General features: G+C 69.8%; 59 protein-coding genes and 1 pseudogene (1 of these 60 cut by a window edge). 32 read left to right on the top strand and 28 right to left on the bottom strand.

Annotated features, from left to right (window positions below; genetic code table 11):
* From G6048_RS06695 to G6048_RS06685, 3 genes are all read left to right on the top strand, one after another.
* Positions 1-228: the final stretch of a hypothetical protein gene (locus G6048_RS06695; RefSeq protein ID WP_165338511.1), read on the top strand. It extends 402 nt beyond the left edge of the window; the window shows 228 of its 630 coding nt (coding positions 403-630); its start codon lies off the left edge, out of view; its stop codon occupies positions 226-228.
* The gene (locus G6048_RS06690; protein ID WP_235989515.1) at positions 228-665 is read left to right on the top strand and encodes a hypothetical protein; all 438 of its coding nucleotides are present in this window, start codon (positions 228-230) and stop codon (positions 663-665) included. The genes G6048_RS06695 and G6048_RS06690 overlap by 1 nt, the downstream gene beginning before the upstream one ends.
* A 242-nt stretch (positions 666-907) precedes the next feature.
* A complete protein-coding gene (locus G6048_RS06685; protein ID WP_165338465.1) occupies positions 908-1753 on the top strand; it encodes a hypothetical protein in 846 nt (281 codons plus the stop codon).
* A gap of 85 nt (positions 1754-1838) precedes the next feature.
* Here the strand turns inward: G6048_RS06685 and G6048_RS51750 are convergent.
* Both G6048_RS51750 and G6048_RS51305 read right to left on the bottom strand, forming a co-directional pair.
* A pseudogene (locus G6048_RS51750) lies at positions 1839-1988 on the bottom strand (DUF6328 family protein); the annotation flags it as partial.
* Between the two features lie 190 nt (positions 1989-2178).
* Positions 2179-2412, bottom strand: a complete 234-nt coding sequence (locus G6048_RS51305) for a hypothetical protein (RefSeq protein WP_206341258.1) — start codon at positions 2410-2412, stop codon at positions 2179-2181.
* A gap of 574 nt (positions 2413-2986) precedes the next feature.
* Here G6048_RS51305 and G6048_RS06670 point away from each other — a divergent pair.
* The 7 genes from G6048_RS06670 to G6048_RS06640 all read left to right on the top strand — a co-directional run bounded on the left by G6048_RS06670 (position 2987) and on the right by G6048_RS06640 (position 7732).
* Positions 2987-3577 (top strand): DUF5994 family protein, encoded by a 591-nt coding sequence (locus G6048_RS06670; protein WP_165338509.1) that lies wholly within the window; start codon positions 2987-2989, stop codon positions 3575-3577.
* Positions 3578-3582: 5 nt separating this feature from the next.
* Positions 3583-3852: a hypothetical protein gene (locus G6048_RS06665; protein ID WP_165338508.1), complete on the top strand. Its 270-nt coding sequence runs from the start codon at positions 3583-3585 to the stop codon at positions 3850-3852.
* A gap of 6 nt (positions 3853-3858) precedes the next feature.
* The gene (locus tag G6048_RS06660) at positions 3859-4347 is read left to right on the top strand and encodes a DUF5994 family protein (protein WP_165338507.1); all 489 of its coding nucleotides are present in this window, start codon (positions 3859-3861) and stop codon (positions 4345-4347) included.
* A 157-nt stretch (positions 4348-4504) separates the two neighbouring features.
* Entirely contained in the window at positions 4505-5509 is a 1005-nt protein-coding gene (locus G6048_RS06655; RefSeq protein WP_235989514.1) for a slipin family protein, read from the top strand.
* A gap of 28 nt (positions 5510-5537) precedes the next feature.
* Positions 5538-6179 (top strand): hypothetical protein, encoded by a 642-nt coding sequence (locus tag G6048_RS06650; protein WP_328825687.1) that lies wholly within the window; start codon positions 5538-5540, stop codon positions 6177-6179.
* Positions 6176-6937 (top strand): ANTAR domain-containing protein, encoded by a 762-nt coding sequence (locus G6048_RS06645; RefSeq protein ID WP_328825686.1) that lies wholly within the window; start codon positions 6176-6178, stop codon positions 6935-6937. The genes G6048_RS06650 and G6048_RS06645 overlap by 4 nt, the downstream gene beginning before the upstream one ends.
* Before the next feature lie 78 nt (positions 6938-7015).
* A complete protein-coding gene (locus G6048_RS06640; protein WP_165338506.1) occupies positions 7016-7732 on the top strand; it encodes a GAF and ANTAR domain-containing protein in 717 nt (238 codons plus the stop codon).
* Positions 7733-8116: 384 nt separating this feature from the next.
* Here the strand turns inward: G6048_RS06640 and G6048_RS06635 are convergent, their stop codons facing one another.
* The gene (locus tag G6048_RS06635) at positions 8117-8938 is read right to left on the bottom strand and encodes a SigB/SigF/SigG family RNA polymerase sigma factor (protein ID WP_165338505.1); all 822 of its coding nucleotides are present in this window, start codon (positions 8936-8938) and stop codon (positions 8117-8119) included.
* Between the two features lie 231 nt (positions 8939-9169).
* Between G6048_RS06635 and G6048_RS06630 the strand changes: the two genes are divergently transcribed.
* Entirely contained in the window at positions 9170-9769 is a 600-nt protein-coding gene (locus G6048_RS06630; RefSeq protein ID WP_235989513.1) for a hypothetical protein, read from the top strand.
* Between the two features lie 277 nt (positions 9770-10046).
* Here G6048_RS06630 and G6048_RS06625 read toward each other — a convergent pair whose 3' ends face one another.
* The 4 genes from G6048_RS06625 to G6048_RS06610 all read right to left on the bottom strand — a co-directional run bounded on the left by G6048_RS06625 (position 10047) and on the right by G6048_RS06610 (position 11533).
* On the bottom strand, positions 10047-10406 hold the full coding sequence (locus G6048_RS06625; protein ID WP_165338504.1) for an ANTAR domain-containing protein: 360 nt from the start codon (positions 10404-10406) through the stop codon (positions 10047-10049).
* Between the two features lie 64 nt (positions 10407-10470).
* Positions 10471-10827, bottom strand: a complete 357-nt coding sequence (locus G6048_RS06620) for a PRC-barrel domain-containing protein (protein ID WP_165338503.1) — start codon at positions 10825-10827, stop codon at positions 10471-10473.
* A gap of 9 nt (positions 10828-10836) precedes the next feature.
* Entirely contained in the window at positions 10837-11154 is a 318-nt protein-coding gene (locus G6048_RS06615; protein WP_165338502.1) for an ANTAR domain-containing protein, read from the bottom strand.
* Positions 11155-11248: 94 nt separating this feature from the next.
* Positions 11249-11533 (bottom strand): hypothetical protein, encoded by a 285-nt coding sequence (locus G6048_RS06610; RefSeq protein ID WP_165338501.1) that lies wholly within the window; start codon positions 11531-11533, stop codon positions 11249-11251.
* 718 nt (positions 11534-12251) lie between these two features.
* Here G6048_RS06610 and G6048_RS06600 point away from each other — a divergent pair.
* The 4 genes from G6048_RS06600 to G6048_RS06585 all read left to right on the top strand — a co-directional run bounded on the left by G6048_RS06600 (position 12252) and on the right by G6048_RS06585 (position 13729).
* Positions 12252-12416, top strand: coding sequence for a hydrophobic protein (locus G6048_RS06600; RefSeq protein WP_165338499.1), 165 nt, complete (start codon positions 12252-12254; stop codon positions 12414-12416).
* Positions 12417-12509: 93 nt separating this feature from the next.
* Entirely contained in the window at positions 12510-12683 is a 174-nt protein-coding gene (locus G6048_RS06595; RefSeq protein ID WP_165338498.1) for a CsbD family protein, read from the top strand.
* 129 nt (positions 12684-12812) lie between these two features.
* Complete coding sequence (locus G6048_RS06590) at positions 12813-13436, top strand: hypothetical protein (RefSeq protein ID WP_165338540.1); 624 nt, start codon at positions 12813-12815, stop codon at positions 13434-13436.
* Positions 13436-13729 carry a hypothetical protein gene (locus G6048_RS06585; RefSeq protein WP_165338497.1) on the top strand — a complete coding sequence of 98 codons (294 nt, stop codon included), beginning with the start codon at positions 13436-13438 and terminating at the stop codon, positions 13727-13729. The genes G6048_RS06590 and G6048_RS06585 overlap by 1 nt, the downstream gene beginning before the upstream one ends.
* A 108-nt stretch (positions 13730-13837) precedes the next feature.
* On the opposite strand, the gene G6048_RS51300 is transcribed toward G6048_RS06585, so the two are convergent.
* Positions 13838-14116 carry a hypothetical protein gene (locus G6048_RS51300; RefSeq protein ID WP_165338464.1) on the bottom strand — a complete coding sequence of 93 codons (279 nt, stop codon included), beginning with the start codon at positions 14114-14116 and terminating at the stop codon, positions 13838-13840.
* An 86-nt stretch (positions 14117-14202) separates the two neighbouring features.
* On the opposite strand from G6048_RS51300, the gene G6048_RS06575 reads away from it, so the two are divergent.
* The gene (locus G6048_RS06575; RefSeq protein WP_165338496.1) at positions 14203-14655 is read left to right on the top strand and encodes a flavodoxin family protein; all 453 of its coding nucleotides are present in this window, start codon (positions 14203-14205) and stop codon (positions 14653-14655) included.
* A gap of 100 nt (positions 14656-14755) precedes the next feature.
* Here the strand turns inward: G6048_RS06575 and G6048_RS06570 are convergent, their stop codons facing one another.
* The gene (locus tag G6048_RS06570) at positions 14756-16984 is read right to left on the bottom strand and encodes an alpha-L-fucosidase (protein ID WP_165338495.1); all 2229 of its coding nucleotides are present in this window, start codon (positions 16982-16984) and stop codon (positions 14756-14758) included.
* A gap of 125 nt (positions 16985-17109) precedes the next feature.
* On the opposite strand from G6048_RS06570, the gene G6048_RS06565 reads away from it, so the two are divergent.
* Positions 17110-17823, top strand: coding sequence for a FadR/GntR family transcriptional regulator (locus tag G6048_RS06565; RefSeq protein WP_165338494.1), 714 nt, complete (start codon positions 17110-17112; stop codon positions 17821-17823).
* An 83-nt stretch (positions 17824-17906) separates the two neighbouring features.
* Here the strand turns inward: G6048_RS06565 and G6048_RS06560 are convergent, their stop codons facing one another.
* Positions 17907-18554, bottom strand: coding sequence for a response regulator (locus tag G6048_RS06560; protein WP_165338539.1), 648 nt, complete (start codon positions 18552-18554; stop codon positions 17907-17909).
* Positions 18542-20257, bottom strand: coding sequence for a GAF domain-containing sensor histidine kinase (locus tag G6048_RS06555; RefSeq protein ID WP_165338493.1), 1716 nt, complete (start codon positions 20255-20257; stop codon positions 18542-18544). Before G6048_RS06555 ends, G6048_RS06560 begins: the two co-directional genes overlap by 13 nt.
* 225 nt (positions 20258-20482) lie before the next feature.
* Between G6048_RS06555 and G6048_RS06550 the strand changes: the two genes are divergently transcribed.
* Positions 20483-22123, top strand: coding sequence for an AMP-binding protein (locus tag G6048_RS06550; protein WP_165338492.1), 1641 nt, complete (start codon positions 20483-20485; stop codon positions 22121-22123).
* A 5-nt stretch (positions 22124-22128) separates the two neighbouring features.
* Here G6048_RS06550 and G6048_RS06545 read toward each other — a convergent pair whose 3' ends face one another.
* On the bottom strand, positions 22129-22812 hold the full coding sequence (locus G6048_RS06545; RefSeq protein WP_165338491.1) for a 4-carboxy-4-hydroxy-2-oxoadipate aldolase/oxaloacetate decarboxylase: 684 nt from the start codon (positions 22810-22812) through the stop codon (positions 22129-22131).
* Between the two features lie 160 nt (positions 22813-22972).
* Between G6048_RS06545 and G6048_RS06540 the strand changes: the two genes are divergently transcribed.
* From G6048_RS06540 to G6048_RS06500, 9 genes are all read left to right on the top strand, one after another.
* Complete coding sequence (locus tag G6048_RS06540; protein WP_165338490.1) at positions 22973-23725, top strand: PIG-L deacetylase family protein; 753 nt, start codon at positions 22973-22975, stop codon at positions 23723-23725.
* Positions 23722-24051, top strand: a complete 330-nt coding sequence (locus G6048_RS06535) for a hypothetical protein (protein WP_165338489.1) — start codon at positions 23722-23724, stop codon at positions 24049-24051. The genes G6048_RS06540 and G6048_RS06535 overlap by 4 nt, the downstream gene beginning before the upstream one ends.
* Before the next feature lie 120 nt (positions 24052-24171).
* Positions 24172-25233, top strand: coding sequence for a PDR/VanB family oxidoreductase (locus tag G6048_RS06530; protein ID WP_165338488.1), 1062 nt, complete (start codon positions 24172-24174; stop codon positions 25231-25233).
* A gap of 32 nt (positions 25234-25265) precedes the next feature.
* Positions 25266-26354 (top strand): aromatic ring-hydroxylating dioxygenase subunit alpha, encoded by a 1089-nt coding sequence (locus G6048_RS06525; protein WP_235989512.1) that lies wholly within the window; start codon positions 25266-25268, stop codon positions 26352-26354.
* Positions 26351-27067 (top strand): alpha/beta fold hydrolase, encoded by a 717-nt coding sequence (locus tag G6048_RS06520; RefSeq protein ID WP_165338487.1) that lies wholly within the window; start codon positions 26351-26353, stop codon positions 27065-27067. The genes G6048_RS06525 and G6048_RS06520 overlap by 4 nt, the downstream gene beginning before the upstream one ends.
* A 26-nt stretch (positions 27068-27093) precedes the next feature.
* Positions 27094-27375, top strand: a complete 282-nt coding sequence (locus G6048_RS06515) for a muconolactone Delta-isomerase family protein (protein WP_165338486.1) — start codon at positions 27094-27096, stop codon at positions 27373-27375.
* The gene (locus G6048_RS06510; protein WP_206341257.1) at positions 27372-28154 is read left to right on the top strand and encodes an SDR family NAD(P)-dependent oxidoreductase; all 783 of its coding nucleotides are present in this window, start codon (positions 27372-27374) and stop codon (positions 28152-28154) included. The genes G6048_RS06515 and G6048_RS06510 overlap by 4 nt, the downstream gene beginning before the upstream one ends.
* 43 nt (positions 28155-28197) lie before the next feature.
* Complete coding sequence (gene ligA / locus G6048_RS06505) at positions 28198-28554, top strand: protocatechuate 4,5-dioxygenase subunit alpha (protein ID WP_165338485.1); 357 nt, start codon at positions 28198-28200, stop codon at positions 28552-28554.
* A 1-nt stretch (position 28555) separates the two neighbouring features.
* Positions 28556-29404, top strand: coding sequence for a class III extradiol dioxygenase subunit beta (locus G6048_RS06500; protein ID WP_328825688.1), 849 nt, complete (start codon positions 28556-28558; stop codon positions 29402-29404).
* A gap of 10 nt (positions 29405-29414) precedes the next feature.
* Here G6048_RS06500 and G6048_RS06495 read toward each other — a convergent pair whose 3' ends face one another.
* On the bottom strand, positions 29415-30629 hold the full coding sequence (locus tag G6048_RS06495; protein WP_165338483.1) for a sensor histidine kinase: 1215 nt from the start codon (positions 30627-30629) through the stop codon (positions 29415-29417).
* Positions 30630-30798: 169 nt separating this feature from the next.
* Here G6048_RS06495 and G6048_RS06490 point away from each other — a divergent pair, with 169 nt between their 5' ends.
* On the top strand, positions 30799-31173 hold the full coding sequence (locus tag G6048_RS06490; RefSeq protein WP_328825685.1) for a DUF4333 domain-containing protein: 375 nt from the start codon (positions 30799-30801) through the stop codon (positions 31171-31173).
* Positions 31174-31210: 37 nt separating this feature from the next.
* Here G6048_RS06490 and G6048_RS06485 read toward each other — a convergent pair whose 3' ends face one another.
* The 4 genes from G6048_RS06485 to G6048_RS06470 all read right to left on the bottom strand — a co-directional run bounded on the left by G6048_RS06485 (position 31211) and on the right by G6048_RS06470 (position 38350).
* The gene (locus G6048_RS06485) at positions 31211-31819 is read right to left on the bottom strand and encodes a hypothetical protein (RefSeq protein ID WP_165338482.1); all 609 of its coding nucleotides are present in this window, start codon (positions 31817-31819) and stop codon (positions 31211-31213) included.
* 149 nt (positions 31820-31968) lie between these two features.
* On the bottom strand, positions 31969-35346 hold the full coding sequence (locus G6048_RS06480) for a pyruvate carboxylase (protein WP_165338481.1): 3378 nt from the start codon (positions 35344-35346) through the stop codon (positions 31969-31971).
* Positions 35347-35449: 103 nt separating this feature from the next.
* Complete coding sequence (locus G6048_RS06475; RefSeq protein ID WP_165338480.1) at positions 35450-36940, bottom strand: gamma-aminobutyraldehyde dehydrogenase; 1491 nt, start codon at positions 36938-36940, stop codon at positions 35450-35452.
* Between the two features lie 201 nt (positions 36941-37141).
* Positions 37142-38350, bottom strand: coding sequence for a PQQ-dependent sugar dehydrogenase (locus G6048_RS06470; RefSeq protein ID WP_206341256.1), 1209 nt, complete (start codon positions 38348-38350; stop codon positions 37142-37144).
* Positions 38351-38664: 314 nt separating this feature from the next.
* On the opposite strand from G6048_RS06470, the gene G6048_RS50835 reads away from it, so the two are divergent.
* Positions 38665-38787, top strand: coding sequence for a hypothetical protein (locus G6048_RS50835; RefSeq protein ID WP_268978613.1), 123 nt, complete (start codon positions 38665-38667; stop codon positions 38785-38787).
* Positions 38788-39063: 276 nt separating this feature from the next.
* A complete protein-coding gene (gene ppk2 / locus G6048_RS06465; protein WP_165338479.1) occupies positions 39064-39867 on the top strand; it encodes a polyphosphate kinase 2 in 804 nt (267 codons plus the stop codon).
* Between the two features lie 63 nt (positions 39868-39930).
* On the opposite strand, the gene G6048_RS06460 is transcribed toward ppk2, so the two are convergent.
* From G6048_RS06460 to G6048_RS06430, 7 genes are all read right to left on the bottom strand, one after another.
* Positions 39931-41034 carry a zinc-binding dehydrogenase gene (locus tag G6048_RS06460; protein ID WP_206341255.1) on the bottom strand — a complete coding sequence of 368 codons (1104 nt, stop codon included), beginning with the start codon at positions 41032-41034 and terminating at the stop codon, positions 39931-39933.
* A gap of 114 nt (positions 41035-41148) precedes the next feature.
* The gene (locus G6048_RS06455; protein ID WP_165338478.1) at positions 41149-43233 is read right to left on the bottom strand and encodes an iron ABC transporter permease; all 2085 of its coding nucleotides are present in this window, start codon (positions 43231-43233) and stop codon (positions 41149-41151) included.
* Positions 43234-43237: 4 nt separating this feature from the next.
* Positions 43238-44224: an iron-siderophore ABC transporter substrate-binding protein gene (locus G6048_RS06450; protein ID WP_165338477.1), complete on the bottom strand. Its 987-nt coding sequence runs from the start codon at positions 44222-44224 to the stop codon at positions 43238-43240.
* Positions 44221-45078 carry an ABC transporter ATP-binding protein gene (locus G6048_RS06445; RefSeq protein WP_165338476.1) on the bottom strand — a complete coding sequence of 286 codons (858 nt, stop codon included), beginning with the start codon at positions 45076-45078 and terminating at the stop codon, positions 44221-44223. The genes G6048_RS06450 and G6048_RS06445 overlap by 4 nt, the downstream gene beginning before the upstream one ends.
* 243 nt (positions 45079-45321) lie before the next feature.
* Positions 45322-46137: a VOC family protein gene (locus tag G6048_RS06440; RefSeq protein WP_165338475.1), complete on the bottom strand. Its 816-nt coding sequence runs from the start codon at positions 46135-46137 to the stop codon at positions 45322-45324.
* A gap of 125 nt (positions 46138-46262) precedes the next feature.
* Positions 46263-46673 (bottom strand): SseB family protein, encoded by a 411-nt coding sequence (locus tag G6048_RS06435; RefSeq protein WP_165338474.1) that lies wholly within the window; start codon positions 46671-46673, stop codon positions 46263-46265.
* Between the two features lie 141 nt (positions 46674-46814).
* Positions 46815-48344: a hypothetical protein gene (locus G6048_RS06430; RefSeq protein ID WP_165338473.1), complete on the bottom strand. Its 1530-nt coding sequence runs from the start codon at positions 48342-48344 to the stop codon at positions 46815-46817.
* Positions 48345-48514: 170 nt separating this feature from the next.
* Between G6048_RS06430 and G6048_RS06425 the strand changes: the two genes are divergently transcribed.
* Positions 48515-49603, top strand: coding sequence for a serine/threonine-protein kinase (locus G6048_RS06425; protein WP_235989511.1), 1089 nt, complete (start codon positions 48515-48517; stop codon positions 49601-49603).
* 22 nt (positions 49604-49625) lie between these two features.
* Here G6048_RS06425 and G6048_RS06420 read toward each other — a convergent pair whose 3' ends face one another.
* The 4 genes from G6048_RS06420 to G6048_RS06405 are packed head-to-tail and all read right to left on the bottom strand — an operon-like array spanning position 49626 to position 53345.
* Positions 49626-50240 carry a hypothetical protein gene (locus G6048_RS06420; RefSeq protein ID WP_165338472.1) on the bottom strand — a complete coding sequence of 205 codons (615 nt, stop codon included), beginning with the start codon at positions 50238-50240 and terminating at the stop codon, positions 49626-49628.
* A gap of 11 nt (positions 50241-50251) precedes the next feature.
* Positions 50252-51124: a carbohydrate ABC transporter permease gene (locus G6048_RS06415; protein ID WP_165338471.1), complete on the bottom strand. Its 873-nt coding sequence runs from the start codon at positions 51122-51124 to the stop codon at positions 50252-50254.
* Positions 51121-52056: a carbohydrate ABC transporter permease gene (locus tag G6048_RS06410; RefSeq protein ID WP_165338470.1), complete on the bottom strand. Its 936-nt coding sequence runs from the start codon at positions 52054-52056 to the stop codon at positions 51121-51123. The genes G6048_RS06415 and G6048_RS06410 overlap by 4 nt, the downstream gene beginning before the upstream one ends.
* On the bottom strand, positions 52053-53345 hold the full coding sequence (locus G6048_RS06405; RefSeq protein ID WP_165338469.1) for an ABC transporter substrate-binding protein: 1293 nt from the start codon (positions 53343-53345) through the stop codon (positions 52053-52055). Before G6048_RS06405 ends, G6048_RS06410 begins: the two co-directional genes overlap by 4 nt.
* Positions 53346-53593: 248 nt before the next feature.
* On the opposite strand from G6048_RS06405, the gene G6048_RS06400 reads away from it, so the two are divergent.
* Positions 53594-54766, top strand: a 1173-nt coding sequence (locus G6048_RS06400) for a Gfo/Idh/MocA family protein (RefSeq protein ID WP_165338468.1), incomplete at its 3' end; no start/stop codon positions are given.

Here is a 54766-nt window from a genome sequence, read left to right as displayed (position 1 = left end):
GACCAGGTCCGCGGCTACCGCAGCATGCACACGGCCGCCCGCGGCCAGAGCGGTACCGAGGAAATGCGGGAGGCCATGGTCGAAGCCCGAAGCCTCTTCGAGGCACTGGTCACCGAACAACCGGCCGACCCGGATCAGGACAGTCCGCAGACCCCCCAGTCCCCCGACGACCGCGGCCACGCACCGTGGGCACTGAACCGACGCCACGCGAAGGGAAGCAGCACCTGATGTCACACAACGCCGAACACGCCATGCACCGCCCGACCGGAAGCCCGAATCCCTCGACCCCGCGCGCTCCGCAAACACCCCGCACCGAATCCGCTGACGCACCGCGTGAGCGCGACACCACCGCGGACCGCCCCGATCCCCCGCCGGGTCCGGAACTGGTCCCGCAGGGCGAACGGGACAAGCTCACCCTGCGCCTCCAGCAGGCCCTGAACAACTTCGTCGACAGCCCACACAAGGCGGTGGAGGAGGCCGACGCCGTCTTCGATGACATCGCCACCCAGTTCACCAACACCCTCACCGAACGGCGCCGCGTCCTGCGGGCAAGCTGGCAGGACCAGGACACCGATGCACAGACCGAGGAACTACGGCTCGCGCTCAGGCAATACCGGGAGATCACCGAACGGCTGCTGCACATGTCGGCGCCTGCCAGTCAGTAACACTGTCCTCCCCGCGGAAACCACTGCCGCCGCAGTGACCGGTGCGTACACCACACCGGTCGGACTGCGGCGGCTGCGTTCTGGAGGCGGGGCCGACGCACGCTCAACTGCTCCTGCAGAGCTGGTGCCTGGGCCGGCGCGTATCGGCCGACCTCCATCAACCCTCGCGTCAACGCCCCCATGAGCGGGACAGGCCCGGCCATCACGCAGCTGCCGGGCTCCAGAACTATCAAGGGATATTGATGGAGAATCTCAGAGAAGAACAGGAACGGGCGCCCAAGCGGAAGGTGCTCGACCTGACTCTTGTGCAGGTAGTGGCGAGCGCACTCGCAACTGTGGTGGGCGCGGTGCTGGCGTCCCTGCTGGGGGTAACCGGGACGATCATCGGCGCCGCCGTGATCAGTACCAGCGCCACGACAGGCGCAGCGGTCTTCTCGCATGCTTTCCGACGAACGGGCGAGGGGATCCGCAGCCGAGTGCCGCCCGTAGGCGTGCCGAGGACGCCGGACCAGGAGCGGGCGGAACACCGCGCGGACGCCCGGGCGGCGTTCGGTTTACCGGCGGACGCTACGGCCGTTGACGCGATGCCGCCCTCCGGGCCCGGTGGCCCGGATGATGAGCACCGCGGGACAACGGCGGCCTCCACGCCCTCCGAAGGCGAGTCGGTCACCACCTATCGGGGTGGCTCCGTCCGGAGGTCCATCGGCTGGAAGAAGTACGCCCTGGCGACGGGCCTGGTGTTCGCCCTGGCGATGGTCACGGTGACCGCGATGGAGTTGATCATGGGCAAGCCGGTAGCGGCCGTGGTCAAGAATGAGCCGGGCAGGGGAACCTCGGTGGGCGGAGGCACGGCCGGTACCCCCGGCCCCACGGACAGCCGCACACCCACCCCGGGTGCGTCCAGTGGCGCGGCGCCGCAGACGAGCATTTCTGCCTCGCCGGATGAGAGCGCGGCGCCGGACACCAGTTCCCGTCCCAGCTCCAGCCCCAGCCCCAGCCCGAGCTCCAGTTCCAGTTCTTCGATGTCGTCCGCGCCGTCCAGCGGCGGCGCCGTGAGCAGTTCCAACGCCACCGCTGATGAGCAGTGACAAGCCGGTCCGGGCCTCGGTGGGCGGCCTCGTCGGCGAGCAGAGCGCGGAAGGCCCAGTGCACGGAACCGGTGAGGGCCAGCATCAGGACGCTCATACCCGTCCCCGCCAGCCGTGAAGAGATCATGACGATCTCGGGCTTGGCCCCGCGCTGAACCGCGTCCGGTGCAAAGCGGCCGGCGCGGTGAACAGGGCCGCCCGCGAGCACCGCGAGCAGCAGCGTCGTGATGTACATGGCGCGCTGCGCCCTATCGAGCCATGGGGAAACGGGCGGTGAAGGCCAGTGTCAGCAAAAACGCGAACAGGATCTGGACCCGGTCCGGATGATCCTCAACTCCTCGAGTTTCGGTCGGCCTGCGGGCTGGGCGGCCGACGGGATTCGCGGTGCCAGCAGTCCCGATTGCCTCGTTCACAGCTTCAGCAGGTCAGGCGACCAGGGTGTCGCTGTCGCCTCCGGCCCGGAGTCGCACGACTGATCGGCGCAATCCGGGGAAGCCAGCGGGCAGCGGTGCAGCCACCGGGATCATGTGTGGTTCGCCGTCCATCGGCAGGAGTAGACAGATGCTGGCATTCGTGGCGGCCGCCCTCTTCGTCATCGCCTTCGTCATCCGCGTCACCGAGACGTCGACAGAGGTGATCTTCAGCCCGACGAGCCTCATGCTTGTCGGGCTTGCTTTCCTCGCAGTGCACTCGGCCGGCGTGGGGTCTGGCCGGTCCTCCCGGGGAAGCGGACGTCGGCGCTGAGCTGGGCGATGCGTTCCATCCTCTTGTCGGCGGATCCGAACGTGGAGTCGCCTCGGATTGCCCATCAGCCGGGCCGAATTGCGCCCGGATCACACGATCAGCGCCTCCAGCTGGTGGCTGTCCAGATGTCGCGGAAGAGCGACGACGCGGAATCCTTGCCCTGCCCGCCTCGCAGTTGTTCAGTACGTCCGGGACATTCGATCACCGGTATGCCAGCTGGGCTTCACGCCTTGCTGTTTGACGCAGCGCGGCCGCCACGTCACGGAAGGCGGGCGATGGCGGATACGGGAGCGACAGCATGCGCACCATCGATGTCGGCCTCACGGCATCCCGGGTCCCGCGACGCCTGGGCACAGTCCGTAGGGTTCGCCGGAGGAGTACGCTGGGGTTACCGAGAGTATTTCGCGCACCGGCCTCCATGCTCGTGCCGTTTTCGGCGATTGGCTACGCCGGTGCCGGTTCCGACCGGTCCGGAGCAGGGTTCGCATCATGACTGCGACCGTTTCGTACGCGCCGACACTCGAAGACCGGCCCTCCCCTCCCTCTCTCCGCATGTCGCTGGCTCCCAGTGGTTCCGCACCGGCTCTGCTGGACGGCGCCTGGTGGCCCCGCTCCCGCGATCTCTGGGCGGAACTTCCTTCGCTGACGGCCGTGCTCGATCCGCTGTGGGGGCGGATCACCAGGGTCACGGTGAATCCCGCACACTGGCCGACCGTCCCGCACAAGGTGCCCGTCGAAGGGCATGTCGTGAAGGTGGGCTCGTTCATGGCCCAGCAGGACCCGCACCAGATGTTGCTCCTCTCCTACCGCGTGGGCCGCTGGGACCTGCTGGTGATCCCTCCGCAGACGGCTCCCGTCTCGGCCGCCTGGCTGATGGCCGCCGCGAGCGACCCACTGCGCACGTCGACCGCGAGCCAATTGATGGCGGAGGCGGCGCGCCTGCGCACAGTGATGGAGACCGACCGGGCCGTGGAGGCGGTCTGGGACGCCGAAGGAGGCCATGAGGCAGGCGGTCCACCCTCACGTCCACGGATCCCGGCAGTCGCTCTTCCGACACAGCATCCGGCGAAAGGGGTGTGAGGGCCATGGAGACCTTCGTGACCGTAGTGGCGCTCCTGGCGATGGTCGCTCTGGGCGCGTTCCTGATCCACCGGCTCAACAACCAGCACGACGAGCGCATCGCCGATTTCCACTACGGCCGCTCCCGGTCGGCTGCCCGGGGACCGGCGCCATCGGCCCCGCAGCAGGTTCGCGGTCGCGCCGCAACGAGCGGTACCGGTGATCGCCGCGACCATCGCGACGGGGGACGTGGGCGGCTCCGGCCACGGCGCCGGGCCCGGACACAAGGGAAGTGAGTCATCATGCTCCCCACCCAGCTCCTGGCAGACACCAGCAGTGAGCCGGTGCTTCCCGGCACCGCGGTCCTGCGATTGGAGACGACATCCAAGCGCACGGGAACGTTCGACGGCGCGTGGTGGCCACGGTCGCGCGACATCGGGAGCCAACTGTCCGGCCTGGTCATCGCGCTGACGGCCCGGCTGGGCACCATCGCTCGCGTCGGCCTCGACGCGAGCGACTGGGACGAGATGCCGGGCGATCTGGTCGTCGCGGGGCATACGGTCCGTATCGACTGGTCCGCCGTCGGGGACAGCACGATGATCGTCACCAAGGGGGCCCAGGACCGTTTCCTGTTCCTGGTGATCCCTCCACAGACGGCTCCCTCCCCCGCCCACGCCGCGATGGCCATGGCTGTACGGGACAACAACGCGATCTCGGCCGAGCATGTTCTCGCCGCCGCTGGTGTCACCCCGGCCGACCGGACCGTCGTACCGTCCCGCTCTCCCGACTGACAGGGGCGGCAGGATCGCACCGCTCAGCAATCACACAACCCGCAGCCCAGGACCCCGGCCGCCGCACCGCAGACGACAGGCCGGGGTCTTCCCGCGCCGTGTGCTTCCCGGACCGCTCGGGTTCCGGGACACCATCGACGTAAGGAATGTGAGAACCATGGGTGTGCTGATCACCGTGCTGGTGGTGTTCGCCGTGACCGGGCTGGTGCTGCTCGCCATGAGCCTGCGCAACGTCCAACAGTACGAGAAGGGCGTGGTGTTCCGCTTCGGTCGGCTGCTGCCGGACATCCGCGGGCCCGGCCTGCGCTTCATCCGGCCGATCGGCGACCGGATGCGGAAGGTGTCCGTACAGACCGAGGTCCTCGGCATCCCGCCACAGGGGTCCATCACCGCCGACAACGTGACGCTCACCGTGGACGCGGTCGTCTACTTCCGGGTCATCGACCCGGTCAAAGCCCTGGTGAACGTACGCAACTACCCCAGCGCCGTCTCCCAGATCGCCCAGACCTCGCTCCGCGCCGTCATCGGCAGGGCCGACCTGGACACGCTCCTCTCCGACCGCGACCACATCAACGCGGAGCTCAAGAAAGTGATGGACGCCCCCACCGAGGAGCCCTGGGGACTGCGCATCGAACGCGTGGAGATCAAGGACATCGCCCTTCCGGAGTCGATGATGCGCTCCATGTCCAAGCAGGCCGAGGCCGAGCGTGAACGCCGTGCCCGGGTCATCGCCGCCGACGGCGAGTTCCAGGCGTCCCAGCGCCTGAGCGACGCCGCGGCGACCATGGCCGACACTCCGGGCGCTCTCCAACTGCGCCTGCTGCAGACCGTGGTGGACGTCTCGGCGGAGAAAAACAGCACCCTGGTCATGCCGTTCCCGGTGGAGATGCTCCGCTTCTTCGAGCACCAGAGCCGGGAGGCTGACGGCGAGTCCACCCACCGGAGCATGCCGCGCCCCGCACTCCCCGAACTGACCACCCCCATCCCGCCCACCACGCCCGCCTTCTCGCTGCGTGGAAAGCCGGTCGGCTCTCTGAGCGGAGAGCGGGCCGGTTCTCGCGGAGAGCGGATCGGCAAGCGTGCGGCAGCGGCCCGGGAACAGCGGGACAACGGGCCGACACCGGCGGACTCCGACTCTGGCGTGTCACATGCCCACAGCTGATCTCCCCCTGGTCCCGGGCAGTCGTCGGGTGAGCGCGAAGCTCCGTGGCGGCGAGTCGCCCACCATGGACGCGGTGCGGTTGCGTCGGGTGAACCGCCGGCTGGCACAGGGCCTGGGCGGGCGACTGGCGGATCTGTACGTGGACTCCCGCGAGACGTCACCCCGTGAGGCGTACCGCCGTCCCAGCCGTCGGCGCTTTCTGAACCGTCTCGCCTTCGACATCCGTCGGCCGGGGTTCGCCATGGTGATCGCAGAGACGGACGGCCTGGTGGGATGCGCCGTCGGATTCCCGATCCGCGGCGACGGCTTCTATTGGCCAGGGTTTGACGGAGCATTGCCGCACAGCATCGAGCAACTCAACGAGTCAGGAAGCGTCTTCGCGATCACCGACATCCTGGTCCGCCCGCACCCGCAGGACCAGGACGTGGCCCGCCGGTTGCAGGAGCGGCTGCTGACCGACCAGCAGGCGACACTCGGTGCCACCTTGGTGGACCGGGCCGATCTCACAACGCTCGCTGCGCTCCGCTCCTGGGGATGGCTTGACCTGGGAGAGATCTGGAGGCCGATCAGCGCCACGGTGCTCCGGGTGCTGGTCCTTCCCGTCGGGGAACCAACCGCCGTGAGGCTGGAGGGGCTTGCACACGATGCCTGGACACGGTGGCCCGGGTGAGGTCCCACCGCCGGTCGGCCCGTATCCAGGCGCTGGTCGCCGAGCAGGCGGCCCGACGCGGCACCCGGGTCGGCGTGGTGGACGTGTGCACCGCTGCCGTGGCCGCGCTCCCGGTCGGCGGGGCCGGGCTGTCGGCGATGTCCCGGACCGCGCCGAGCCATCCGCTGTGCAGCACCGACGCCATCAGTGAACGACTGGAGGAGCTCCAGCTCACCCTGGGCGAGGGGCCCTGCGTGGACGCCTTCACACAGGGTTCCGCCATCCTGACACCCGATCTGCTGACCGGTGACCTGCAGGACCGCTGGACCGTGTTCGCCGATGCGGCCCTGGAAGCCGGAGCGCGCGCGGTGTTCGCGTTTCCCCTGCAGATAGGGGCGATCAGCCCGGGAGTCCTGGACCTGTACGCCGACGTGCCGACCGTGCTGGACGCGGAGGAGCTGGCCGACGCGCTGGCCTTCGCCGATCTCGCGACGCTGCTCCTGCTCGATACAAGGATCGACGAGACAGGCTCGCCGGCCGGCGGACCGTTGCCGGACCGCAGCTTCGAGGACCTGGGCGGATACCGGCCGGAGATCGACCAGGCCACCGGCATCCTCACCGTCCAACTCGGCGTCGGCATCGACGAAGCCTTCGTCCGGCTCCGCGCCTACGCCTATACGCAGGGACGCCGACTCGCCGAGGTGGCCGCCGACGTCGTAGCCCACCGGCTTCGCTTCTCCCCGGACACGGAACCGAGACGGACCGACGAGGAAACCTGAGGCACCGGTGCCATCCGATGAACGTGCTGCACTTCCCGCCCCTTCCCGGCGGGACTAGTCTCAATCGAGGGTGACACGATGAATCAGCAGCTCCTGGCCAAGACTTTCGTCGAGCTGGCGGACAACCTGGTCGCCGACTTCGACCTGATCGACTTCCTGCGCCTGCTCACCGACCGCTGCGTGGGCATGCTCGGCGCAGGTGCGGCCGGGGTGCTGCTCGCGGACCGCGACGGCGAACTCCGCGTGATGGCCGCCTCCGACGAACAGGTACGCCTGCTGGAGCTCTTCCAGCTCCAGAACGACGAAGGCCCCTGCCTCGAGTGCTTCCGCACCGGCACACAGGTGATCGTCCCCGACCTGACCCGGGAGGTCGATCGCTGGCCGCGCTTCGTCACGGTGGCCCACCACAGCGGTTTCGGGGCAGTCCAGGCCCTGCCGATGCGTCTGCGGGACGAGACCGTGGGCGCCCTGAACCTTTTCCGTGCCGCCCCCGGCCCCTTCGACCCGGCCGCCACCCTCATCGCCCAGGCCCTGGCCGACGTCGCCACCATCAGCCTCCTGCAACAACGCACCACCCACCGCAGCACGGTGCTCAACGAACAGCTGCAGACGGCATTGAACAGCCGGGTACTGATCGAGCAGGCCAAGGGGAAACTCGCCGAACGCCAGGGCATCGACATGGAACAGGCCTTCACCACCCTGCGCGGCTACGCCCGCGCCCACAACCGGCGCCTGTCCGACGTGGCCCGCGCCTTCATCGACGACTCCGAACGCCTCCCCGGACTGGGGTCCTGACCCACTCCGTGCCACCGACCGACGCCCCCGCGCCGGGATTCACGGTCCGTACGGCCGCCGCCGCAGTGCGGCGGCGGCCGTACGTGGCGCGAGGATGGGAGGCCCCCCTCCACCGTGTCCTCGCGCGCTGTCCTCCGCGGCGGCGGGACTGGTGAGAACACCCCGTCTGGAAATGCCGGGAGGACGGAGGCTGGAGCCGCTCACAGCGGCGATGCGGCTCCGGCCGGGCCTGGTTTCCGACTCGGGGGCTGGGAGCCTGGATGGGAAGACCTGCTGGTACCTGACACGGTCGCAGTCCCGTCTTCCCCGCGTGAAGCCTAGAGCAGATACAGGCGAAGCGGAACAGGGCCGTTCGCGGGCGCCGCCCGTGCACCCGGGACATCGTCACGCGGTCCTCCTCGGAACACGGGGGTCGGCCATCACCTGGTCATGCAGGCGGGCACAGGTGCGGGAGATCAGACGGGAGACGTGCATCTGGGAGACACCGAGCTGTAGGCCGATGCGGGCCTGCGTCATCTCGCAGAAGAACCTCATGTACAGGATCTGCCGTTCGCGTTCGGGCAGTGCCTGCAGCAGGGGGCGGAGCGCCTCACGGTTGACGACCCGGTCGAAGCCGGGCTCCATGCCACCGAGGGTGTCGGTCAGGCGGTGGCTGTCCTCGGAGTGGCCGGGCTGGGTGTCCAAGGACCGGGCGGTGAAGCTCTCCAGCGCCCCCTGACCCAGCCGTACCTCGGCCTCGGTCAGGCCGGCGTGTGCGGCGATCTCGTGAGCTGCGGGGATGCGGCCTCCCAGCGAAGCGCACAGCTCATGGTCGGCGGAGCGGACCCGACGGCGCAGCTCCTGTACGCGCCGCGGCACATGAACGACCCACAGTTCGTCACGGAAGTGCCGCTTCACCTCGCCGAGGATCGTCGGTATGGCAAAACTCGGGAAGGCGGTTCCGCGACTGGGGTCGAAGCGGGCTACCGCCTTGACCAGGCCCAGTTGGGCGACCTGCTTGAGGTCCTCGAAGGTCTCACCACGATGGCGGAAGCGCCGGGCGAGCCGTACGGCCATCGGCATCCAGGCGCACACCACCTCCTGCCGCAGCGCGGACTTCTCCGGGCCGCCCGGTAGGGCAGCGATTCGGCGGAACGCGGCGTCGGTGTCCGGAGCGTCGTCGTAGGGGTATGCGCTTCGTGGGCTCTGCGTGCGTTGGTCCGGCATGGGCACGTGTCTCCCTGATGGGTGGAGTCACTCACCGTGGGAGCCGGCAGACAGCAGCGCACAGGGGAGCAGCGAAAGCTGCTCCCACGGGCGTGCCTCCGGTCTGAAGCACACCAGGCGAGTTCCCGGACAGTCCGCTCTCAAACAGCTCTCCGCGACACAACTGCGGCTGCCGACGGCAGGCGTCCCTTCGCCCAACCACACGAACTCGAAGGCTCTGAGCCGTCCGCGATGGACACGGTGCGTCTGCGCCGGCTGAACCGCTGGCAGGCCGAGGGCCTGCGGGAGGACCTGGCGGATCTGTACGTGGAGTCTTCCGCAGCCGCTCCCGGTGAGGAGTTCCACGACCGGCAGAAGTTCCTGCACCGCCTGGCAAACGACGTACAGCTACCGGGATTCGACATGCTGGTCGCCGAGGCGCGCTCCCTGGCCGGGTGTGTCTTCGGATTCCCCGTGCCGCGCGACGGCTCCTGGTGGCAGGGGTTCGACGGACCGATGCCGCAGAACCTTGAGCAACTGACCGCGTCCGGGCATGTCTTCGCGATCCTCGAAACCCTCGTCCATCCTCACCAGCACGCCCACGGGCTCGCCCGCCGACTCCAGGAGCGTCTGCTCGCCGACCACCAGTCTTCGCTTGGTGTCACGTTGGTGGATCAGTCCGACCGTTCGGCCTGTGCCACCTTCAAGAACTGGGGCTGGCAGGAGGCGGGACAGATCCACCGCCTGCCCGGCCCAACGAACTTACGAGTACTCGTTCTTCCTCTTGGCGAGCGCACGGCGGAACATCCGGACGGCCTCGCCCACAACGACCAGACCCAACGGCCCGAATAGCCGTCCGCGCCAGCCCGACGAGGCATTCGATCGAATCGCCGCAGTGGCCGCCCGCCTGTTCGACGCTCCGGCCGCGACGGTGACGATGCTGTCGGCATCGTCCGACGGCAGTCGTTTCTGCACTTGACCAGACCGAACGGGCGGTAAGCCGACGGTCCGGAGTTTGAGCCCCCCGAGGTGGGCTACACAGGAGGGGTGTCCGACGGCCGGCCCGGACGAAGGCACCGGAGAGTTGAGCTCACAGCTCCCGGTGCCGTCCCCGCTGGAGAGCGCTCCGTCACCCCCGGTCCGCCGCATGAAGGCGCCGCAGCGCCCGGCGAAGCTCCCGCTGTATCTCTTCCGGGAGCGTCTCGTCCTTCGTCGTGGCGACCAGAGCCGCAGCAACATCCCGGAGCTTGATATTGCAGTGCTGCGACACGCCCACCAGCAGATCCCATGCCCTCGCGCTGGAACACGGCGCCAGGACCATCACCATGCCGCGCGCCTGGTCGATCACCGCACGGGTCGAAAGCGCCCGCCCCAACTGCTCGTTCTTGGCACGCAGTTCGACGACCTCGGCCAGCAAAGCCGCATCGCCTGCCGAAGCCACAGCCATCAGCAGCGGCCGTTCTTCACGGGGCGGGGTCACCTGGCGCATGGTGCGTACCTCAGCAGTCCTCACAACACAGTCCTCACAACACAGTTGTCGTACCCATGGACGGTCAGCGGCGCGCCAGTTGCCTCTCACCGGCTGCACCGGGCTCATAGGGCAGGCCGTAGTGCTTGAAGATCGCCTCCTCCTGGTCGGCGGGCAGCACGTCGTCGGTGCCGATCGAAGGGGCCTGCTTCACCAGCGTTTTGACATAGGCGACCTTGAGATAGCCCGGCCCGGCGATCGCGTCCTCCAAGGGGACGAATACCAGCCGGTGCCGGGTGGGCAGTCCAGTTCGTACGGTGGCCATGGCCGGCTCATCGGTGGTGGTGTCCACATAGACCGCTTCGAGGACACCGATCTTGTGGGACTCGGTATCGACGACGTCGAGATCGCGCCATTCCCGGACATCAGCTGCGTGAATCATGACCTCTCCCTACCGAAGGACTTGCCTGGTCGGCATGAACCTCATCGCAGGTCTGCCGTATGAAGCCGCCGCCACTTCCCGGAGTTTGAGATCGCACTGCCGTGAGACATCCACCAGCAGGTTCCTGGCCGCCCCACGGCGGCACGGGGTCAGGGCCATCACCATGCCGCAGGCCTGGTCGATCACCACACGGCCGGACAGTGCCCGCCGCAGCTGATCGTTCTCGGCGAGCAGCGCGACGACATCCTGCCCGCCCGGCGCGTTCCCCCACGAGACCTCGGCCTTCAGATCCCACCACTCTTCTTGGATCACACCCTTGCGTTGCATGGCATGTGCCTCTCCGGGCTCTCTCCGGGCTCTCTCCGTGTCCGGGATGGCTGAAGCCGTTCCGGACTCCCTGGCTGCTGGGTCGCTTCACGGGTCACCTGCGGTGTTCGCGATCCTGCCGGTCCTCGCGCCTCCAGCGCGCTCGGTGCCGACGGCTGTAGCGACGGTCCCAGCGGTCCTGACGATCCCGGCGCTCCTGATAGTCCCGGTAGTCCCCGAGATCGGACCTGCTACTACGGCCCCGGCCCCGGCCCCCGCCACGATCGCGGCCGTAGCGGGTGGCCCCGAAGACCAACACCGCCGCGGCCACCCACCAGATGGGATCGAGGAAGCCGAAACCGAACAAGGCCATGATGAAGATGAGTAGCAGGACGAACACGGCGGGCCTCCCCGGGAGCGGGACACAGCATCGATACCGGGGACTAGGGCCTCACCCCACAGCGTAGTCCTGCCCAAAGATTCCGGATACGGCGCGACATCAGTGCGTCCTGTCCGGCACGGATGGCTGCTTGACACCTATCCGGGAAGTGCGGGGAGGGCTAGCGTGCGTCGTGCCGCCCCGGCCCCCGGCAGCGTCGCACCGCCATCGCGCTCCCCAGGGGGCGCACCCTGCGCATCGGTGCCGGAACCCGCCGCGTCACGAGCGAGGCCATTCCCGCACGCGCCCATCGTCTTGTGATCCCCGGCGCGGCCCAGATGTGCCTCAAGCGGGCAACTATCTGCTGCCCGTCGCGTCGCACGCATCCCACGACAGGCGGTACACATGTACGCGCTGATCGTTCCGGTTTCGGCTCCCTTCGTCCTGCTCGCCACCGTGCTGGGCCCGTCCTGGTGGGAGGACCACGTCCTGCCGGCGCCGCCCACCGAGCCGGCCGAAGCCCCCGTCGAGGCTCCGTTTGCCCCAGCGGCCCCTGCCCAGCTCCCAGAACTCCTCAGTGCCGACGCTACGTTGACAAGGGAGGTTGCCAGGCGTTGACTGACCGCAGGCGTGGGGCTACACCGCTCCGGAATTCTCCGGGCGACGCCTTCCACCTTCCGCTTCGCCCTGACCCCGCGGAACGCAGGAACTGTCCCTGTGACCACGTGGAGGCTCGGCCATGTTTCTCTGGATTCTTCTCCTCCTGCTGATCCTCGTGGTGTTCGGGTTCGGCTTCACCATGCAGACCCTTTGGTGGGTCGCTGCCGTACTGCTGGTCGTCTGGATCGTCGGCTTCACGAGGCGCGGGCGCGGCGGTAGCAGGCGTCGGTACGGCCGCCGGTAATCCACACCGGGGCCCGATCCCGCCCGCGGGAATGGCGGCCGGTACGACGATCACGCGCGTGGCCCCACTCAGCAGACACGTAGGAGGCCGACCATGGGCGTCGGACAGACGATCAAGCACAAGACCCAGGCATTCAAGGGCCGGATGGCCGAACGCGTCGGCCGGACCACCCGCAACACGCGACTGCAGCGGCAAGGCAGGACCGACCGGGTCTCCGGAAATCTGAAGCAGGCCGGCTCCAAGGCCAAGCACGCCTTCAGGCGCTGACCACAAACGCCCGGGTGGTGGCCACGTCACATGGACACCACCCGGCACGCCTCAACACTCAATGAGCCGACAGGAATTGACGGCAATGATGCAGACCTATCTGCGAACCAAGAGCCAAAGAAGGCAGCCATGTTCACCGTCGTGATCATCGCCATGATCGTCATTGGCATGGCCACCCTCCTCTACCTCGGACGCGGAAGGGCCCCGGGCAGCGGCGGACGCGGGCTGAAGAGGCGCTTCGGCCCCGAGTACGACCGTGCCGTCGCCCACAATGACGGCGACATCAGGGCGGCCGAGCGGGAACTCAGTAAGCGCGTGCAGCAGCACGGCTCCCTCAGGGAGCAGCCGCTGCCGCCCGAGGCCCGCGAGCACTACGTGACTGAATGGGCCGCCGTTCAAGACCAGTTCGTCGAATCACCGCAGAGGGCCATCACCGAGGCGGATGCGCTGCTGGCGCACCTGGCAAAGGACCGCGGTTTCCCTGACGGCGAGCAGTTCGATGAGCAGTTGGCTGCCCTCTCCGTCCGCCACGCCTACTTCGTCCAGGGTTATCGCAGCATGCACACAGCCGCCCACGACCAGAGCGGCACCGAGGAGATGCGGGAAGCCATGGTCGAAGCCCGAAGCCTCTTCGAGGCACTGGTCTCCGACCAACCGGCTGCCCCGGACCGGCGCCGCCCGCAGACCCCCGACGGCCAAGGACACGCGCCGTGGCCACCGACCCGACGCCACGCGAAGGGAAGCAGCACCTGATGTCGCACAACGCCAAACACGCGCGGCAGCCCCGGACCGGGAGCCCGGTTCCCGCGATGCAGCGCGCCCCGCAGACACCTCCCACCGACTCCACCGACTCTGCTCACGCACCGCGTGAGCCCGGCACCAGCGCCGACGGCGCCGATCGCCGGCTGGGCTCGAAGCTGCTCCCGCAACGCAAACGGGACAAGCTCACCCTGCGCCTCCAACAGGCCCTCAGCAACTTCGCCGGCAGCCGCGCCAAGCGGCGGAAGAGGCCGACAGCACCTTCGACGAACTCGCCACCCACCTGACAGGCGCCCTCACAGAACGGCGTCGTGTCCTCCGCGCAAGCCGGCAGGACCCGGAGACCGAAACACAGACAGAGGAACTACGGCTCGTGCTGAGGCATTACCGGGAGATCACCGAAAGTCTGCTGCACACGTCAGCGCCTGCCAGTCAGTGACGCTGTCCTCCCCGCAGAAACCACTGCCGTCGTTGTCCGACCGGTGCGGTGACACCGCACCGGTCGGACAACGCCCCGTTCCGCTTCCGACGTCCAGCATCCGGCTGCCGAGCGCGAGTCTCCCGAGCAGCCACTCCAGTGACGCCAGGTGCGCCTCGGCATGGGCGAACGCCTGCTCGTACACGGGCCCGAGCACGTCGAAGACCGTCGCCGCCCGCTCCGTCGGCCAAGGCACGCCCTCCCGTCGCGATGTGCAGTGCCGGGCATCGTCGCATCCCGGGCGCGGCCCACAATGCCGTCCCCGGCGTTACGGTTCGGGGCGTGACCACCTTGCTGATCGTGCATCACACGCCCTCGCCCAACTGCCAGGCGATGTTCGAAGCCGTCGTGTCCGGGGCGACGGACCCGGAGATCGAGGGCGTACGGGTCGTACGGCTCGCCGCGCTGTCCGCGACGGCGTCGGACGTACTGGCCGCGGACGGCTATCTGCTCGGCACTCCGGCCAACCTCGGCTACATGTCCGGCGCTCTCAAGCATTTCTTCGACCAGGTGTATTACCCCTGTCTGGACGCGACACGAGGTCGCCCCTTCGGCTTCTACGTGCACGGCGGAAGTGACGTGACCGGGGCCCTGCGCGGGATCGAGTCGATCACGACGGGGCTCGGCTGGCGCCGCGCGGCCGAGCCGGTGACCGTCACCGGCGAGCCGGGCAAGGCCGACATGGAGGCTTGCTGGGAGCTTGGCGCGACGGTCGCGGCTGGGTTGATGGACTGACCGCAGGGCTAGTTGCTGCGTTTGTGCCTGTGCTTCCAGCCCTGCGCTGCTACCCCTGCGTGGTGATGGTGTGCGGTTCCGTGAAGGAGAGCAGGCAAAGTCAGTCGGCGGTGAGCGTCCAGAGCAGGTTGGTGCTGGTGCCCTCGCCGTCACCCCGCTTCCACTGCTTGGCGACGGAGCCGGAGGGCACATTGCCGCCGCTGTCCAGGACGAGGCCTGTGGTGCGGTTGGCGATGAAGTAGCGGCCGTCGCCGTGGTGGGTGAGCTGCCACTGCTGGTTGGTGTGGCCGTTCCAGGCCTGTTGGCGGACGGTCGCGCCGTTGGTGGTGGCGCCCCAGCCGTCGGCGACCATGCCGTTGGTGCGGTTCCCCAGCTTGTAGTAGCCGTTGCCGAGGTCGATCGCGTGCCATTGCAGGTCGGCGTCGCCGTCCCAGGTGCGCTGCTTGAGGTCGGAGCCGCCGGGGACGTCGCCGCCGCTGTCCAGGGCCAGGCTGTTGGTGACGTTGGTGATCCGGAACGAGGCCGAGGGGGTGAGGATCACCTTCAGTGAGGTGATCCTCTTGCGGATGTCGGTGCTGTCCGCCGTGAAGGTCCACGAGGTGCCGGTGAAGTCGTCGCGGGAGTAGCCGATGATCCGGTAGCCCGGAGCGAGCTTGAGTGAGGAGAGGGTGCGGGGCGGCATTCCGGCGAGGGTCAGCTCTTCGGCGGTGTAGCTGCCGAGGGCGAGTACGGCGCTGTCGCCGCGATAGCCGGCGTCCTTGAAGAGCAGGGCGCCGGTGAGGGGCCGCAGTACGGGGATCCGGCCGGAGAAGCGGAGCTTCAGGACGTATGCGGGGGCGTCGAACGGTGCCGTCGGCGGAAGGGTCACCTTCAGCCCGGTCTCGTCCTGGGCCGGGGTGGGGAGGTCGATGTACGAGCCCGCCGTCGAGTCGAGCAGGTGCGCCGAGGACAGCGAGTCCAGGTCGATCCGGTCGGAGCTGAGCGTCGTGACCATCAGCGAACTGCCGGGCCAGCCAAGGATCGTGGCGTACAGGACGGTGCCCGCCTTGTCGCGGGTGAACCGGATGTCCCGCGCGGTGCCGGCCGTGGGCTTGGTGAAGGAGCCGCCGCCCATCTTCGTCGGGCCCTCGCCGTACGCGGTCCAGGCCCGGGTGCCATAGACGGACTCGCCGAAGCGCTTGAGGTAGTCGCCGATGCCGAGCAGGAGGTCGCGCTGGCCCTGCGGGATGGTGCCGTCGGCCGTCGGGGCGATGTTGAGCAGCATGTTGCCGTTCTTGCTGACCCGGTCGATGAACGAGTGCAGCATCTGCGCCAGCGTGTAGTAGCCGATGCCCTCGGTGTAGCACCAGCTGGAGCTGGAGATGCTGTCGTCGGTCAGCCAGTAGGGCGCGGTGAGGTCGGCCGGGCCGCCCCGCTCGAAGTCGAAGACCTGGCCGTGGTTGTTGAAGCCGTCCTTGTAGGTGGCGACGACTTCCTTGCCCCATTTGTCGGCCTGGTTGAAGTAGTACGCCAGGAAGTTCAGCCGCTGCCGCTCGTCGACCTCGGTCAGGTTGAAGTCCTGCCACAGGATGTCCGGTCTGGCCCGGTCGACGACCTCCTTGAGCTTGTCGTACCAGAGCTGGTTCTCCTGCTCCGGACTCAGCTGCCCGTAGAACTTCTTCAGGCTCGGGTCCGACTGGGCGGGCGCGTGCTCGTAGAAGCCGGTGAAGTTGTACGCGTGGTGCATCGCCACCAGCAGCTTCAGCTTCCTGGCGCGGATGGCGTCGGTGAACAGCTTCAGCAGGTCAAGGCGCGGGCCCTTGTCCACGGAGTTCCACTCGTTGACCCGGCTGTCCCACATCGAGTAGCCGTCGTGGTGCTCGGCGACAGGACCGGCGTACTTCGCGCCGGCGTCGACGAACAGCTGGGCCCACTCGTCGGGGTCGAAGGCGCCGCCCTCCGACTTGAGCTTGGGCGCGAACTCCTTGTGGTTGCCCGCCAGGTCGTCCGCCCCGTTGACGAAGTTGTGGTACGGCCACGCGGACGGGCTGCCGTACGTGGCGATGTGGTGCCGGTTCGCCTTCTGGCCGCTCTGGTACATGTTGCGCGGGTACCACTCGTTGTCGTACGCGGGCACGCTGAAGACGCCCCAGTGGAAGTAGATGCCGAACTTGGCGTCCCGGAACCACTCGGGGGCGGCGGGGTGTCGGTTCACGGAGTCCCAGGTGGGTTCGTAGGTCCTCGGAGCGGCCGCGGCACCCCCGGCCGCTAACACGTTGGTGGCCACGGTGGCCGCCACGACGGCCGTGGTGCCGGCCAGTAGTCTGCGCCTGCTGATCGGTTGCGACATACGAACGAACGTCATGCATGTCACTGGTTACTGTCAACGGGTGTGAAGGGATGAATGCGCCTGCTGAGCAGGCGAGTTGACCGTTTTACTCCTTAACAGCCCTACTTATCAAGGGGAGACATCACATGTCTCTGACGGACAAGGCCATCGATCAGCTCCGTGAGCTGATCCGCTCGGGCGCGCTGCCCCCGGGTTCCAAGCTGCCTCCGGAACCGGACTTGGCCGCCCAGTTGGGGCTGTCCCGCAACCTGGCTCGGGAGGCGGTCAAGGCGCTGGCCGTCGCCCGGGTGCTGGAGATCAGGCGGGGCGACGGCACGTACGTGACCAGCCTGCAGCCGAGTCTGCTGCTGGAGAGCCTCGGCGGTGCGGTGGACCTGCTCCAGAGCGACTCGGGCGCCCTGCTGGACCTGATGGAGGTCAGGCGGCTGCTCGAACCCACCGCCGCAGCACTGGCCGCGACGCGGATCTCCGAGGAGGGCCTGGCCGAGGTGAAGCGGCATCTGGACGCCATGCGGGAGGCCCGCGACGACGTCGAGCGGCTCAACGCGCACGACGCGGCGTTCCACCGCGCCGTCGTCGCCGCCACGGGCAACGAACCGCTGGTCACGCTCCTGGAGGCCGTCTCGAGCCGTACCCTCCGGGCCCGCATCTGGCGCGGCCTGGTCGACGACCGGGCCGCGGGGCGGACCCTCGCGGAACACGAGGCGATCTTCACGGCCCTGTCCCGCCGCGACGCAGCGCTCAGCCAAGCCGCCGCGCTCCTGCACGTCAGCAACACGGAGCAGTGGCTCCGAGAGCACGTCGACGACCCGGCCGAACCAGCACAGGCCCAGGCGTGAACTCCGCACAGGCCCGGGCGTGAACGTCGTACAGGCCCGGGCGTGAACGTCGTACAGGCCCGGGCGTGAACGTCGTACGGCACTCAGGCCCGCGGCGGCACCAGTCCCTGCCGTACAGCGAACAGCGCGGCCTGCGTCCGTGACGTGAGCCGGAGTTTGCGCAGGACGTTGCTGACGTGGGTGCGGGCGGTGCGTTCGCTGATGACCAGCTCGTCGGCGATCTGCTGGTTCGAGCGGCCCTCGGCGACCAGGACGAGGACGTCGCGTTCCCGGACGGTGAGCGCGGCGAGCCCGGTCGGCGGGGAGACGATCTCCTGGGTGAGTCCCCTGGCCACCTCGGGGTCGAGGAAGACCTCGCCCCGGGCGGCGGCGCGGATCGCGGCGACCACTTCGCCCGCTTCGGCGTCCTTGAGCAGGTAGCCCGCGGCGCCCTGCGCGAGCGCCGCGTGGACGCGTTCCATCTCGCCGAAGCTGGTGAGCACCACGACCCGTACCTCGGGATGACGGTTCTTGATCACACCGATCGTCGTCGCCCCGTCCATCCTCGGCATGAGCAGGTCGATCAGCACCACGTCCGGCAGTTCCCGGTGCGCGGCCATCGCGTCAAGGCGGGTGAGCGCCTCCTGCCCGTCGGCGGCCTCCGCGGCCACCTCCATGTCGTCCAGGACCTCGAGATACGCGCGGATTCCGCGCCGTACGACGGCATGGTCGTCGACGATCAGGACCCGGATCGGGCGGGCTTCGCCGTCTCCCGGAGCGGAACCGACTGCTGAGCGCTCCGGGAGTTCTCCCGATCCGTGGGGGGCGACTCCGGCACCCGTACGGGCAGCGGAATGACGACACGCACGGTCGTACCGCTCTTCGCGCCGGACCTGATCCTCATGGTGCCGCCCCATCGTTCCGCCCTTTCCCGCATGGTCGTCAGTCCGTAGCCGTGATGGCGGGCCGTCCGGCCGGCCTTCCCCTCCGGGGCGGCGTCTCCTCGCCCGGCGGATTCCGCGATTCCGTGCCCGTCGTCGCGAACGCTCGCGGTCAGTGTGTGGTCGCGGACGCCGAGGCGGATGGTGACGGCGGTGGCCTCCGCGTGCTTGACCGCGTTGTGGATGGCCTCGGCGACGATCCGGTACATGTCCTCGGCCAACTCCGGTTCGATCACGTCCAGTTCCTGGTCGCAGATGAGCCGGATGGCGAGGCCCGTACGGTGCTCGGTGCTCTTGACGAGCGCGCTCACCGCGTCCTCAAGGCCGAGCCGGGCGGAGGAGGGCGGGCGCAGTTCGTGCACCATCGCACGCAGATCGGCGAGCACGGTCCGGGAGAGGGCTCCGACCTCGTCCGCGAACTTCTGGACGGACTCGGCCGGGACCGGACCGCCGCGGGTGCCGAGCACGCCGACCGCGTTGGCCTGCATACCGATGGAGAACACCTGCTGGACGATCGAGTCGTGCAGATCGCGGGCGAGACGCTGGCGCTCGTTACGGCGGGCCCCTTCGCGTTCGCTCTGCAGCAGCGTGGCGTAGTCGACGGCGAGGGCGGCCTGTTCCGCCATGGCGGAAAGGAACTCCAGCGTGCGGCCGCCGATCTCCTGGCCTGGCGCGAAGTACGCGTTCAGTACTCCTTCGGGACGGCCGCGCGCCATCAGCGGAACGCTGACGAAAGAGTCCCAGTTCAGCTCGCCGAGGTAGGCGTGCAGGGGTTCCCAGGCCGGGTCCTCGCGGATCTGGGCCCAGCGGTGGGGGACGACGATGGGTTTACGTTCCTTGAGGGTGTCGAGCATGCAGAGCCGGGCGCCCCGGTCGCGGCACTCCAGCAGACGGTCGAGGAACACGTCCCAGTGCCGAAGCCCCGCGGAGCCCATCAGCCGCAGTTCGCGGCCGGTGCTGTCCAGGGTGAGGATCTGCGCGCCGGCCAGTCCGTCGGCCTGCACGATCTGGTGGGCCACGGCGTCCAGGGTCGAGCCGAGCGAGCCCTCCGAGGCCAGCGCGATCGACGTCCGGGCGATCGCCACGAGCCTGCGCTGCCGGTGCGATTCGTCGGTCACATCGCGGAACGACACGACGGTGAACTTCGGGTCGGACGCCAGCGTACGGGCGCGGTAGGCGAACTCGCGCCGGGCTCCGGAGGGGGACTCCCAGTGGGCGACCTGCTCGTCCGACCGGTCTTCCGACGGCTCGGCCGAGTGGTCCTGCGGCTGCTCGTCCGGCTGAGCCTGGCCCTCTGGCTGCTCGTCCAGCAGCCCCACCCAGCAGGCGCTGTTTTCGTCGCCGAGCGCGAACGGGGCCGGCGCACCGAGCAGTTCGGCCTCCTCCCCCGCGCCGCACAACGCGACCGCCGCCGGGTTCAGCCGGACGAACCGGCCCACGCAGTCCAGTACGGCGAGGCCGTCCGGCGCGACGGCCGCGATGTCGTCCCAGCCCACGAGCGGCGTACCGGGCATGAGCGATCTCCTCACCATCGTCATCGTCGACGAGCGACGAATCCCGCTCCGAGGGTAGCCCGGCGGATTCGGGCCGGGCCTACGTCATTCGACCTGTTCACCGCCGGGTCGAAGCGCCGAGCCGGTCGCGTCATTGCTCGCGTTCCCGCACGGACGACACCCGCATACGTTGAGGAGGGCGCCCCGAGGTCCGCCCGAGCCCCCCGAGGACGAGGAGGTCTGAGGATGGACGTGTCCATCGGCACGATCTGGGAGGCGGTCTCCCGTGCCCTGCCCGACGCCGTCGCCATCGCGGAACCCGGTCGTGAGACCACGTACCGGGATTTCGACGAGCGCGCGGCACGGCTGGCCGCCGCACTGGAGGTGGCCGGGGTACGCGAGGGCGACACCGTGGCCTGCTACCTCTACAACGGCGCCGCCTACCTGGAGACGGTCTTCGCCGCCTTCAAGCTCGGCGCCGTGCCGGTGAACGCCAACTACCGCTACACCGGCGAGGAACTCTCCGAACTCCTCACCGACGCCGACGCCGCCGCGCTCGTCTTCAGCGGCGCCCTGGCCGACCGGGTCACGCACGCCGCCGGACACGTACGCACGCTGAAGCTGCTGGTGAGGGCGGGCGATCCACCCGCCGACGGCCCGGCCGGTCCCTCTGCGCCCGAACTGGAAGACCTGCTGGCGGCCCACGCACCACGCGAACCGCAGCCGCGTCCCGGATCGGACCGGCTCTTCATGTACACCGGCGGGACCACGGGCAAGCCGAAGGGCGTGGTGTGGCGGCAGAGCGATCTGCTGCACTCCCTCGTCGTCCCGATCTTCCACCCGCTCGGTGTCACCGAGCTCCCGGCGACCGTCGACGAGGCCGTGGCCATCGCCGTCAAGGCACACGGCGAAGGCAGCGCCCCGACGACCATGCCCGTGGTGCCCCTCATGCACGCCACCGGGCTGTTCAACACGATGGGTGCCCTGATGGTCGGCGGCCGGGCCGTCACGGCACGGCAGGGCGGGCTCGATCCGGAGCACGTCTGGCGCACGATCGCCGAGCAGCAGGCCGACACGGTCATCATCGCGGGCAACGCCGTATGCCGGCCGCTCGTCGACGAACTCGTCCGCGCGGAACAGGCGGGAACGCCGCACGAGCTGCGCTCCGTACGAAGGCTCATCAGCTCCGGCACCGCTCTCAGCGACCCGCTCAAGCAGGCGCTGCACGAACGCGCCGAGGTCACGGTCATCGACGCCATCGCGTCGAGCGAAGGGGGCCCGTTCGCGTTCGCGATCACCTCGTCCGTACGAGACCTGCCCGCGCGCTTCTTCCCCGTACCGGCGACGCGGGTGATCGGCCCCGACGACCGCTTCGTCGAACCCGGCAGTGACGAGGCCGGGCATCTCGCCTACTGCGGCCCGATGCCGCTCGGCTACTACAAGGACACGGAGAAGAGCGCGACGACGTTCCGCACGATCGACGGGGTCCGGTACGCGATCCCCGGCGATCTCGCCCGGATCGAGGCCGACGGCGCGATCCGTTTCCTCGGCCGCGGCTCGGGAGTGATCAACACCGGCGGCGAGAAGGTGCACCCTCAGGAAGTGGAGAACGCCCTGCTGACGCACCCCGCGGTAACCGACTGCGTCGTCGTGGGCATCCCCGACGAGACCTGGGGAGAACGGGTGGCGGCCGTCGTGGCGGTCCCGCCGGGCGCGACGGTCACCGTCGATGAACTCCGCGACTGGGTACGGCGGAGCCTCGCCGGCTACAAGGTGCCACGTTCCGTCGTCCTGACGGAGACCCTGCCGCGGACCCCGACCGGCAAGCTCGAGATCGCCTGGGCCAGGAAGACAGCCGAGGGCTCCGGCGCGGACGACGGATCGTGACGCTGTCAGTCCTGATAGGTGACGCCCAACTCGGCGAGTTTGGCGCGCAGTCCGTAGTAGTCGACGCCCAGGGTGCCGGAGCGCAGGACCTCGCGGGTGGTGGCTTCCTTGGCGAGCCGTTTCTCCGCGAGGTCCGCCGCGTCCTCCGCCTCCGCGAGGGGCACTACGACCACGCCGTCGTCGTCGGCGACTACGACGTCACCGGGGGACACGGACACTCCGCCGAGCGTCACGGGCACGTTGACCGAACCCGGGGACGCCTTCACCGTGCCCTGGGCGGACACGGCCCACGACCAGACATGGAAACCCATCTCCCGCAGCTCGGCGGTGTCGCGCACACCGGCCCCCGTGACCAGGCCGATGACGCCCCGGGCGGCGAGGGAGGTCGCGAGCAGTTCGCCGAACATGCCGTCCGTGGACGGCGAGGTGGTGGTCACCACGAGGACGTCGCCGGGCCGGCAGACCTCGACGGCGGCGTGGATCATCAGGTTGTCCCCCGGGTGGGAGCTGACCGTCACCGCCGGGCCCGCGATGCGCACGTCCCGCTGGTTCGGACGCAGACCGGTTCCGGCGAAGCCACGGCGGCCGATGGCCTCGTGGACCGTGGAGACCCCCGCCTCGGCGAGCCGGGCGACGACTTCGGCGGCGGGCCGGTCGGTGTTCCTGACGACGACATGGCGTTGGGGCATGTCTCCTCCGCGGTGCTCAGGTCTGATGTCACGAGAATTCTTGAAGTCAACGCTATTGTCAACAAAAACGTCAGCGATAAGCTCGCAGCTGACGAGTCAATCTCCTTCCCTCCGCTTGATCCCACCGCTTGAGCCCGCCGCTCGATTCCAAGGAGCCCCGATGCCACTCGACACCACCTCCACCCCGTCCGAAGGAGCGCTGCTGGTGATCAGCGCCCACGCGGGCGACTTCGTCTGGCGGGCCGGCGGTGCCATAGCCCTGGCCGCCGAGCGCGGTCAGCGCGCCAAGGTGCTGTGCCTGAGCTTCGGCGAGCGCGGCGAGTCCGCTCGCGCCTGGCGCGACGGCCTGCGGCTCGACGAGATCAAGGAGCTGCGCCGCACGGAGGCCTCGAACGCCGCGTCCGCGCTGGGAGCGGAGATCGAGTTCCTGGACGCCGGGGACTACCCGCTGCTGGAGACCCCGGAGTTGGTGGACCGCATCGTCCGCGTGTACCGGGAGGTGAACCCCGCCGTCGTCCTCACCCACACCCTCGCCGACCCCTACAACGGCGACCACCCGGCCGCCGCCCGCATGGCACTCCAGGCCCGCGTGCTCGCCCAGGCGATCGGCTACGACGCCCCCGGTGAACCCCTCGGCGCTCCCCCGGTGTTCTTCTTCGAGCCGCACCAGCCGGAACAGTGCGACTTCAAGCCGAACGTCCTGCTGGACATCACCCCGGTCTTCGACAAGAAGCGCAAGGCCATGGAGTGCCTGGCCGCGCAGCAGCACATGTGGGACTACTACACGGACCTCGCCAAGCGCCGCGGCGTCCAGCTGAAGCGCAACGCCGGCCCGAACCTCGGCCTCCCTCACACGACCATGGGCGAGGCGTACGTACGGCTCTACCCGCAGACGACGGGCGTACTGGCATGACGACGCGCAGCGAGCCGGACGCCCGTGCGGCCACGCACATCTGGGTGCCCTTCCGCGGCACGTCCCTCTACGTGGAGTTCGCGGACGAGGCCGGCGATACGACCCGTACATCCGATCGCCGGGGACTGCTGGCCGATGCCGTCCCCCAGGACGGCATCACGCGCGACGACCGCTACGGCGCACCGATGTGGCGCATCGACTCCCAGCGGCTGCACGCCGTGGTGGAAGCACTCTCGAACGAGGACGACCGCCAGGTCCGCATCCACCTCGACCAGTCACCGCGACCCGACCGCGACAACGGGACGCCGCGCACGCACGACGGATGACGTAGTCCGAACCACGACCTTGCGCCGCCCCGGTCCGGTCATTCGCGCGATGACCTGGGCGTTCGCCGGTCGCTAGCGTCGATCGTGCCGCCGCCGACCGCAGTCGAGGAGTTGACGAACGTGACGAGCCCGTCAGCCGCCGCCCCGGACACGCGCCCCCTCGGTACTGCCGAAGCCCCTGTCCCGCCCCGTCGCGGCGCCGAGTTCGAAGGCACCGTCACCGTACGGTCGCGGCAGACGGTGTCGGACGGAGTCGTATCGCTGGAACTCGCACCAAGCTCCGGCGATGGTGAAGCCGAAGCCGAACCCCTGCCGCCCTGGCAGCCCGGAGCGCACATCGACGTCGTCCTGCCCACAGGCGTCGCCCGGCAGTACTCGCTGTGCGGCCCGCTCGACGCGGCGGGACACTCCGCCCGCTGGCGCATCGCCGTACTACGCGAGCCCGACGGACGCGGCGGCTCCCAGTGGATCCACGACCACGTCCAGGAGGGCGACGAACTCCGGGTGCGCGGCCCGCGCAACAACTTCCCGCTGCGTCCCGCGGCCCGGTACCTGTTCGTCGGCGGAGGCATCGGCATCACGCCCCTGCTCCCGATGATCGCCGAGGCGGAGGCCGCGGGTGCCGAGTGGTCACTGCTCTACGGCGGCCGGACCCACGGTTCCATGGCGTTTCTGCCCGAACTGGCGGGCTACGGCGAGCGGGTGTCCGTACGGCCGCAGGACCAGTACGGGCTGCTCGACCTCGCCGGCTTCCTCGGCGACCCCGACCCGTCCGCCCTGGTGTACTGCTGCGGCCCGGCCGGGCTCATCGACGCGGTCGAGGCGTACTGCGCCACCTGGCCGTCCGGGTCCCTGAACGTCGAGCGGTTCGCCGCGGCGGCCGTACCGGGGCCCGCCGAGGGTGCGGCGGCCGAGCAGCCGATCGAGGTGGAGTTGCGGGCGTCCGGGATGACGGTGACCGTGCCGCCGGAGCTGTCGGTCCTCAAGGCCGTGGAGGAAGCGGGAGTCCCGGTCCTGTCCTCCTGCGAGGAGGGCATCTGCGGCTCGTGCGAGACCCCCGTCCTGGACGGCGAGGTCGATCACCGCGATTCACTGCTCACCGAGGACGAGCGGGCCGCCAACGACACGATGCTGATCTGCGTCTCGCGCGCCCGGGGCGGCCGCCTCGTACTGGATCTCTGACACGCCGTCAACTCGCATACGGAAGGACCGCCATGACACTGACACAGCATGTGCGCAACGGCTGGTACCTGGGAGCCTGGTCCGACGAGATCGGCCGGACGCTCACGCAGCGCTGGATCACGGACATCCCGGTCTGCTTCTACCGGCTGCCCGATCAGACCGTCACCGCCGTCGAGGACCGCTGCCCCCACCGCAAGTACCCCTTGTCCCTGGGCCACTTGGACGACGAGGGCACGCTCCAGTGCGACTACCACGGCTACCGCTTCGACGGTCAGGGCGTGTGCGTCGGGGTCGCCGAGCAGGCCGACCGGCCCAAGGCGGCGCTGCGCCGGTTCCCGCTGGTCGAGCGCGACGGCGCCATATGGATCTGGCCCGGTGACCCCGAACTGGCCGACGAGAGCCTGCTGCCCGACACCTCATGGCTCACCGACGCGGGCTGGACGCACGTACACGGCGTGGTCCCGCTGAAGGCGCGGCACATGCTGCTCCTGGAAAACCTGCTCGACCTCACCCACGAGACGTTCCTGCACCCGACGACCATCGGCAACGCCGCCGTCGCCGCGACGCCGATCGATGTGACCGTGGACGGCGACCGGGTCAGCTTCAGCCGCCACATGATCGGCATCGAGGCCCCGCCGTTCTACGAGAAGTCCTGTGGGCTGACCTCTCCGGTGGACCGCTGGCAGGACGGCGACTTCTACCCGCCCGGCATCTTCATCCTCAACATCCGCGTCGCCGCCACCGGAACCGAGGAGCCGGAGGGCTTCCACATGAAGGTGCTGTACGGGCTGACGCCGGGGCGCGGCAACGAGACGCACGACTTCTACGCCCTGGGCCGCGACTACCTCATCGACGACCAGGAGCTCACGAAGTTCCAGCACGAGCAGCAGCTCGCCGTGATGCAGGAGGACGTCGACGCCCTGGAAGCGCAGGAGATCATGTACGCCACCGACCCGGGCGGCAAGGCCGAGTCCAGCATCAAGTCCGACCTGGCCGCCCTCCGCGGACGCCGCGCGGTGGCGAAGATGCTCGCCCGCGAGCAGCGTGAGCAGCACGAACAGGGCGAACAGAGCAAGCAGCAGGGCGCCCGCATCCCGCGCAGCCGGACGGCGTCCGTATGAACGGCCGCCGCGTCTTCGTCCTGCTCCACGGAGCCTGGCACGGCGGCTGGGTGTGGCGGCACGTCACGCCGCTGCTGCGTGAGGCCGGGCACGAGGTGCACTCCCCCACGCTGACCGGGGTGAGCGACCGCGCCCACCTGCTCAGTCCGCAGGTCGGGCTCGGCACGCACATCCAGGACGTGGTGGCGCTGATCGAGGCGTACGACGCCAGGGATGTCGTGCTCGTCGGGCACAGTTACGCGGGCCAGGTCGTCACCGGAGTCGCGGACCGCATCCCGGACCGGCTGGCCAAGCGCGTCCACCTCGACGCCTTCGTCGGCGACGACGGAGACGCGGCGATCGACCTGCTGCCCGAGCGCATCGCCGGGCACTACCGGGAGTCCGTGGCCGGACCCGGCTTCGGCTGGCTCATCCCGGTGCGCTCACTGGGCGTGCTCGGCGTCGAGGAACAGTCGGACCTGGACTGGCTGGGCCCCCGGCTGACCCCGCACCCCTGGCTGACCTACACCGAGCCGCTCCGGCTGACCGGCAAGGCCGACCAGGTCCCCGGCGTCTTCATCGAGTGCACCGACTGGATGCGGGTGTTCACCCCGCAGGCCGAGCGGGCCGCGGCCCGCGGCTGGCCGGTCCACGAGATCGCGACCGGGCACGAGGCCATGGTCACCGCCCCCGACCAACTCGCCGAACTGCTGCTGGAGATCGCGGCAGCCTGACCCGTGAAGGGATGAAGTGACGCTCCATGGAATTCCTCGTACGCACCGAGAACCTTCTGCCCCCGGACACCCCCGACGACGTACGCGAGTCCCTGCGCAAGGGCGAGCGCGAACGCGCCATGCAACTGCGGGAAGCGGGCATCCTCAAGCGGTTGTGGCGGGTTCCGGGCCGCAACGCCACGATCGGCCTGTACGAGGCGGCCGACCCCGCGGAACTGCATGACGCGCTCGCCTCCCTGCCGATGTGGAAGTGGATGGACATCACCGTCGAGGCACTCGCCACCCACCCACAGGAGAAGGCGCCTTGACCGGCGGGAACGGCCGGGATGACCGGGATGACCGGGACAGCCGACGAGTCGCCGTGGTGACCGGCGCCGCGGGCGGCCTAGGGCAGGCCATCGCCCGCCGACTGGCCGCGGACGGATTCGCGGTCGCCGCCCTCGACATCGCTGAACCGGCCCCAGACCCGGACCCGGACGGCAGCAGCGAGGCCTCCGGCGTACGGCCGTGGCACTGCGACATCAGCGACCCGGCCGCGACCCGCCAGGCCGTCGGCGAGATCGCCGAGGCATACGGCGGGGTGGACGTCCTCGTCAACAACGCCGGCCTGCTCTCCGGCCGCGCACCCCTGCTCGAGACCACCCCACAGGAACTGCACCGCTACTTCGACGTCAACGCCGTCGGCCCGCTCCTGATGGTGCAGGCATGCGCGCCCTGGCTGGGGAAAAGCCCACACCGCGGGCGCGTGATCAACGTCGCCTCGCGCACCTTCTTCACGGGGTCGCCCGGCCAGATCGCCTACGTCGCCAGCAAGGGCGCCCTCATCGGCATGACCCGGGTGATGGCGCGCGAACTGGGCGAGCACCGGATCGCGGTCAACGCGGTCGCGCCCGCGCAGGTGGCCACGCCCGGCACCCGCGAGCACTCCGGCGACGAGGTGTTCGCCGCGACCATGCGTCAGCAGGCGATCAAGGAGTTCGTCACGCCGGAGCACTTCGCGGGGCTCGTCTCGTATCTCGCTTCCCCGGACGCGGAGTTGGTCACCGGCCAGACGTTCGTCTGCGACGGCGGCGGGCTCCTGCACTGACGGCGCGCCCCCGCACGAGCCCCCAGGAGAGGAGAGGAACGGCATGTCCAGCAGCACACCCCAGGTGCCCGGCACGTACGTCTTCGACGCCGCCGAGAGCCGCCGCGGCCGAGCGCTGAACCGGCTCTGCGGGTCCCTCAAGGACGCCGGAAGCCGGGAGAGGTTCAAGGCCGACGAGGCCGCGTACTGCGAGGCGTACGGGCTCACGGCCGAGCAACGGGACGCCGTCCTGCGGCGGGACTGGAACCGGATGATGGAGCTGGGCGGCTCCATCTTCTACGTCTTCAAGCTCGCCATGGTCGACGGGAAGTCCATGCAGTACCTCGGCGGGGTCTTCACCGGCATGACCACCGAGGAGTTCGCGGAGTCGCTGAAAGCGGGAGGGCGGAACTTTGGCTGAGGTGATCTGGGGTCTGGCCACCTCGCATGTGCCGTCGATCGGTGCGGCCATGGACCACGGGAAGACGGCAGACCCGTACTGGAGGCCGCTGTTCGACGGGTACGGACCTGCGCGGGAGTGGATGGCCGAGCACACCCCCGATGTCGCGGTCGTCGTCTACAACGACCACGCCAACGCCGTGGACATGAGCGTCACTCCGACGTTCGCGATCGGCACGGCCGCCTCGTACCAAGTGGCCGACGAGGGGTGGGGCAGCCGTCCCGTACCGGAGGTGGTCGGCGTCCCGGAGTTCTCCGACCACCTCGTCGAGAGCCTGATCGACTCCTCGTTCGACCTCACCGTTTACCAGGAGCTCGACGTCGACCACGGCCTGACCGTGCCGCTGTCGGTGTACTGCCCCGACCCCGGCGACCGCTGGCCCTGCGCGGTGGTCCCCCTCCTGGTGAACGTCATCCAGTACCCCCAGCCGACCGCCGCGCGCTGCCTGGCCCTCGGCTACGCGCTCGGCGAGGCGATCCGCTCCTTCCCCGAGGACCTCAAGGTCGCCGTCTTCGGCACCGGCGGCATGTCCCATCAACTCGCGGGCGCCCGCGCGGGGTTGATCAACCAGGACTTCGACCGGATGTACCTCGACGCGATCGAGCACGCCCCCGAGAAGCTGGCCGCGCTGACCCGCGAGGAGTACATCCGCGAGGCCGGCTCCGAGGGCATCGAACTCATCATGTGGCTGATCATGCGCGGCGCACTCGGGCCCCGTATCCGACGCGTGCACGAGACGTACCACGTGCCCGCGTCGAACACGGCGGCCGGGATGGTCCTGTTCGAGAACCTGAGCCCCGGGTCATCCTGAAGAGCCTCGCTCAGAGGGACTTCCGCACCGGGAAGGCCGCCCGGACCTCCCAGCCGTAGCCGACCCGGGGCCCGGCCCACAGGGTGCCGCCCAGCGCGGTGACGCGTTCCGACAGGCCGACGAGGCCGAAGCCGCCGCCGCGTGCGGCGGCCGGGAGCTGGGTGCCGCCGCGGCCGTCGTCCGCCACCGCGACCATCAGGCGGCGGTCCTCGCACCACAGGCCGACGCTGATCTCCGTGGCGTCGGCCGCGTGGCGTCGTACGTTCGTCAGGGCCTCCTGGACGACCCGGAAGGCGGCGGCCTGCACCTCGTGCGGGAGGTCGTCGGGGAGGGCGGGGTCCCGGTGGAGGGTGACCTTCTGGCCCGGGCTGGCGAAACCCTCGATCAGGCCGGAGATGCCCGCGAGATCACCGACGGGCCGGTGGTCGGCGGCGTCCGGTTGCCCGGTGTCGCGCAGCACACCGACCGTGCGGCGCATGGACGCCAGAGCCTCGGTGGCGGCGCGTTCGATGCCGGCCAGGACCGGGTCGAGGTCGTCGCTCCCAGAAATCCCGGAGGTCCCCGAGGTCCCCGAGGTCCCGGAGGTCCGGGCATCGGCCATCATGCGCGCGACCTGCGTCTGCACGAGGATCCCGGTGACGTGGTGGGCGACGAAGTCGTGCAGGTCGGCGGCGATGGCCACGCGCTCGTCGCGTCGGGTCTCGGCCACCGCGACCGTCCGCTTGAAGTCCAGCGAACGCAGATAGCCTGCGAGCATGCCGACCAGGCCGATCAGGAGCAGGCCGACCACCAGGAATCCCAGTGGTTGGTCGTCGGTCAGTGACCGGGCATTGCCCACGGGCAGGGCGAGCCCTGCGACCCCGGCGAGCGTGCCGCACACCACGGCCCAGCGGGGCGGACAGTGCCGTACGGCGATGAACAGCAGGCACAGCATGATCGTGATCTCGCCGGGGCCGAAAGCACGTTGTCCGTCGGTCAGTACGATCCCGACCGTCAGGGCCAGCGAAACGACGGCGGGCACCGCGGCGCGGACCTGCGGCGTGAGCCACGCGGGCCGCAGGCCCGCCGGCCACAGCAGGGCGGCGAGGCCGACGGCGAGCACGGCCGCGCTCGGCCGGAGGTCGTGCCCCTCTGCACTCACCGCGGCGAAGTCGAGGAGACTCACCCCGAGCAGGGCGCCGAAGCCGAAGCCGCGGGCGCAGCCCTGGGCAGAAACGGATTTCATGCGGTCACCGTAAGCGAGCCCGCCGACCCCGGGGATCGGCCGAACGGCCGAGGGGGCCCGGCCGTGAGCTGTGGCATCGTGGCCGTTCGGCCGATGCGGGCGCCCGGGCCCGCGGGCGAGAGTGGAGCCGTTACCTCCCCTCGGGCAGCAGGAATTCAGGAGTACGTACGTGAAGCAGGGCAGTGGGTTCTTCGTCGGCACCGTCGGCGGTGCCATCGCCGTGGTCGCTGTGGGCGGCGTCGGCACGTATCTGCTCTCCGGGACCGAGTCGAACACCATGCTGAACGGCTACAGCACGGTGCGGGTGGACGGTCGGAAGGCCATCTCGGCGGACATCATCGAGGGCCGCACGGAGAACAAGTACAACCCGCTGCCCTGGGTCGGGGAGAAGGTCACTGGCGTGACCTGCCCGACCGGCCTGAAGGCGGTCGCCGGGACCACCCTCACCTGCACCGGCAAGGGCGAGGACGGCCAGGCCGTCGACATCCGCGTGACCGTGGTCAGGGCCTCGGACCGCTCCGTCACCTGGAAGTTCGAGCGCTGAGACGGGGTACCTCTACGAGGACTTGTTGCGGGCATCTCTAGGAGGACCTGCTGGGGGCGCTCCTCCCGGCCGTCCCCCAGGCGAGCAGCGCGAAGCCCAGGGCGAAGCCGAGCATCGTCCATACGCCGCGCGGCCAGAAGATGTGGCTGTCGATGAAGAACCAGCCGGCCACCAGGAGCACCAGCGTGCCGGGAAGGATTCGGACCCCGTGCCTCGGGAGCAGTGCGACCGCCGTGGCGACGATGGCGGCGATGAGGGCGTAGACACCGGCCTGCCCGAGCGCCTCGCCCGTGTCGTAGAGCGGGCGTTTGACCGGCCCGAGCGCCGCGGTCTCGGCTACGTGCTCGACCGCGGTTCCGGCCCCGATGCCGGCGACGGCGTCGAGGCCGGTGTAGAAGGCCGCGTAGACGAAGGCACACACCCAGGCCACCACCGTGGCGACGCCCGTGAGATCGAGTCGGGGCCGACGCCACAGCGGGACCAGGAGGCCGATCGTGAGCAGGGGAAAGACCGGGAGCAGTGCGATGTGCAGGTCGGTCCAGTCCGCGGCGGTCGACCTGGACAGCCCGTGCGGATGCGTGAGGCCCGCGGCGGCAAGTAGGAGAGGGGCGGCGGTGACGAAGACGATGGTTCGGATGATTGCCATGCCTGCGAACGTAGGCGCGTCACGTCGCCGGATACGGCCGCGTAAGGGACTCGTAAGACACTGACACTACGAGCCGCCGGGCCCGCCTGCTCGTCGGCCGACAGCTCTTCGGCCGCCGACCGGACAGGCCCGGCGTCTGACGCGACGACTCAGCGGATCTCGAGCAGGAGGTCGCCGCCCTCGACCTGCTGGATGGAGCCGATCGCCAGGCGGGCGACGGTGCCGCCGCGTTGGGCGGTGATGGCGGCCTCCATCTTCATGGCCTCGATGGTGGCGACGGTCTGCCCGGCATCGACGGACGCCCCTTCCTCGACCTGCAGAGTGACGACACCGGCGAAGGGCGCGGCGACCTGGCGGTCGTCGCCGCGATCGGCCTTCTCGGCGACCTTGACGTCGGTGACGATCGAGGTGTCGCGCACCGACACCGGCCGAAGCTGACCGTTCAGGCTGGCCAGCACGCTGCGGTAGCCGCGCTCGTCGGCTTCGGAGATCGCCTCCAGTTCGATCAGCAGGGTCACGCCCTGTTCCAGGGTGACGGTGTGCTCGGTGTCGGGTTCGAGGCCGTAGAAGAAGTCCTTGGTCGAGAGCACCGAGGTGTCGCCGTAGGCCTCGCGGTGTGTGTCGTACGCCTTGGTCGGGCCGGGGAACAGCAGCCGGTTCAGCGTGGTCCGTCGCGCGTCGCCCAGCCCGCGCCGGTCGTCGTCGGAAAGCTGCGGCGGCTGCGCCTGCGCGGGCCGGCCTTCGAGGGCGCGGGTTCGGAAGGGTTCCGGCCAGCCTCCGGGCGGATCGCCCAGTTCGCCGCGCAGAAATCCGATCACCGAGTCCGGCAGGTCGAACTTGGCGGGGTCGGACTCGAAGGCGCTCGCCTCGACTCCGGCGCCGACCAGGTGGAGCGCGAGATCGCCCACGACCTTGGAGGAAGGGGTGACCTTCACCAGCCGGCCCAGCATCCGGTCGGCGGCGGCGTAGCAGTCCTCGATCAGCTCGAAGCGGTCCCCGAGTCCGAGTGCGATGGCCTGCTGGCGCAGGTTGGACAGTTGCCCGCCGGGGATCTCGTGGTGGTAGACGCGTCCCGTGGGCGAGGCCGGCCCGGCCTCGAACGGCCGGTAGACCTTGCGTACGGCCTCCCAGTAGGGCTCGAGGTCGCCTACGGCCTGCAGCGACAGGCCGGTGGCCCGGTCGGTGTGGTCGGTGGCCGCGACCAGGGCGGACAGCGAGGGCTGGCTCGTGGTGCCCGCCATCGACGCGACGGCCGCGTCGACGGCGTCGACTCCGGCGTCGATCGCCGCGATCAGGGTGGCCAGCTGTCCGCCCGCCGTGTCGTGGGTGTGCAGGTGCACCGGCAGGTCGAAGCGTTCCCGCAACGCGGTGACCAGCTTCCTGGCCGCGGGTGGGCGCAGCAGCCCGGCCATGTCCTTGATCGCCAGGACGTGTGCGCCGGCCTCGACGATCTGATCGGCCAGCCGCAGGTAGTAGTCGAGCGTGTAGAGCGGCTCGGCCGGATCGGACAGGTCGCCGGTGTAGCACAGGGCCACCTCGGCCAGCGCGGTCCCGGTCGCCCGTACGGCCTGGATGGCCGGGCGCATCTGCGCGACGTCGTTGAGCGCGTCGAAGATGCGGAAGACGTCCATGCCGGTCGCGGCGGCCTCGGCGACGAACGCGTCGGTGACCTCGGTCGGGTAGGGCGTGTAGCCGACGGTGTTACGGCCGCGCAGCAGCATCTGCGTGCAGATGTTCGGCACCGCCTCGCGCAGCAGCGCGAGCCGTTCCCACGGGTCCTCGGCCAGGAACCGCAGGGCGACGTCGTACGTCGCACCGCCCCAGCACTCCAGACTGAGCAACTGCGGTGCCATGCGCGCGACATGCGGGGCCACAGCGAGCAAGTCCCGGGTCCGTACCCGGGTCGCAAGGAGCGACTGGTGGGCGTCGCGGAACGTGGTGTCGGTGACCGCGACCGCGCGCTGCCGGCGCAGGTCGGCGGCGAACGCTTCGGGGCCGAGCGCGGCGAGGCGCTGCCGGGAGCCCTCAGGCGGTGGAGCGGAGAGGTCGGTGGCGGGGAGCTTTTCGGCGGGTTCGACGACGGTGGGCCGCGGACCGTGCGGTTTGTTGACGGTGGTCTCGGCGAGGTGGTGCAGGATGCGGCTGCCGCGGTCGGCCGGGGGCCGGGCCCGCAGGAGCTGGGGCCTTTCGTCGATGAAGCTGGTGGTGACGTGCCCGGCCTGGAAGTCGGGGTCGTCGAGGACGGCGGCCAGGAAGGGCAGGTTCGTGGAGACCCCGCGGATACGGAACTCGGCGATGGCGCGGCGGGCCCGGCGGGCGGCGTTGGAGAAGTCGTGGCCGTAGCAGGTCAGTTTGACCAGCATGGAGTCGAAGTGGGCGCTGACCTGGGCGCCTGTGTGGACGGTGCCGCCGTCGAGCCGTACGCCGGGGCCTCCCGGGGACCGGTAGGCGGAGATGGTGCCGGTGTCGGGCCGGAATCCGTTGCCGGGGTCCTCGGTGGTGATGCGGCACTGCAGGGCGGCGCCGGACAGGACGATGTCGCCCTGGGTGAGGCGGAGTTCGGGCAGGGTGGCGCCGGCTGCGATCCGCAGCTGGGCCATCACCAGGTCCCGGTCGGTGACCTGCTCGGTCACCGTGTGCTCCACCTGGATCCGGGGGTTCATCTCGATGAACACGTGGTTGCCGCGCTCGTCGACCAGGAACTCGACCGTGCCCGCGTTCACGTAGCCGATGTGGCGGGCGAAGGCGACGGCGTCGGCGCAGATCCGCTCCCGCAGCCGTGGATCCAGGTTCGGAGCCGGGGCGATCTCGACGACTTTCTGGTGCCGGCGCTGCACCGAGCAGTCCCGCTCGTAGAGGTGGACGACGTTGCCGACGCCGTCGGCGAGGATCTGCACCTCGATATGGCGTGGGTTCACCACCGCCTGCTCCAGGAACACGGTGTCGTCCCCGAAGGCGGACTTCGCCTCCCGCATGGCCGCCTCGATGGCGTCACGCAACTCGCCGGGCTCGGCGACCCGCCGCATGCCACGACCGCCGCCGCCGGCGACGGCCTTGACGAACAGCGGGAACCCGACGTCGTCGGCCGCGGCCAGCAGAGCCTCTACGTCCGTTGTCGGCGCCGACGACGCCAGGACCGGCACACCGGCCTCGCGGGCCGCCGCGATCGCCCGGGACTTGTTGCCCGTCAGGTGCAGCACCTGCGCGGGCGGACCGATGAACGTGATGCCCGCCTCCGCGCAGGCGGCGGCCAGGCCGGGGTTCTCCGACAGGAAGCCGTAGCCGGGGTAGACCGCGTCCGCCCCGGCCTTGCGCGCGGCCTTGATCACCTCGTCGACCGAGAGGTACGCCCGCACCGGGTGCCCGCGCTCGCCGATCAGGTACGACTCGTCGGCCTTCGCCCGGTGCAGCGAGTTGCGGTCCTCGTGCGGGAACACCGCCACCGTGGAGATTCCCAGCTCGAACGCGGCCCGGAAGGCCCGGATCGCGATCTCGCCGCGATTGGCCACGAGAACTTTGGCGAACATCATCCGACTCCTCGACATCGGCGGTGAAACCACGATGGGCCAGTATGGGCCGTACGTGCGCGCTTGGGCGCCCTGTCGGAGTGAACCCTCCGCGACGGAGCGGTCAGCGGCTGGTGAAGACCGTGTCATGCCACGACTTGTGCGGAACGCCGGTGTTCTCCGACATCACGTGCTTGACATTGGTGTACTCGTCGAAGGAGTACACCGACATGTCCTTGCCGAAGCCGGAGGCCTTGTAGCCGCCGTGCGGCATCTCGCTGATGATCGGGATGTGGTCGTTGATCCAGACGCAGCCCGCCTGGATCTCGCGGCTCGCGCGTCCGGCGCGGAAGACGTTGCTGGTCCAGGCGGAGGCGGCCAGGCCGTACGGGGTGTCGTTGGCCAGGCGGAGGGCGTCGTCGTCGCTGTCGAAGGGCAGACAGACGAGGACCGGGCCGAAGATCTCCTGCTGCACGATGGCGGAGTCCTGCGCCGCGTCGGTGATGAGCGTGGGCTCGTAGTAGGCGCCCCGGCCGAGCGGTCCGTCGGGGATCCGCCCGCCGCGCACGATGGTGGCTCCGGCCTCGCGGGCGTTCTCCACCATGGCGGCGACCTTGTCGCGCTGTCGTAGGGAGATCAGCGACCCCATGTCGGTGGCGGGGTCGTCGACCGGGCCCAGCCGCACGCCGTCCATCAGCTCGGCGACGCGGGCCACGAACGCCTCGTACACGGGGCGTTGGACGTATGCGCGGGTGGCGGCCGTGCAGTCCTGGCCGGCGTTGATGAGAGCACCGGCCACGGCACCGCGGGCGGTGGCCTCCAGGTCGGCGTCGTCGAAGACGACGAAGGGGGCCTTCCCGCCGAGTTCAAGATGGACCCGCTTCGCCAACCCGGCTGCCTGCGCGGCGACTTGACGCCCGACCGCGGTGGAGCCGGTGAAGGAGACCATGGCGATGTCGGGGTGGGTGACCAGTGCCTGTCCGGCGACGGGACCGCTGCCGGTGACGATGTTGACGACGCCGTCGGGGATCCCGGCCTCCTGCGCCGCCTCGGCGAACATCACCGACGTGAGCGGAGTGAGCTCGGACGGCTTGAGGACCACGGTGTTGCCGGCGGCGACGGCGGGCAGCACCTTCCAGGCGGCCATCTGCAACGGGTAGTTCCAGGGGGCGATGGAGCCGATGACGCCGATGGGTTCGCGGCGGATGGTGGAGGTGTGTTCGCCGGAGTACTCCGCCGAGGCGCGGCCTTCCAGGTGGCGGGCGGCGCCGGCGAAGAACCGTACGTTGTCGATGCTGCCGGGGATGTCGAAACCGCTCGCCAGCCTGATCGGTTTGCCGCCGATACGGCTCTCGGCGCGGGCGAACTCCTCGGCGCGGGCCTCGAGTTGGTCCGCCCAGCGCAGCATCGCCTCGGAACGTTCGGCGGGAGTGGTGCGCGACCACTCGGCGAACACGGCGCGGGCGGCGGCGACCGCCTCGTCGACGTCCTCAGGGCCTGCCAGGGTGTCGGTGGCCAGGACCTCACCGGTGGCCGGGTTGGTCACCTCGTACCGCTCGCCGGACGTGCCGGAGCGGCGCTTGCCCGCGATGAACTGCTGTCCGCTGGTCTCCATCAGTCACGTTCTCCGATTACGTCTCGGGAGTGGAGCTCTGCTCGCCCCACAGGTCGCCGAGCGTATAGCCGTGCGGGAAGGGATCGCGGAACGGAAGCGCAGCGGAGGGGGCGGAGGGGGCTCCGAGGACGGAACAGTTTCACTACGAGGGGCCGGGCGGGAGGTGGCCGCTCCATCTCCCGCCCGGCCCCGGTCCTGCGGTCAGTCCGTTCGCGGTGCGACGCGCTCGAAGCCGACGCGGTGCAGTTCGCCGGTGCGGTCGGTGATCGCGTACAGCTCGCCGGAACGGTCTTCGGCGAACGAGCTGACCTGGGTCGGGAACTGGCCGATCGTGGCGCTTTGGTAGGTGCCGTCGTCGTTCTTGCGCACGGCCCATGCGGTCCCGGAGCACCAGTCGGTCGCTACGTACGTACCGAAGGCAAGGCTCGCGTGCCGCTGGCCGCGGTAGACGTGGCCGCCGATGACCGAGCAGCCGTCGGCGCCGGTCCGGTAGTGGAACACCGGGTCGGTGTAGGTGGCGTCCGGTGCGCAGCGTTCGGCGTTGAACACCGCGGGGCCTTCCTTGCAGGACCAGCCGAAGTTGAGCCCGCCGCGTGCTGCCTCGGCGTGGTTGATCTCTTCGTACGCACTCTGGCCGACGTCGCCCACCCAGAGCGAGCCGTCGAGCCGGTCGAACGAGAACCGCCACGGGTTGCGCAGGCCGTAGGACCAGATCTCCGGCCGGGCACCGGGCGTTGTGACGAACGGGTTGTTCTCCGGGACGCAGTAAGGGAGTTCGCCGCAGGAACGGCTCACGTCCAGGCGCAGGATCTTGCCGAGCAGCGTGCCTAGGTTCTGCCCGGTGGCCAAGGGGTCGCCGCCGCCTCCGCCGTCGCCGAGCCCCCAGTACAGGTAGCCGTCAGGGCCGAAGGCGAGCTGGCCGCCGTTGTGGTTGGCGAACTGGGAGTGCTCCTGGGTGAGCAGCACCTGCTCCCGCGCCGGGTCGCCGAGCGGGACCCGGGACAGCGTCAGGGCTCCGTCCGGCCGGCTGGTGTAGGCCACGTACACCTGCGAGGTCTTCTGGAAGTCGGGCGCCGGGACGATGCCGAGGAGGCCGCGTTCGAGGCCGGTGCTGTTCACGCGGTCGCTGATGTCCAGCACCGGGTCGGCGGCGAGCCCGTCCTTGGGGTGGAAGGCCCGTACCGTGCCGGCTCTCTCGGCGATGAGCATCCGTCCGCTGCGGTCGTTGGCCGCGGCCATCGCGACCGGTTGCGCCAGTCCGGTCGCTACTGGGGTGGTGACTACCTTCAACTGGTCCAGAGGCACACCGGGACCGGAACCGTCCGGCTCCGCGGTCGCGGCGGGCGCGACCGTGGCAGACAGCAGAGCAGCCATCGTCCATACGAGGCCTATCCGTCTGAGTCGTGACATTCGAGCTCCTCTGTGGGGGGACTCCAGGTTGGCGTCACCGCCAACTCTCCCTGAGGAAAGGGCAGTTCACCAGTGAGCGGCACGCCTCATCCAAGGAAAGCGTGCGGCGGATACAGCGCGACAGGGCAGAGCTGCGTCGCCCGTGCAGCGCCAGGCCGATGACGTACGAGCCGACGCGTACGACTCGTACGCCCCGTACGGCGAGCCGGTGACCGGCGGCGGCAGGAAGCCGCCCGGTCCGCCCGCGGCGCCGGGTCGGCCGCCCCAGACTTGGATGACCGCTGCGGGGGAAATGGCCACCCCAGGAGGACGCGATGTTGCGGCGCACCAGACTGGCCGGGGAATCCGAGGACTACCTCGCCGCCCGCGAGGAGCTGCGCCTGGCCGAGATCGAGCTCATGCGCCACCAGGAGAAGATCTGGCCGACGGACAAGTAGTTCGCGGCGCGCCAGTGGGCGTCCAGCGTCCTCAGCTCGTCGTCGGTGAGCAGCGTCGGCGCCTGCCGGGTGTCGACGGACATCATGGGTTCCCTTCCGGATCGGGGATCGGTGATCTGGGATCGGTCGGAGGTGCCTGCGGGTCCGTACGTACGTCCCCACCCTCCCCTGGCCCGCCGAGTACCCAACAGGGCCGACCGGCCCCTCCCGGCCGACCAGTGAGTACGTCGATTACGTTGAGGTCATCGGCGTAGGCCATCGGGTGAGGGAGACGGCATGAGCGGCAAGAAGGCGGCGAAGGTGCCACGCGCGGCATACGAGCGGGAACTGCTGCGCCTGCAGACCGAGTTGGTGAAACTCCAGGAATGGGTGCGTGCCGAGGGTGCCCGGCTGGTCGTCGTCTTCGAGGGCCGGGACGCGGCGGGCAAGGGCGGCACCATCAAGCGGGTCGCCGAGCATCTCAACCCGCGGATCGCGCGCATCGCGGCGCTGCCGACGCCGACCGAGCGGCAGCGCACCCAGTGGTACTTCCAGCGCTACGTCGAGCATCTGCCGGCCGCCGGGGAGATCGTGCTGTTCGACCGCTCCTGGTACAACCGGGCCGGGGTCGAGCACGTGATGGGCTTCTGCACGAAGGAGGAGTACCAGCTCTTCCTGCGGCAGTGCCCGATCTTCGAGCGGATGCTGGTGGAGGACGGGATCCTGCTGCGCAAGTACTGGTTCTCGGTGAGCGACACCGAGCAGCAGGAGCGCTTCCGGCGCCGGCTGGAGGATCCGCTGAAGCACTGGAAGCTGTCCCCGATGGACCTGGAGTCGATCACCCGCTGGGAGGCGTACTCCCGGGCCAAGGACGAGATGATGGTGCACACCGACATCACCGAGGCGCCCTGGCATGTCGTGGAGAGCGACGACAAGCGCCGGGCCCGGCTGAACATGATCGCCCACCTGCTGGACTCCGTGCCGTACCACGAGGTGCCGCCGCCGGTGCTGGAGCTGCCGGAGCGCCCCGAGTCGACCGGCTACGAGCGCCCGCCGCGCGACCTGCAGACCTACGTCCCCGACCACGCGGCGAGCCTGTGACACACGGCCTTACGGACTCACGCCTGCCGCGGCACGGCGCTCACTCCTGCCGCGGCATGACACTCACTCCTGCCGCGGCACGATGAGCGCCTTCACCACACGCTGGGCCGCGACGTCCTCCAGCGCGGCCTGTGCTTCGGCGAGGCCGTACTCCGTGGTGATGAGGTCGGTCCAGGGGAAGATCCGCCCGTAGCGGGCCATGACCTGGACCGCCCGGTACACGTGCCCCACGTCGCTGCCCCAGCAGCCGCGGACGTCCAAGTGCTTCTGGTTCAGGTCGAGATGCGGGTTGAAGGTCGCCTCACCGGCGTCGGTGTACTGGCCTACGATCACGTATCGCCCGGCGTCCCGGGTGAGCCGCATGCCTTCGGGCACCGCCGAGGGCACTCCGGTCGCCTCGATCGTGACGTCGGCGCCACGTCCCGCGGTCACGTCCCGCACCGCCGCGATCCGCTCGTCGGCCGTGGTGCCGCCGATATCGATGACGCTGTCGGCGCCGAAACGGGTCGCCGCCGCCAGTCTGCCCTCCGGCCCACCGATGACGATCACCCGGCCGGCGCCGCGCAGTTGGGCGAGCACGGCGGCACACAGGCCGACGGGCCCCGCGCCCTGGACCACGACCGTGTCACCGAACCCGATGTCGCCGAGCGTCACGGCATGCAGCGCGGTAGGCATCCCGCAGCCTCCGGAGAGAAACGCGCGCCAGTCCAGCTCGTCGGGCAGCGGTATCACATGGACGCCCGGCTTCAGATGGATGTACTCCGCCCAGCCGCCCAGCAGCCCGTCGTCGGCCGAGAGGGTGACCCCGTAGACCTTCCGTTCCGGGCAGCGCGTGGTCGCATGGGCGACGGTGCAGTACCAACAGCGCCCGCAGGTCCCGTACACATCGAGAAACGTCACGACCTGCCCGACCCGCAGCGGAACCCCGTCCACGTCCCTCGGGGCCTCCCCCGGCCCCAGCGCACTGATCCGCCCCACACTGACATGCCCGGGAATGATCGGATACGGAACACCGGCGAGCTGCCCCTTCCACAGGTGTGCATCCGTGCCGCACACCTCGCTGCCCAGGGTCCGCAACAGGACCGCGCCCGGCTCGAGTTCGGGCTGGGCGAACGAGCGGACTTCGAGCGGTGCACCGGGCTCGCTCATGACGACGGCAGAGATCACGAGGGTTCCTGTTCGTTTGCGGAGTAGGCGAAGTTGGGCGCCGGCCCGCGCCCCGTCAGGGGCCCGGGCCTGTGTCAACGTAACGGCTCGACCAGCCACAACGGACCCGCAGCGTCACACCGGCCTTCCAGCGGAGCGCATACGCACAAGCAGGTGCAAGAAGTACGGCGTACCGATGACCGCCGTCATCAGCCCCGCCCCAAGCTGAGCCGGCGCAATCACCGTGCGGCCCAGCAAATCCGCCGCACAAACAAGCGTCGCGCCCAGCAGCACCGCCACCGGCACCACCCGCCCATGCTGCCGCCCCACCAGAGCCCTGGCCGCATGCGGAGCCACCAGCCCCACGAACCCGATCGCGCCCGCGGCCGCCACGGCGGTGCCGCTGAGCAGCACGGCCAGCGTCAGAAAACCGAGGCGCCCCCGGCTCAGCCCAAGCCCCAGAAGCCTCGGCGTGTCCTCGTCGAGCGACACAAGGTCAAGCTCGGTGCGCCGCAGGCACGCCACGAGCAGCCCAACGGCGAGGACGACCGCGAGTGGCACCACGTCGGGCAGAGTCCGCCCGTAGGTGGACCCCGACAGCCAGGTGAGCGCAAGGGTCGCGTTGAACGGATCGGTGAGGATGATCAGCAGGCTGATCAGCGCGGACGCCGCGGTGGCAACACCGAACCCGACGAGAACGAGCCGGTTCTGCTGGAACCCGCCGCGCGCGGCAAGCCCGAACACGAGGACGGAACTGACCGCTGCGCCCGCGAACGCCGCACCGGCCACGCCCCACGATCCGACGGAGGACACCGTCGTCACGAGGAGCACGGCGCCGAGCGCGGCCCCGCCGGAGACGCCCAGGATGCCGGGGTCGGCGAGCGGATTACGCGTCACGGCCTGCACGAGCGTCCCGGCCAGGGCGAGCGCCGCACCCGCGAGGAGCGCCGCGAGAACCCGGGGCACCCGAGTGTCGAGTACGAAACTGATGGTCCGGCCGGCGCGCCCCTGTGCCCAGTTCGCCACATCACCCAGCAGCAACTTGCTGTCACCAAGCAGCACGGCGGCAATCGTCACGCCGACGAGCACGGCCACCAGTACGCCCGTGGTGGTGAGGAAGACGCCCCGGCTTCTGATGCGCAGCCCGTCCTGCGCGGCTGCGCCAGCAGTGTCCCGGACGCGCGTGGCCAACACGATCAGGAAGACGGCGCCGACAAGGCTGGTGACGACGCCGGTCGGAACGGCGACGGCCACGTCCGCCGGAACGATGGCGCGCAACAGCACATCCGAACCGAGGACCAGCGCCGCACCGGCGAGTCCCACGACCGGCAGGCTGGTACGCGTCCGGGAGAGCGCGCGGATCCTGCGGGCAAGAGGCCGGACGAACGCGGGCGCGCACAGCCCCACAAAGCCGATCGGCCCGGCAAGGGTGACGGCCGCTGCCGAGAGCAGCGCCGCGAGAACCACCCCCGCAACCCGGGTCGCCCGAACCGGCACGCCGAGCCCGCGGGCGGCATCGTCACCAAGAGCGAGGGCGTCTACCCGCCGAGCGAGCAGCAGAAGCCCGACGAGACCGGCGAGCCCGATCGGCACCATCTGCAACACGCCGTCGAACCCGTTCTGCGAAATGCTCCCCTGGTTCCACTGGTACAGCCCCTGTGTCTCCTGCGGAAACAGCAGAAGCAGCCCCTCGGTGACGGCGGTGAGCCCGAGGGCGAGCGCGCTGCCCGCGAGCACGAGCCGTACCGTCCCCGCACCCAGCCCGGAAAGCCCGAGCACCACAGCCGCCGCCCCGAGTCCGCCGACAAACGCGGCGCCGGACGAGGCAAGCAGCGGCAGCGAAACCCCGGTCACGGAAACGAGCCCGAGTGCAAGATAGGACCCCGCGTTCACCGCAAGCGTGTCGGGCGAGGCGAGCACATTGCGGCTGACCTTCTGCAGCGCGGTGCCCGCCATCCCGAGCGCGATCCCGACGAGCAGCCCGGCGGTCATACGCGGCAGCCGAGAGGCGATGACGACGGACGCGTCCGCCGGATCGGCCCGGCCGGTGAGCGCCTTCCAGATCTCGGGCGCACCGACCGCGGCCGTGCCCTGCGTGATGTCCACGACCGCGAGCGCCGCGACCAGCAGGGCCAGCGCGGCCGTCACCGCGGCCTCGCCCACCCGGGACGTGGCCGCCGGCGGACGGGTGGCGGGGGGTGCGGGTGCGGTCACGGCCATGGTGTTACTTCGTCAGCGCGGCGACGACGGCGTCGATGTACGCGCTCATCGACCCGGTTCCGCCGAACATCCAGATGCCGTCGGGCAGCCGGTGCGCATTGCCCTTCTCCACGAACGGCAGCGACGTCCACACCCTGTCCTTGGCCAGAGCACCGCTGAAGGGGGTGCTGCTCTTGTCGCCGTCGTTGCCGATATACGCGAACCGCACGTCGCCGCCGAGCTTGGTGAGGCCTTCGACGTCGGTGGAGCCGAGCCCGTAATCCTTGTCGCCCTTGACGGTCCAGGCGTTCTTCAGACCGATCCGCTCGTTGACCGCGCCGATGAGCGAGCCGCTGGTGAACGGGCGGATCGTGGTCTGGTTGGAGACGAGGTAACCGTCCGCGAAGGCGTAGTCCGCGCCGGCGAGACCGGCGTCGGCGAGGGCCTTCTTGCCCTCGGCGATCTTCGCCTCGAAGTCCTTCTTGAGCTTCTCGGCCTGCTCGGTGGTGCCGGTGGCCTTGGCGATGACGTCGAGGTTCTTGGTCATCTGCCCGATCGGGTCGGCTGCGTCGGCGGACTTGATCTGCAGGACCGGGGCGATGTCGCGCATCTGCTTCACGGCGGCCGGCGGCAGGTCGCTGCTGGCGACGATGAGGTCGGGCTTCAGGCCGGCGATGGTGTCCATGCTCGGCTCGCCGCGTACGCCGATGTCTTTGGGCTCGTTCTTAAGGGGGACCGCGCTGTCCCAGAGCTTGTAGCCCTTGATGTCGGCGACGCCGACGGGGTCGACACCCAGCGATATCAGGGACTCGACCTCGTTCCACTCGGTCGCCACGACCTTCTCGGCGGGCCCGTCGAGCTCGGTCTTCACGCCGGAGGCGTCGGTGAGGCTGATGCGCTCGGCGGACGGCTTCGCCTCGGCGTCGTCGGCGGCGGGCTCGGTGGTCCCGCAGGCGGTCATGGTGAGCGCCGCGGCGGTGGCGGCTGCCGCGGTCATCAGGAGGCGTCTCATGGGGTGGGGTTGAGCCTTTCGCTTCGCGAGTGGTGCCTGCCGATCGCGCGGGTGCGCAACAGGCCCGTCATGGGGTCGGTGCCGACTTCGATGCGGATGCCGTAGGTGGCGGTCAGCCGCTCCGCCGTCAGTACGTCGTCGGGGCGGCCGTCCGCGATGATCCGTCCCTCGTCGAGGAGGACGATGCGGTCGGCGAGGGCCGCGGCCTGGTCCAGGTCGTGCAGGACGGCGCCCACCGCGATCCCGTGGTCGTCCGCCAAGTCGCGGACGAGGTCGAGGAGTTCGACCTGGTAGCGCAGGTCGAGGTAGGTCGTCGGCTCGTCGAGGAGCAGTACGCCGGTCTCCTGGGCCAGGCAGCCGGCGAGCCAGACGCGCTGGAGCTGCCCTCCGGAGAGGTGCTCGGCGCCGCGTTCGGCGAGTCCCGCGACGCCCGTCATGGCCAGCGCGCGGTCCACCGCGGTCCGGCCGTCCGGGTCGGCGCGGCCCCAGCGGCCCCGGTACGGGTAGCGGCCGAACTCGACGACGTCCCGCACGGTCAGCCCGCTGGGCGTGGGGCGCCCCTGCGTCAGAAGGGCCAGGCGGCGCGAGAACTCACGCGGGGTCAGGGCGAGTCCGTCGGTGCCGTCGATGACGAGCGTGGCGGTCTTCGGTCGCTGCAGCCGCGCGAGGGTCCGCAGGAGTGTCGACTTCCCGCTGCCGTTCGGGCCGACCAGCACGGTCACTTCGCCGGGCCGCAGGGTCAGCGACGCCTCGTGTACGACGTCGACACCGTCGTACGCCACGGTGACGTCCGTGGCCGACAGTCCATGACCGCGAGGACGCGCGGTCGCGGAGTTCTCTTCGCCTGCATGCACGCGGCAAAGGTTAGCCTAACCTAACGAAAGACCGCGAGACCGGGAGTGAGCAGGCGCAAGGCGAAGGTCGGCCAGAAGGGAAACCCCGCGCGGAGGTGGGCAGTTGGCGCGCGCCCGCCGCACCCGCCGTGACGGCCGACCGGTGACCGGACGACGGACAGCATCCCGCGCGGGCGGTGGCCCGGGCGGTGCGCAGGACCGCCCGGACCGTTCGCGGGTGCTGCCGATGGATCCCCGCGGGGCTCAGCCCTGGGCCGGAGTCGCCGGCGTCTCCGGCTTGAGCACGACGAAGTCCGCGTTCGCCGGGTCGAGGCAGACGGCCAGGCGGCCCACGCCCTCCGCGTCCTGCGGCCCCATCTGCACGCTGCCGCCGTTCTCGGTGACCTTGGCGACCGCGGCGTCGCAGTCGGTGACGTTGAACACCGGGTGCCAGTACGGCACCCCGTTCGCCAGCGCGAGGTCCTCCTTGCTGAGCTCCATGACACCGCCGAACATGCGCTCCTCCGGGAGCCCCTCGGGGGTGATGAGGGAGTACGTACCCCCGCCGCCCGGCAGTTCCATGTCGCCGAACTGCCAGCCGAGCACCTCGCCGTAGAACTCCTTCGCGGAGGTGGCGTCGCTGGTGTACAGCTCGGTCCAGGACAGCGAGCCGGGCGCCTCCACCAGCTCGAAGCCCTTGTTCGTCCCCGGCTGCCAGACGGCGAACTGGCCGCCGAGCGGGTCGCTGTACTGCGCCATCCGCCCCCAGTCGTCGAGGTCTCTCGGCGCCACCCGCACCGTGCCGCCCGCCTCCTGAACGGCCTGGGTCGTGGCGTCCGCGTCGGTGACGCAGAAGTAGATCATCCAGGCGGAACGGGCACCCTCCTCGCTGAGCTTGCCGAGCCCGGCGACGGTCTTGCCGTCCTTCTGGAACATCCCGCCTTCCATTTCGCCCCCCTCGCCCATGGACTGGTACTCCCAGCCCAGCACCGCGCCATAGAAGGCCGCGGCGGCCGGAACGTCGGGCGCACCGAGGTCGGTCCAGCAGGGGGTGCCGGGGGTCGGTTCAGTGGTGATCACGGCGATTCCCTTCGCAGGTCCTGTCTGTCTCATCAGCGTGACACCAGCCACTGACAATCGCCCCTCGGTACCGCACCCCTAAGGAGGCCGCAGCTTGGAACCGCCCTCCTCAGCGGAGCGCTGTGTCACCTTTGACAGTGGGAGAGCACGCCGCGTACAGCCGCGGAGGTGAAGGTCACCGCGTCAGGGTGGCCAAGGTCGATGGCCAAAGTGAGGTCCGCTTCGGTGGGCCAGTTGGCGGCCAGGATCTCGAGTTGCAGCTGCCGATAGCAGTCGATCTCGGGGAACGCGTCCGAGAGCCGTTCCTCGCAGGTGAAGACCACGACGGCCTGGGTTCCCGGCGGGTACTCGAGTACGGGCAGCGTCATCGAGTCGGCGTCCTCGGCATCGAGCGCGGCGATGTCGGACGGCAGGGGCACGAGGACATCGCTGGCGATCAGGGTGTCCAGGGCCGAAGCGTCGTAACGGTGACGCTTGAGATCGCGCAGAGCGTCCTGCGCCGCGGCCGTGAGCACTGCCTCGGGGATGGCGATCATGGCCTTCATCCTCATCAGTGCGTGGGGGTTCCGGTCTGGTCCCGGTCGGGTTCCGGTCTGGGGCGTTTTCCGCGTACCCCAAGGTGAGACCAGGTATGCGCACGCCGGCGCGGTCATGTGCCCGCACCCACGTGTCTGCGGTCATGTGTCCGCGCCCCGCCCTGCGGGAGAAGCGGCGGTCATGGAGGCGGGTGCCACATAGATCCGCACCTCACCGATCCGGTGCTGCGGCCACGTACGGGCGTACGCGGGCGGCCGTCCCTCCGGCGTGACGAGCGCGGCGACCGGCAGCCGCCGGGCGGTTCGCTCGATGTTCCCGGCGGTGGTGTTGGCGTTGTTGCCCTCGGTGTGGGCGGAGGAGCAGCCGGTGTAGAAGGCGATCGGGATGGCCTCGTGCCCGGTCAGCAGGCACGGCGGCCGTACGCCGAGCCGGTCCAGTTCCGCCGCCGTACGGGCCCACTCGCGGCGGCCGGCGTAGGTGCCGTCCACGACATGGTTCAGCACCGCGTACTGGATCGCGAGGTGCCCGGCGAGACCGAGCGCCACCAGGGTCACGGCCGCTTTCCGCCGCCTTCGGCTCCGCGGCGTGGTGACCAAGTGGACGAGCCCACCCGCCACCGGCAACGCCAGCAGGGCGTAGGAGGGCAGCAGGAAGCGTGGGGCCGCGTACCCGATCAGGAACAAGTAGGGGAAGGCGGCCGTGGCGGCGCAGGCCAGAGGCACGAGGGCGACGGCCGTCCGGCCCGCCCGCACGGCGACCGCGAGGCCGAGGACGGCGAGCAGGGGCAGCACGAACCACCAGATCAGCACCGCCGGGTGCGGCCACGGCGCGGTGCACGGGCGGCACAGCGTACGGCCGACCAGGGAGCGCAACTGGTCGTCGACGGCGAAGTTCCAGCCCAGGCCGCCCTGGACCAAGGAGGCGTCGGCCAGCCGCTGCCCCAGGCCGCCATAAGCGACGTACGCCTCGACGACCCACTCGACCGCCCCGGCCGCCAGCCCCGCGACCAGCGCCCCCAGTACCTGCCACCGCCGCCAACGGCGCACGCCCACCAGCAGCACGAGCAGCGGCAGGGTCACATAGACCGCGTCAGCGGGCCGCATCCACGCCATCAGCGCCGCGCTCAGACCCACGCCCCACAGCGCCGCCCGGTCGAAACGGTTCGCCTGAGCGCGCAGGAAGCATCCGACGAGGGCCAGGGCACCGATGGCGACCCAGTAGTTGGGCATGACCTGCGGCCCGTAGAACAAGGTCACCCACAGCGTCGCGAACAACGCGCCCGCCAGAGTGAGCACGCGCAAGGGGATCACTCCCCGCCAGGCGCGCAGCGCGAGGAACAGGCCAAGCCCGGACAGCAGTGCCAGGTACACCCGCAGCAGTTCCGTGGACGTCGACCACGAGGCGATGGGCGCGGCCAGCAGCGAGACCCCGCGGGCGCGCGGCGCGCTGAAGAACGCCGCCGGGGCCTCGGGGCTGACCTGACTGACGTACACCACCTCATCCCAGCCGAGGCCCATCCCCGGCCGTACGACCGTCAGTTGAGCGAGCGTGAAGGCGCCTGCCACGAGGGCGAGCCAGCCCTGACCGCCGAAGCGCCGCGCCGTGCGTGCCCGTACCGACGGGCGGCGGCGCTCGGCGTCGACGAGCGGGACGTGCAAGGTCTTGGGCATCGTGCACCCTTCACCAAGATGAAAGAGACACAGTCTGAAAGACACAAGAAAACACGGACAAATTAGCTTGTGTCGGGCAGGGCCGCAGCCCGGCGGAAGAGGGGGCATCCACCGCCCGGAGCGCAGTTACGTAGGGTGGCGTCCATGCCAGGAGACGGGTGGGCGAGGTAATGGCAGAGCCGGAGTCCCCCGACATGTCACGCGGTGCCCGCCTGGCCGCCCACAGCGCTGTCTCCAACACGCTCGCCCTCTGCAGCGATCACCGGCTGGGTGAACTGGTGGACGCCGCCGCACCGTTGGGCTCCGGCATCGGCGGGAAGTCGGTGCTGATGGAGGTCGCCGGACGCCCGGTGTTCGTGAAGCGGGTGCCGGTCACCGACCTGGAATCGCTGCCGGAGAACGTCCGGTCCACAGCGAACCTGTTCGGGCTGCCCGCCTTCTGCCAGTACGGCATCGGTGCCGTCGGCGGGCCGGGCTACGGGGTCTGGCGGGAGCTCGCCGTGCACATCATGACGACCAACTGGGTGCTCGGCGACGAGCACCAGGGTTTCCCTCTTCTGCACCACTGGCGCGTGCTGCCGGACCCGGCGCAGCCCCTCCCCGAGGAACTGGCCGATGTGGACCGGGCCGTCGCCTACTGGGGAGGCGACCCGGAGATACGCCACCGGATCGAGGCGCTCGGCCGGTCATCGGCGAGCGTGGCGCTGTTCCTGGAGTACATCCCGCAGAACCTGCACACCTGGCTCGGCGTCCGGATGCGCACGGAGGACGCGAACGCGGCCTGCGCCATGGTCGAGCGGGAACTGGAAGCGGGCGTCTCCTTCATGAACGCCCGCGGGCTCCTGCACTTCGACGCCCACTTCCAGAACATCCTCACCGACGGACGCCGCCTGTACTTCACCGACTTCGGCCTCGCGCTCTCCTCCCGCTTCGATCTGTCGCAGAGCCACGCCGCCTTCTACGACCGGCATCGCGTCTACGACCGCGCCTACACGGCCACCTGGCTGGTGAACTGGCTGCTCAAGGACCTGTACGACTACGAGCGGGACGACCGCGAGGCGGCGGTGCGCGCCTGCGCCCGGGGCGAGCGCCTCACGGGCATCCCCGACGCGGCGGCATCGGCGATCGCCCGCTGGGCACCGCTGGCCGCGGTGGTGTCGGGCTTCAACCGCGCATTCCACGACGAGAGCAGGCAGACGCCGTACCCGGTGGAGGAGATCCACCGGGTCGGCGAGAAGTACGGCCTGCCCCTCTCCTGACGCACGCGCGCGCGTCCTCTTCTCAGGCCCGCCCTGACAGCCGTACGTCGTGCCCGGACAGTCGTACATCGATCGCCGTCAGCGCCAGCGCCAGCGGCCCCGGTGCCAGGAACGCCAGCGGCAGCAGCATCCACGCGCACAGCGCTGCCGCCGCCACGGCAAGGAGTACGAGGCCGGAGCCACCGGTGTCCCGTACGGCGTCCCGGGCCGCCTCGCGCACGGCCGCGCGCCAGTCGGTGAGGGACTCGGGGCGGCCGCAGGCGCGCAGGCCGACGACAGCGGCGTACGTACCGATGAGCGCGGCGACGGCGGCGAAGAGCGGGGCGCCCGGCAACCCCGCCCGAGCCAGCGCCAAGTCCGCCAGCAGGAGCAGCACGCCCGCCGCGGACAGCGCACCGGCCGCGAGGTCCCCGGCCCGCAGCCGTTGCCGCAGCAGCGCCAAGTACCGTCCCGCCGTGGCGGGTTGGTCCTCGCGTGCGCTGCGCAGCACCGCGCAGGCCGTGGACAGTGCCGCCGGCATCGTGACGACCGGCAGCGACACCAGCGCCGTACAGACCCCGACACTCAGCACATCCGCGAACAGGGTCATCCGCGGCCCGAAGATCTCGCCCGTCTCGCGGGCCTGCCCGGCGCTCATCCCTTGCCCCTTCATCCCTTGATGCCGGAGTTCGCCATGCCCTCGACCAGGAAGCGCTGGAAGGCGAGGAAGAACAGCACGATCGGCAGCAGCGCGATCACCGACATCGCGAACATCGGGCCGAACGCCGACTGGCTGGAGGCGTCCACGAACTGCCTGAGGGCCAGTGTGAGCGTGAACTTCTCGGGCGAGAAGAGATAGATCAGCTGGGTGAAGAAGTCGTTCCAGGTCCAGATGAAGGTGAAGATCGCGGTGGTGATCAGCGCGGGCCTGGTCAGCGGCATGATGACGCTGAAGAAGCTGCGGAACGGCCCGGCGCCGTCGATCCGCGCCGCCTCCTCCAGTTCACGCGGCAGCCCCCGCATGAACTGCACGATGAGGAAGACGAAGAACGCCTCCGTGGCAAGGAACTTGGGCAGGATCAGCGGCCAGTACGTGTTCACCATGCCGAGCTGGTTGAAGATGATGTACTGCGGGATCAGCACGGCGTGGTGCGGCAGCATGATCGTCGCGATCATGAACGCGAACAGCGGCCCGCGGAAGCGGAAACGCAGACGCGCGAAGGCGTACGCGGCGAGGGAGCAGCTCAGTACGTTGCCTATGACGGCGCCGCCCGCGATGAACAGGGAGTTGCCGAGCAACTGCCACACGGAGACTTCGTTCACGCCCTCCAGGGCGGTCGTGTAGTTGGACCATTCCAGGCTGCCGGGCAGCAGGTTGAGGCTGGCGATCACCTCGTCGGCGGGCTTGACGGAGGTCGCGAGCAGCCACGCCAGCGGGTACAGCATCACCAGCAGCGCGGCCAGACAGCCGGCGTGCAGGGCGACGCGCCGCCAGGCAATGGGCTTGCGGACGGCGGGAGTTGCGGCGGTTGAGGTGGTCATCGGTCCCCCTCGGACGCGTAGAAGACCCAGGAGCGCGAGGTCCGGAACAGTACGGCCGTGACGGCGCCGATCACGAGGAGCAGGACCCAGGCCATCGCGGAGGCGTAGCCCATGTGGGAGGCGACGAAGCCGCGGTCGTAGAGGTAGAGGGTGTAGAAGAGCGTGGAGTCGGCCGGGCCGCCCTTGCCCGCGCTGATCGCGAAGGCGGGGGTGAAGACCTGGAAGGCCTGGATGGTCTGGAGTACGAGGTTGAAGAAGATCACCGGGGACAGCATCGGCACGGTGATGGACAGGAACTGGCGCCATCGGCTTGCCCCGTCCACGGCGGCCGCCTCGTACAACTCCCCCGGAATCTGCTGGAGTCCGGCCAGGAAGATGACCATCGGCGCGCCGAACTGCCACACCGTCAGCAGCGCGACGGCGAACAGCGCCCAGCCGGGTTGATTGACCCAACCGCCCGTGCCCAGCAGGTTGTCGACCGTGCCGCCGTCGTTGAAGACCGCCCGCCATACGAGGGCGATGGACATGGAGGCGCCGAGGAGGGAGGGCGCGTAGAAGGCCGAGCGGTAGAAGCCGCGTCCGCGCTTCATGGATTTCAGCGCGAGCGCGACGACCAGCGCCAGGCCGAGTTGGAGGGGCACGGCGATCACGACGTATGTGAGGGTCGCGACGACCGAGCGCCAGTAGCGCGGGTCCTCGGTGAACATCTGCGTGTAGTTGCGCAGGCCCACCCACTGCGGCGGGTTGAACAAGTCGTAGTCGGTGAAGGAGAGATAGAGCGACACGGCCATCGGGAGCAGCGTCAGCACGGCCGCGCCGAGAACCCACGGGGAGAGGAACACCCAGGCGGCGCCCTCGCGTTGGCGCTTGGGTCGCTTGGCGGGGGTGGTCTTCGGAGTAGTGGCGGGGGCCGGTATCTCAGTGGTGGTCATGACCGCAGCTCCGCCTTCGCCTCGGTGACGTAGTCCTCGGCCGCCTCGCGGGGCGACATCCGCTCGTACGACACCTGGTCGTAGTCGCGCATGAAGGTGGTCTGCAGGGCGCTGTCGCCCGAAGGGGGCGCCTGGGGCGGGGCGTTGAGGTCGCCGTCCAGGGAGGCCTGGTAGTCGTCGATCGTCTTGTCGAAGTCCTTCAGCCCGGGGCCGATCGCCTCGCGGATCGTCGCGTTGATCGGGATGCCGCGGGTCGCGCCGAGGATTTTCGCCGCGTCCATGTCGTTCAGCATGAAGTCGATGAACTGGGCGGCCTGCTTGGGGTGTTCGGAGGCCTCGGCGACGCCCATGAACATCGACGGCTTGAAGTACTGGCCGGGCGTGCCGTCCTCGCCCGACGGCATGGGCGCGAGGGTGACTCCGCCGGGGATGAGGGCGAGGAAGCCGCTGGCGGGCGCGTCCCAGTTCATGTCGGAGATGACCTTGCCGCGGCCCAGCGGGGTGTTCTCGACCGCGCCGTCGATCTGGGTGGTGTCCTCGGCGGACGAGACGGCACCCTCGCGGCGCAGCTTGTCCGTGAAGGTCCACCACTCGGCCAAGTCATCGGCGGTGAAGCCGAGTTGGCGGTCCTTGGTGTAGAGGTCCTTGCCCTGGCCGCGCAGCCACACCTCGAAGCAGTCCTCGCTCTGGCCGGGGTCGGTGCCGCCGGGCTTGCCGGTCTCCTTCGCGAGGGCGCGCATCGCGTCGGCCCAGTCACTCCAGGTCCAGCCCTCGCGCGGCGGCTCGACGCCCGAGGCCTTCCACTGCTTCGTGTCGTACGCGGTCGTCTCGGTCCCGCGTGCCTGAGGAATCGCGTACTGCTTGCCGTCCACGACGCCCGTGGCCAGCAGGCCCTTGTCGATGTCGGCGGTGCTGAGCGCGGACTTCTGCTTCGCGAGGTCCAACAGGACGCCACCGGACGCGTATTGGTCGATCATGCGGTAGTCGAGCTGCATCACGTCGGGGGCGTCACCGCCGGCCGCCTGCGTGGCCAGCTTCTGCTTGTACGGCTCGTATCCCGAGAACGACGTCTGGATGTCGATGCCGGGGTTCCGTTCCTCGAACAGCGCGACGGCCTCCTCGGTACGGGCCGCCCGGTCCGGGTTGCCCCACCAGGTGTAGCGGAGTACGACCTTGCCGCCGCCGACCGAGTCGCCGGATCCCGTACAGCCGGCGAGCGCCGCACAGAGTGCCAGCGTCGCCGCCGCCGTCGCCGTCACGCAGGACCTCGTTGTCCTGTTTCCGGGCATGTGTGGGGTCACCTCTCTCGGGCAGAAAGCGCTTGCGAGGAGAACGACCCTAGGGATCGTCCGGATGTCCGTACAAGCCCCCGTGCAGCACTTTCCTGGAACTGCAACGGATCTTCACCGACGCCGTCGACACCAAGCGAACGGAGATCTTTATGCCTTCGGATACGCCATCGGAAACGCGTTCGGAGACCTCGATACCTTCGGAGGCCTCAATGCCTTCGGGGGCCTCTATGCCTTCGGGGGCCTCTATGCCCTTTGAGGCCGCACGTCGCCGCCGTCGCTGTGCCGTGGTGGGGCTGGGCGCACGGGCCCGGCTCTTCACGGAGGCGCTGGCCGGTCCTTACGCGGACCGTCTCGACCTGGTGGGTTTCTGCGATGTCAACGCGCACCGCATGGCCGTCCACAACGAGTGGCTGGCCGCCGACCACCCCGGCTGGGAGCCCGTACCGGCGTACGCGGCCGAGGACTTCGACCTCATGCTGCGTCGCGAGCGCGTCGATCTGGTGGTCGTGTGCAGTGTGGACCGCACGCACGATGAGTACATCGTGCGCGCCCTGGAAGCGGGCTGCGACGTGGTCACCGAGAAGCCGATGACGACGGACGCCGACCGGGCCCGGCGCATCCTGGACGCCCAGCGACGCACGGGCCGCGAGGTGCGGGTCGCCTTCAACTACCGCTACAACCCGGTGCATTCGGCCATACGCCAGTGCATCGCGGCCGGCGAGATCGGCGAGATCGGGTCAGTCCACTTCGAGTGGCTGCTCGATCTGCGGCACGGCGCCGACTACTTCCGGCGTTGGCATCGGGACAAGGCCAACTCCGGTGGCCTGATGGTCCACAAGGCGACGCACCATTTCGACCTGGTGAACTGGTGGTTGGGGACGTCGCCCGAGACGGTCTTCGCGCAGGGTGGCCTCTTCTTCTACGGGGAGAGTGCCGGGCGGCGGCGTGGACTTGCGCGTCCCTATGCGCGGGCACACGGCGACCCAGCGGCCGACGACGACCCTTTCGCCGTACACCTGGCGGACTCGCCCGTGCTTCGCTCGCTGTATCTCGACGCCGAGGGGGAGGACGGGTATCACCGCGACCAGAACGTCTTCGGGCCCGGCGTGAGCATCGAGGACGACATGGCGGTGCTGGTGCGGTACGCGTCCGGCGCGACTCTGACGTACCACCTCACGGCGTACGCACCCTGGGAGGGCTACCGGGTTTCCTTCAACGGGAGTTCGGGGCGGCTGGAGCTGCTGGTGGAGGAGACGACGTGGGTCCGTCCGGACGTGGTCGGGTCGGAGGGCTCGAGTCCTGTCATGCACGGCTCGGTGGCCGACGAGGAGGCGGGCCGTACGGAGCTGCTCCTGCGCCCCTTCTGGGAGCGCCCACGCGAGGTGAAGGTCGCGACCGGCGAGGGCGGGCACGGGGGC

Origin of the sequence: Streptomyces ureilyticus, from assembly GCF_011045025.1 — a bacterium.
Taxonomy (GTDB): Bacteria; Actinomycetota; Actinomycetes; order Streptomycetales; family Streptomycetaceae; genus Streptomyces; species Streptomyces ureilyticus.
This window is presented reverse-complemented; position numbering and strand designations above follow the sequence as displayed.

Bases quoted from the DNA above. Each gene is read 5' to 3' on its own strand.
- G6048_RS06535 (WP_165338489.1), top strand. From the start codon at position 23,722: ATGACGACGCGCAGCGAGCCGGACGCCCGTGCGGCCACGCACATCTGG.
- G6048_RS06520 (WP_165338487.1), top strand. From the start codon at position 26,351: ATGAACGGCCGCCGCGTCTTCGTCCTGCTCCACGGAGCCTGGCACGGC.
- G6048_RS51305 (WP_206341258.1), bottom strand. From the start codon at position 2,412: ATGAGGCTCGTCGGGCTGAAGATCACCTCTGTCGACGTCTCGGTGACG.
- G6048_RS06600 (WP_165338499.1), top strand. From the start codon at position 12,252: ATGTTTCTCTGGATTCTTCTCCTCCTGCTGATCCTCGTGGTGTTCGGG.
- G6048_RS06630 (WP_235989513.1), top strand. From the start codon at position 9,170: ATGGACACGGTGCGTCTGCGCCGGCTGAACCGCTGGCAGGCCGAGGGC.
- G6048_RS06495 (WP_165338483.1), bottom strand. From the start codon at position 30,629: ATGAAATCCGTTTCTGCCCAGGGCTGCGCCCGCGGCTTCGGCTTCGGC.
- G6048_RS06450 (WP_165338477.1), bottom strand. From the start codon at position 44,224: ATGAGACGCCTCCTGATGACCGCGGCAGCCGCCACCGCCGCGGCGCTC.
- G6048_RS06420 (WP_165338472.1), bottom strand. From the start codon at position 50,240: ATGAGCGCCGGGCAGGCCCGCGAGACGGGCGAGATCTTCGGGCCGCGG.
- G6048_RS06625 (WP_165338504.1), bottom strand. From the start codon at position 10,406: ATGCGCCAGGTGACCCCGCCCCGTGAAGAACGGCCGCTGCTGATGGCT.
- ppk2 (WP_165338479.1), top strand. From the start codon at position 39,064: ATGAGCGGCAAGAAGGCGGCGAAGGTGCCACGCGCGGCATACGAGCGG.
- G6048_RS06410 (WP_165338470.1), bottom strand. From the start codon at position 52,056: ATGACCACCACTGAGATACCGGCCCCCGCCACTACTCCGAAGACCACC.
- G6048_RS50835 (WP_268978613.1), top strand. From the start codon at position 38,665: ATGTTGCGGCGCACCAGACTGGCCGGGGAATCCGAGGACTACCTCGCC.
- G6048_RS06570 (WP_165338495.1), bottom strand. From the start codon at position 16,984: ATGTCGCAACCGATCAGCAGGCGCAGACTACTGGCCGGCACCACGGCC.
- G6048_RS06565 (WP_165338494.1), top strand. From the start codon at position 17,110: ATGTCTCTGACGGACAAGGCCATCGATCAGCTCCGTGAGCTGATCCGC.
- G6048_RS06595 (WP_165338498.1), top strand. From the start codon at position 12,510: ATGGGCGTCGGACAGACGATCAAGCACAAGACCCAGGCATTCAAGGGC.
- G6048_RS06590 (WP_165338540.1), top strand. From the start codon at position 12,813: ATGTTCACCGTCGTGATCATCGCCATGATCGTCATTGGCATGGCCACC.
- G6048_RS06670 (WP_165338509.1), top strand. From the start codon at position 2,987: ATGACTGCGACCGTTTCGTACGCGCCGACACTCGAAGACCGGCCCTCC.
- G6048_RS06635 (WP_165338505.1), bottom strand. From the start codon at position 8,938: ATGCCGGACCAACGCACGCAGAGCCCACGAAGCGCATACCCCTACGAC.
- G6048_RS06690 (WP_235989515.1), top strand. From the start codon at position 228: ATGTCACACAACGCCGAACACGCCATGCACCGCCCGACCGGAAGCCCG.
- G6048_RS06665 (WP_165338508.1), top strand. From the start codon at position 3,583: ATGGAGACCTTCGTGACCGTAGTGGCGCTCCTGGCGATGGTCGCTCTG.
- G6048_RS06550 (WP_165338492.1), top strand. From the start codon at position 20,483: ATGGACGTGTCCATCGGCACGATCTGGGAGGCGGTCTCCCGTGCCCTG.
- G6048_RS06485 (WP_165338482.1), bottom strand. From the start codon at position 31,819: ATGGCAATCATCCGAACCATCGTCTTCGTCACCGCCGCCCCTCTCCTA.
- G6048_RS06475 (WP_165338480.1), bottom strand. From the start codon at position 36,940: ATGGAGACCAGCGGACAGCAGTTCATCGCGGGCAAGCGCCGCTCCGGC.
- G6048_RS06545 (WP_165338491.1), bottom strand. From the start codon at position 22,812: ATGCCCCAACGCCATGTCGTCGTCAGGAACACCGACCGGCCCGCCGCC.
- G6048_RS06515 (WP_165338486.1), top strand. From the start codon at position 27,094: ATGGAATTCCTCGTACGCACCGAGAACCTTCTGCCCCCGGACACCCCC.
- G6048_RS06415 (WP_165338471.1), bottom strand. From the start codon at position 51,124: ATGACCACCTCAACCGCCGCAACTCCCGCCGTCCGCAAGCCCATTGCC.
- G6048_RS06640 (WP_165338506.1), top strand. From the start codon at position 7,016: ATGAATCAGCAGCTCCTGGCCAAGACTTTCGTCGAGCTGGCGGACAAC.
- G6048_RS06455 (WP_165338478.1), bottom strand. From the start codon at position 43,233: ATGGCCGTGACCGCACCCGCACCCCCCGCCACCCGTCCGCCGGCGGCC.
- G6048_RS06615 (WP_165338502.1), bottom strand. From the start codon at position 11,154: ATGCAACGCAAGGGTGTGATCCAAGAAGAGTGGTGGGATCTGAAGGCC.
- G6048_RS06525 (WP_235989512.1), top strand. From the start codon at position 25,266: ATGACACTGACACAGCATGTGCGCAACGGCTGGTACCTGGGAGCCTGG.
- G6048_RS06405 (WP_165338469.1), bottom strand. From the start codon at position 53,345: ATGCCCGGAAACAGGACAACGAGGTCCTGCGTGACGGCGACGGCGGCG.
- G6048_RS06470 (WP_206341256.1), bottom strand. From the start codon at position 38,350: ATGTCACGACTCAGACGGATAGGCCTCGTATGGACGATGGCTGCTCTG.
- G6048_RS06555 (WP_165338493.1), bottom strand. From the start codon at position 20,257: ATGCCCGGTACGCCGCTCGTGGGCTGGGACGACATCGCGGCCGTCGCG.
- G6048_RS06540 (WP_165338490.1), top strand. From the start codon at position 22,973: ATGCCACTCGACACCACCTCCACCCCGTCCGAAGGAGCGCTGCTGGTG.
- G6048_RS06685 (WP_165338465.1), top strand. From the start codon at position 908: ATGGAGAATCTCAGAGAAGAACAGGAACGGGCGCCCAAGCGGAAGGTG.
- G6048_RS06660 (WP_165338507.1), top strand. From the start codon at position 3,859: ATGCTCCCCACCCAGCTCCTGGCAGACACCAGCAGTGAGCCGGTGCTT.
- G6048_RS06585 (WP_165338497.1), top strand. From the start codon at position 13,436: ATGTCGCACAACGCCAAACACGCGCGGCAGCCCCGGACCGGGAGCCCG.
- G6048_RS06430 (WP_165338473.1), bottom strand. From the start codon at position 48,344: ATGCCCAAGACCTTGCACGTCCCGCTCGTCGACGCCGAGCGCCGCCGC.
- G6048_RS06655 (WP_235989514.1), top strand. From the start codon at position 4,505: ATGGGTGTGCTGATCACCGTGCTGGTGGTGTTCGCCGTGACCGGGCTG.
- G6048_RS06425 (WP_235989511.1), top strand. From the start codon at position 48,515: ATGGCAGAGCCGGAGTCCCCCGACATGTCACGCGGTGCCCGCCTGGCC.
- ligA (WP_165338485.1), top strand. From the start codon at position 28,198: ATGTCCAGCAGCACACCCCAGGTGCCCGGCACGTACGTCTTCGACGCC.
- G6048_RS06620 (WP_165338503.1), bottom strand. From the start codon at position 10,827: ATGATTCACGCAGCTGATGTCCGGGAATGGCGCGATCTCGACGTCGTC.
- G6048_RS06480 (WP_165338481.1), bottom strand. From the start codon at position 35,346: ATGTTCGCCAAAGTTCTCGTGGCCAATCGCGGCGAGATCGCGATCCGG.
- G6048_RS06435 (WP_165338474.1), bottom strand. From the start codon at position 46,673: ATGATCGCCATCCCCGAGGCAGTGCTCACGGCCGCGGCGCAGGACGCT.